General features: G+C 69.7%; 52 protein-coding genes (1 of these 52 cut by a window edge). 27 read left to right on the forward strand and 25 right to left on the reverse strand.

The features are described from left to right. Positions 1-125 precede the first annotated feature (125 nt). Positions 126-299, reverse strand: a complete 174-nt coding sequence (locus KIK09_RS19860) for a helix-turn-helix domain-containing protein (RefSeq protein ID WP_214320772.1) — start codon at positions 297-299, stop codon at positions 126-128. Positions 300-726: 427 nt separating this feature from the next. Then, positions 727-1,146, reverse strand: coding sequence for a hypothetical protein (locus KIK09_RS19865; protein WP_308164203.1), 420 nt, complete (start codon positions 1,144-1,146; stop codon positions 727-729). A 74-nt stretch (positions 1,147-1,220) separates the two neighbouring features. On the opposite strand from KIK09_RS19865, the gene purN reads away from it, so the two are divergent. The 3 genes from purN to KIK09_RS19880 are packed head-to-tail and all read left to right on the forward strand — an operon-like array spanning position 1,221 to position 3,596. Beyond that, positions 1,221-1,850, forward strand: a complete 630-nt coding sequence (purN, locus tag KIK09_RS19870; RefSeq protein WP_214321608.1) for a phosphoribosylglycinamide formyltransferase — start codon at positions 1,221-1,223, stop codon at positions 1,848-1,850. Next, the gene (gene purH, locus KIK09_RS19875) at positions 1,847-3,379 is read left to right on the forward strand and encodes a bifunctional phosphoribosylaminoimidazolecarboxamide formyltransferase/IMP cyclohydrolase (protein WP_214320773.1); all 1,533 of its coding nucleotides are present in this window, start codon (positions 1,847-1,849) and stop codon (positions 3,377-3,379) included. The genes purN and purH overlap by 4 nt, the downstream gene beginning before the upstream one ends. Positions 3,380-3,431: 52 nt before the next feature. Then, the gene (locus tag KIK09_RS19880) at positions 3,432-3,596 is read left to right on the forward strand and encodes a hypothetical protein (protein ID WP_214320774.1); all 165 of its coding nucleotides are present in this window, start codon (positions 3,432-3,434) and stop codon (positions 3,594-3,596) included. On the opposite strand, the gene KIK09_RS19885 is transcribed toward KIK09_RS19880, so the two are convergent. The 3 genes from KIK09_RS19885 to KIK09_RS19895 are packed head-to-tail and all read right to left on the reverse strand — an operon-like array spanning position 3,587 to position 9,299. Then, positions 3,587-4,483 (reverse strand): ROK family protein, encoded by an 897-nt coding sequence (locus KIK09_RS19885; protein WP_214320775.1) that lies wholly within the window; start codon positions 4,481-4,483, stop codon positions 3,587-3,589. The genes KIK09_RS19880 and KIK09_RS19885 overlap by 10 nt on opposite strands. Before the next feature lie 8 nt (positions 4,484-4,491). Next, a complete protein-coding gene (locus tag KIK09_RS19890) occupies positions 4,492-5,220 on the reverse strand; it encodes a peptidylprolyl isomerase (protein WP_214320776.1) in 729 nt (242 codons plus the stop codon). Further along, entirely contained in the window at positions 5,217-9,299 is a 4,083-nt protein-coding gene (locus tag KIK09_RS19895) for a glycoside hydrolase family 38 N-terminal domain-containing protein (protein ID WP_214320777.1), read from the reverse strand. Before KIK09_RS19895 ends, KIK09_RS19890 begins: the two co-directional genes overlap by 4 nt. A gap of 142 nt (positions 9,300-9,441) precedes the next feature. On the opposite strand from KIK09_RS19895, the gene KIK09_RS19900 reads away from it, so the two are divergent. Then, positions 9,442-10,290, forward strand: a complete 849-nt coding sequence (locus KIK09_RS19900) for a bifunctional methylenetetrahydrofolate dehydrogenase/methenyltetrahydrofolate cyclohydrolase (protein WP_214320778.1) — start codon at positions 9,442-9,444, stop codon at positions 10,288-10,290. On the opposite strand, the gene KIK09_RS19905 is transcribed toward KIK09_RS19900, so the two are convergent. The 5 genes from KIK09_RS19905 to KIK09_RS19925 all read right to left on the reverse strand — a co-directional run bounded on the left by KIK09_RS19905 (position 10,287) and on the right by KIK09_RS19925 (position 14,891). Continuing rightward, positions 10,287-11,120, reverse strand: a complete 834-nt coding sequence (locus tag KIK09_RS19905; RefSeq protein ID WP_214320779.1) for an SDR family NAD(P)-dependent oxidoreductase — start codon at positions 11,118-11,120, stop codon at positions 10,287-10,289. The genes KIK09_RS19900 and KIK09_RS19905 overlap by 4 nt on opposite strands. 16 nt (positions 11,121-11,136) lie before the next feature. Continuing rightward, a complete protein-coding gene (locus tag KIK09_RS19910; protein WP_214320780.1) occupies positions 11,137-11,952 on the reverse strand; it encodes an MBL fold metallo-hydrolase in 816 nt (271 codons plus the stop codon). A gap of 51 nt (positions 11,953-12,003) precedes the next feature. Further along, positions 12,004-12,540 (reverse strand): TetR/AcrR family transcriptional regulator, encoded by a 537-nt coding sequence (locus KIK09_RS19915; RefSeq protein WP_214320781.1) that lies wholly within the window; start codon positions 12,538-12,540, stop codon positions 12,004-12,006. 69 nt (positions 12,541-12,609) lie between these two features. Next, on the reverse strand, positions 12,610-13,470 hold the full coding sequence (locus tag KIK09_RS19920; protein ID WP_308164204.1) for a MurR/RpiR family transcriptional regulator: 861 nt from the start codon (positions 13,468-13,470) through the stop codon (positions 12,610-12,612). Beyond that, complete coding sequence (locus tag KIK09_RS19925; RefSeq protein WP_214320783.1) at positions 13,467-14,891, reverse strand: glycoside hydrolase family 3 protein; 1,425 nt, start codon at positions 14,889-14,891, stop codon at positions 13,467-13,469. Before KIK09_RS19925 ends, KIK09_RS19920 begins: the two co-directional genes overlap by 4 nt. A gap of 90 nt (positions 14,892-14,981) precedes the next feature. Between KIK09_RS19925 and KIK09_RS19930 the strand changes: the two genes are divergently transcribed. Beyond that, on the forward strand, positions 14,982-16,508 hold the full coding sequence (locus KIK09_RS19930; protein ID WP_250573513.1) for a glycoside hydrolase family 10-like protein: 1,527 nt from the start codon (positions 14,982-14,984) through the stop codon (positions 16,506-16,508). A 4-nt stretch (positions 16,509-16,512) separates the two neighbouring features. Continuing rightward, positions 16,513-17,619, forward strand: coding sequence for an anhydro-N-acetylmuramic acid kinase (locus KIK09_RS19935; protein ID WP_214320784.1), 1,107 nt, complete (start codon positions 16,513-16,515; stop codon positions 17,617-17,619). On the opposite strand, the gene KIK09_RS57855 is transcribed toward KIK09_RS19935, so the two are convergent. Both KIK09_RS57855 and KIK09_RS19945 read right to left on the reverse strand, forming a co-directional pair. Beyond that, positions 17,572-18,414 carry a polysaccharide deacetylase family protein gene (locus KIK09_RS57855; RefSeq protein WP_214320785.1) on the reverse strand — a complete coding sequence of 281 codons (843 nt, stop codon included), beginning with the start codon at positions 18,412-18,414 and terminating at the stop codon, positions 17,572-17,574. The genes KIK09_RS19935 and KIK09_RS57855 overlap by 48 nt on opposite strands. A 62-nt stretch (positions 18,415-18,476) precedes the next feature. Next, positions 18,477-19,127 (reverse strand): FHA domain-containing protein, encoded by a 651-nt coding sequence (locus KIK09_RS19945; RefSeq protein WP_214320786.1) that lies wholly within the window; start codon positions 19,125-19,127, stop codon positions 18,477-18,479. Positions 19,128-19,686: 559 nt separating this feature from the next. Here KIK09_RS19945 and KIK09_RS19950 point away from each other — a divergent pair. Together KIK09_RS19950 and KIK09_RS19955 are read left to right on the forward strand one after the other, a co-directional pair. Beyond that, the gene (locus KIK09_RS19950; protein ID WP_214320787.1) at positions 19,687-20,811 is read left to right on the forward strand and encodes a citrate/2-methylcitrate synthase; all 1,125 of its coding nucleotides are present in this window, start codon (positions 19,687-19,689) and stop codon (positions 20,809-20,811) included. Between the two features lie 70 nt (positions 20,812-20,881). Further along, positions 20,882-21,178 carry a DUF3017 domain-containing protein gene (locus KIK09_RS19955; RefSeq protein ID WP_308164205.1) on the forward strand — a complete coding sequence of 99 codons (297 nt, stop codon included), beginning with the start codon at positions 20,882-20,884 and terminating at the stop codon, positions 21,176-21,178. Between the two features lie 24 nt (positions 21,179-21,202). Here KIK09_RS19955 and KIK09_RS19960 read toward each other — a convergent pair whose 3' ends face one another. After that, a complete protein-coding gene (locus KIK09_RS19960; RefSeq protein WP_214320789.1) occupies positions 21,203-23,392 on the reverse strand; it encodes an NADP-dependent isocitrate dehydrogenase in 2,190 nt (729 codons plus the stop codon). Between the two features lie 74 nt (positions 23,393-23,466). Continuing rightward, on the reverse strand, positions 23,467-24,561 hold the full coding sequence (locus KIK09_RS19965) for a hypothetical protein (RefSeq protein ID WP_214320790.1): 1,095 nt from the start codon (positions 24,559-24,561) through the stop codon (positions 23,467-23,469). Between the two features lie 24 nt (positions 24,562-24,585). On the opposite strand from KIK09_RS19965, the gene KIK09_RS19970 reads away from it, so the two are divergent. Then, complete coding sequence (locus KIK09_RS19970) at positions 24,586-25,161, forward strand: hypothetical protein (RefSeq protein ID WP_214320791.1); 576 nt, start codon at positions 24,586-24,588, stop codon at positions 25,159-25,161. A gap of 84 nt (positions 25,162-25,245) precedes the next feature. Further along, positions 25,246-26,277, forward strand: a complete 1,032-nt coding sequence (locus KIK09_RS19975) for a polysaccharide deacetylase family protein (RefSeq protein WP_214320792.1) — start codon at positions 25,246-25,248, stop codon at positions 26,275-26,277. Positions 26,278-26,386: 109 nt separating this feature from the next. Here KIK09_RS19975 and KIK09_RS19980 read toward each other — a convergent pair whose 3' ends face one another. Together KIK09_RS19980 and KIK09_RS19985 are read right to left on the reverse strand one after the other, a co-directional pair. Further along, positions 26,387-27,253, reverse strand: coding sequence for a TolB-like translocation protein (locus KIK09_RS19980; protein ID WP_214320793.1), 867 nt, complete (start codon positions 27,251-27,253; stop codon positions 26,387-26,389). Next, the gene (locus KIK09_RS19985; RefSeq protein ID WP_214320794.1) at positions 27,250-28,884 is read right to left on the reverse strand and encodes a hypothetical protein; all 1,635 of its coding nucleotides are present in this window, start codon (positions 28,882-28,884) and stop codon (positions 27,250-27,252) included. Before KIK09_RS19985 ends, KIK09_RS19980 begins: the two co-directional genes overlap by 4 nt. 114 nt (positions 28,885-28,998) lie before the next feature. Here KIK09_RS19985 and KIK09_RS19990 point away from each other — a divergent pair, with 114 nt between their 5' ends. Continuing rightward, positions 28,999-29,463: a hypothetical protein gene (locus tag KIK09_RS19990; protein ID WP_214320795.1), complete on the forward strand. Its 465-nt coding sequence runs from the start codon at positions 28,999-29,001 to the stop codon at positions 29,461-29,463. On the opposite strand, the gene KIK09_RS19995 is transcribed toward KIK09_RS19990, so the two are convergent. Continuing rightward, positions 29,460-30,590, reverse strand: a complete 1,131-nt coding sequence (locus tag KIK09_RS19995) for a saccharopine dehydrogenase family protein (protein ID WP_214320796.1) — start codon at positions 30,588-30,590, stop codon at positions 29,460-29,462. The genes KIK09_RS19990 and KIK09_RS19995 overlap by 4 nt on opposite strands. A 112-nt stretch (positions 30,591-30,702) precedes the next feature. Here KIK09_RS19995 and KIK09_RS20000 point away from each other — a divergent pair, with 112 nt between their 5' ends. Continuing rightward, positions 30,703-32,601 carry a serine/threonine-protein kinase gene (locus KIK09_RS20000; protein WP_214320797.1) on the forward strand — a complete coding sequence of 633 codons (1,899 nt, stop codon included), beginning with the start codon at positions 30,703-30,705 and terminating at the stop codon, positions 32,599-32,601. Between the two features lie 59 nt (positions 32,602-32,660). Then, on the forward strand, positions 32,661-33,635 hold the full coding sequence (locus tag KIK09_RS20005) for a malate dehydrogenase (RefSeq protein WP_214320798.1): 975 nt from the start codon (positions 32,661-32,663) through the stop codon (positions 33,633-33,635). Positions 33,636-33,897: 262 nt separating this feature from the next. On the opposite strand, the gene galE is transcribed toward KIK09_RS20005, so the two are convergent. Continuing rightward, positions 33,898-34,845 (reverse strand): UDP-glucose 4-epimerase GalE, encoded by a 948-nt coding sequence (gene galE, locus KIK09_RS20010; protein ID WP_214320799.1) that lies wholly within the window; start codon positions 34,843-34,845, stop codon positions 33,898-33,900. 85 nt (positions 34,846-34,930) lie between these two features. Here galE and KIK09_RS20015 point away from each other — a divergent pair, with 85 nt between their 5' ends. From KIK09_RS20015 to KIK09_RS20025, 3 genes are all read left to right on the forward strand, one after another. Continuing rightward, positions 34,931-36,244 carry a hemolysin family protein gene (locus KIK09_RS20015; protein WP_214320800.1) on the forward strand — a complete coding sequence of 438 codons (1,314 nt, stop codon included), beginning with the start codon at positions 34,931-34,933 and terminating at the stop codon, positions 36,242-36,244. A 14-nt stretch (positions 36,245-36,258) separates the two neighbouring features. Then, positions 36,259-37,263 (forward strand): tryptophan--tRNA ligase, encoded by a 1,005-nt coding sequence (trpS, locus tag KIK09_RS20020; RefSeq protein ID WP_214320801.1) that lies wholly within the window; start codon positions 36,259-36,261, stop codon positions 37,261-37,263. A 200-nt stretch (positions 37,264-37,463) separates the two neighbouring features. Next, positions 37,464-38,423: a tetratricopeptide repeat protein gene (locus KIK09_RS20025; RefSeq protein ID WP_214320802.1), complete on the forward strand. Its 960-nt coding sequence runs from the start codon at positions 37,464-37,466 to the stop codon at positions 38,421-38,423. Here KIK09_RS20025 and KIK09_RS20030 read toward each other — a convergent pair. Further along, complete coding sequence (locus KIK09_RS20030; protein ID WP_214320803.1) at positions 38,420-38,929, reverse strand: MarR family winged helix-turn-helix transcriptional regulator; 510 nt, start codon at positions 38,927-38,929, stop codon at positions 38,420-38,422. The two genes, KIK09_RS20025 and KIK09_RS20030, sit on opposite strands and share 4 nt — an antisense overlap. A gap of 60 nt (positions 38,930-38,989) precedes the next feature. Here KIK09_RS20030 and KIK09_RS20035 point away from each other — a divergent pair, with 60 nt between their 5' ends. Continuing rightward, positions 38,990-40,225, forward strand: coding sequence for an amidohydrolase family protein (locus KIK09_RS20035; protein WP_214320804.1), 1,236 nt, complete (start codon positions 38,990-38,992; stop codon positions 40,223-40,225). Positions 40,226-40,272: 47 nt separating this feature from the next. Beyond that, complete coding sequence (locus KIK09_RS20040; RefSeq protein ID WP_308164206.1) at positions 40,273-41,205, forward strand: YihY/virulence factor BrkB family protein; 933 nt, start codon at positions 40,273-40,275, stop codon at positions 41,203-41,205. On the opposite strand, the gene KIK09_RS20045 is transcribed toward KIK09_RS20040, so the two are convergent. Further along, positions 41,194-42,288, reverse strand: coding sequence for a D-alanyl-D-alanine carboxypeptidase family protein (locus tag KIK09_RS20045; RefSeq protein ID WP_214320805.1), 1,095 nt, complete (start codon positions 42,286-42,288; stop codon positions 41,194-41,196). The genes KIK09_RS20040 and KIK09_RS20045 overlap by 12 nt on opposite strands. Positions 42,289-42,417: 129 nt before the next feature. Here KIK09_RS20045 and KIK09_RS20050 point away from each other — a divergent pair, with 129 nt between their 5' ends. Then, the gene (locus tag KIK09_RS20050; protein ID WP_504740301.1) at positions 42,418-42,579 is read left to right on the forward strand and encodes an SCO4848 family membrane protein; all 162 of its coding nucleotides are present in this window, start codon (positions 42,418-42,420) and stop codon (positions 42,577-42,579) included. Here the strand turns inward: KIK09_RS20050 and KIK09_RS20055 are convergent. Continuing rightward, positions 42,536-43,945, reverse strand: coding sequence for a peptide ligase PGM1-related protein (locus KIK09_RS20055; RefSeq protein ID WP_214320807.1), 1,410 nt, complete (start codon positions 43,943-43,945; stop codon positions 42,536-42,538). The genes KIK09_RS20050 and KIK09_RS20055 overlap by 44 nt on opposite strands. 455 nt (positions 43,946-44,400) lie before the next feature. Between KIK09_RS20055 and KIK09_RS20060 the strand changes: the two genes are divergently transcribed. Then, positions 44,401-45,630, forward strand: coding sequence for a M20 family metallopeptidase (locus KIK09_RS20060; RefSeq protein WP_214320808.1), 1,230 nt, complete (start codon positions 44,401-44,403; stop codon positions 45,628-45,630). Between the two features lie 373 nt (positions 45,631-46,003). Further along, on the forward strand, positions 46,004-46,255 hold the full coding sequence (locus KIK09_RS20065) for a hypothetical protein (RefSeq protein WP_250573515.1): 252 nt from the start codon (positions 46,004-46,006) through the stop codon (positions 46,253-46,255). Positions 46,256-46,391: 136 nt separating this feature from the next. Here the strand turns inward: KIK09_RS20065 and KIK09_RS20070 are convergent, their stop codons facing one another. Both KIK09_RS20070 and KIK09_RS20075 read right to left on the reverse strand, forming a co-directional pair. After that, entirely contained in the window at positions 46,392-46,976 is a 585-nt protein-coding gene (locus KIK09_RS20070) for an HD domain-containing protein (RefSeq protein ID WP_214320809.1), read from the reverse strand. Between the two features lie 469 nt (positions 46,977-47,445). Then, on the reverse strand, positions 47,446-47,745 hold the full coding sequence (locus KIK09_RS20075; protein WP_214320810.1) for a helix-turn-helix domain-containing protein: 300 nt from the start codon (positions 47,743-47,745) through the stop codon (positions 47,446-47,448). Positions 47,746-48,367: 622 nt separating this feature from the next. Here KIK09_RS20075 and KIK09_RS20080 point away from each other — a divergent pair. Continuing rightward, complete coding sequence (locus tag KIK09_RS20080) at positions 48,368-48,625, forward strand: hypothetical protein (protein ID WP_214320811.1); 258 nt, start codon at positions 48,368-48,370, stop codon at positions 48,623-48,625. After that, complete coding sequence (locus KIK09_RS20085) at positions 48,622-48,996, forward strand: protein-tyrosine phosphatase family protein (protein ID WP_214320812.1); 375 nt, start codon at positions 48,622-48,624, stop codon at positions 48,994-48,996. The genes KIK09_RS20080 and KIK09_RS20085 overlap by 4 nt, the downstream gene beginning before the upstream one ends. 197 nt (positions 48,997-49,193) lie before the next feature. Here KIK09_RS20085 and KIK09_RS20090 read toward each other — a convergent pair whose 3' ends face one another. Together KIK09_RS20090 and KIK09_RS20095 are read right to left on the reverse strand one after the other, a co-directional pair. Continuing rightward, positions 49,194-49,655, reverse strand: coding sequence for a cupin domain-containing protein (locus KIK09_RS20090; RefSeq protein ID WP_214320813.1), 462 nt, complete (start codon positions 49,653-49,655; stop codon positions 49,194-49,196). Positions 49,656-49,933: 278 nt separating this feature from the next. Then, entirely contained in the window at positions 49,934-51,805 is a 1,872-nt protein-coding gene (locus KIK09_RS20095; protein ID WP_214320814.1) for a Xaa-Pro dipeptidyl-peptidase, read from the reverse strand. A gap of 240 nt (positions 51,806-52,045) precedes the next feature. Between KIK09_RS20095 and KIK09_RS20100 the strand changes: the two genes are divergently transcribed. The 4 genes from KIK09_RS20100 to KIK09_RS20115 all read left to right on the forward strand — a co-directional run. Next, complete coding sequence (locus tag KIK09_RS20100) at positions 52,046-53,116, forward strand: BMP family lipoprotein (protein ID WP_214320815.1); 1,071 nt, start codon at positions 52,046-52,048, stop codon at positions 53,114-53,116. Positions 53,117-53,219: 103 nt separating this feature from the next. Continuing rightward, positions 53,220-54,767, forward strand: coding sequence for an ABC transporter ATP-binding protein (locus KIK09_RS20105; RefSeq protein WP_214320816.1), 1,548 nt, complete (start codon positions 53,220-53,222; stop codon positions 54,765-54,767). Then, the gene (locus KIK09_RS20110; RefSeq protein ID WP_214320817.1) at positions 54,767-55,906 is read left to right on the forward strand and encodes an ABC transporter permease; all 1,140 of its coding nucleotides are present in this window, start codon (positions 54,767-54,769) and stop codon (positions 55,904-55,906) included. Before KIK09_RS20105 ends, KIK09_RS20110 begins: the two co-directional genes overlap by 1 nt. Next, a protein-coding gene (locus tag KIK09_RS20115; protein ID WP_250573516.1) for an ABC transporter permease crosses the window boundary here: on the forward strand, positions 55,906-56,824 show its 5' portion. Its footprint extends 380 nt past the window's final position; the window shows 919 of its 1,299 coding nt (coding positions 1-919); its start codon is at positions 55,906-55,908; the stop codon falls past the right edge of the window. Before KIK09_RS20110 ends, KIK09_RS20115 begins: the two co-directional genes overlap by 1 nt.

The following is a 56,824-nucleotide window of genomic DNA, read 5'->3' on the forward strand; positions in this document are numbered from 1 at the left end:
CCGCGCTTACGCCACGTCGGCTTGCGGTGGGTCTTGCCGAAGAAGTTCGCCATGGCCTGCGCGAAGTCCTTCAGGGCTTGCTGTTGGACGGTGATCGACCCGGCTCGCAGCCATTCGTTGTCTGCTCACGCTTCGGTCAACTGGCGGCACTGCTCCGCGAACCCGGGCGCGGACTTCAGGCCTGGACGCCAGTGGGCGTGCTGCTCAACCGCGAGGTTCCACACAAAACGCGCATGCCCGCAATGCTCCAGCAGCACCCGCTCCTGGACAGGCGAGGGCTGGAGCCGGTAGCGGGACATGCCGATCAACCTACCGATCAACACCGACAAAACCGGGAGACCGCAGTGTCCGACCGTTCCGGCTTTCCTCCCCGCCCTAAAGGATGGGGCATCCAGCCTGTGAGTATCCGGTGAACCCGGGGGCCCGTCCCGGCGCCTTGGGACACGACGAGCCCAGGTCGCGTCGTACCAGCCGCCTTCGCCCAGGGGTACCGCCTGGGCCAGGACGGCTTGGTCGCCGTACTGGGGCGCCGTGTTTCGCCGTACGGCGTCCCGCCGACACGGCGCTCTGGAGGGGTGGTCCCGGGGGCGCGTGGGAGCCTGGCGCTCTGAGGGCTGGGTTCCGGGGGCGTCTGGGGGTCCGGTGGTCTGAGGGCTGGCTTGGGGTGGCGTTCTGGGAGTTGGCGCGAGGGCCATACACACGCGACGCGTATACCTGCGACGCAGGTCAGGGTTGGACGGCGCCCAGGAGTTGGAGGATCTCGTGGGGGAGTTTGTGTTCGGCGGCGGTGCGGAACTGGGTGTAGCACTCGCCCTGGGACGACACCGTGCCGGCGCCCTTCATGCACTCCTGGTAGGCCGAGTACTCGTCCATGAGGTAGAGCTGGAGGCCGGTGGCCATGCCCGACAGGGTGAGCGCGACGACCGCGATGACGATGCCGCCGACCGCCATGCCGGTGGTGCGGCCCGCCGAACGCAGCAGGGGGACGGCGCGGACCCCGGCGACCAGGGCGAACAGTGACATCACCAGGCCCGCGAGGGGCAGCATGAACGTCATGGCCAGTGCAGCGACGGACAGCCAGATGGCGCGGCGGCCCGCGGAGTCCGCCGGTTGCTGGCCGGTCGGCGCGGGCACCGGTGTCGACACCTGACCTCCTCTGCGTGGCCGTCCGGGGAACAGATAACCTGGCTACCCACCCCGGCTTCCGAATTGGAGTGTGCGTGTCTAAGGCTGGGCGGCTCGTCGTCCTTGTCTCCGGCTCTGGAACCAACCTACAGGCCCTGCTCGATGCTGCCGCCGATCCGAAGTTCGGGGCGAACGTCGTGGCGGTGGGCGCCGACAGGGACGGCATCGAGGGGTTGGCCAGGGCCACGAGGGCTGGTGTCCCGACATTTGTTGAAAAGCTTCGCGACCATCCCTCCCGCCAAGCCTGGGATGCCGCGATAGCGGCAAAAATCGCGAAGTATGAACCCGATCTGGTGGTCTCCGCCGGGTTCATGAAGATCCTCGGCACGCCCACGCTGGAGCGGTTCACCGTACTGAACACCCACCCGGCGCTCCTGCCGTCGTTCCCCGGCGCTCACGGGGTGCGCGACGCCCTGGCTCACGGTGTCAAGGTCACCGGCTGCACGGTGATGCTGGCGGACGCGGGCGTCGACACCGGGCCCATCGTCGCTCAGGAGGCGGTAGCCGTACTGCCCGACGATGACGAGGCGACCCTGCACGAGCGCATCAAGACCGTCGAGCGCAGCCTGCTCGTCGAGATCGTCGGCCGGATGGCCCGAGAGGGCTGGTCGGTCATCGGACGCACGGTCCGTATCGGCAACCAATCAGAAGGGGAATCCAAGTGACTCGCATCGCCATCCGGCGCGCGCTGATCGCGGTGTACGACAAGTCGGGCCTGGAGCAGCTGGCCCGAGGGCTCGACGCGGCGGGCGTCGAGCTCGTGTCGACCGGCGGTACGGCTGCCGCCATCTCGTCCTTCGGGATCCCCGTGACCAAGGTCGAGCAGCTCACCGGCTTCCCCGAGTGCCTGGACGGCCGGGTCAAGACGCTGCACCCGCGCGTGCACGCGGGCCTGCTGGCCGACCTGACCAAGCCGTCGCACGTGGCCCAGCTGGAGGAGCTGGAGATCGACCCGTTCCAGCTGGTGGTGGTCAACCTCTACCCGTTCGAGGAGACGGTGGCCTCGGGCGCGTCCGACGCCGAGTGCGTGGAGCAGATCGACATCGGCGGCCCGGCGATGATCCGCGGCGCGGCCAAGAACCACAGCACCTGCGCGGTCGTGGTGGACCCGAGCCGCTACGCCGACGTGCTCGCCGCGGTCGGCGAGGGCGGGTTCACGCTGGAGGACCGCAAGGGCCTGGCGGGCATCGCCTACGCGCACACCGCGGCCTACGACGTGGCGGTGGCCAACTGGTTCTCGCAGAAGTACACCGGGGACGAGTCCTTCCTGGGCGCGGCCCGCACCCGCAAGGCCGTCCTGCGCTACGGCGAGAACCCGCACCAGGCCGCCGCGCTGTACACCGACGGCAGGGGCGGCCTGGCCGAGGCCGAGCAGCTGCACGGCAAGGAGATGTCCTACAACAATTACCTCGACTCCGACGCGGCCTGGCGCGCGGCGTGGGACTTCGAGCAGCCCTGCGTGGCGATCATCAAGCACCAGAACCCGTGCGGCATCGCGGTGGGCGCCGACGTGGCCGAGGCCCACCGCAAGGCGCACGCCTGCGACCCGGTCTCCGCCTACGGCGGCGTGATCGCGGTCAACGGCGAGGTGACGCAGGAGCTGGCCGCCCAGATCGCCGACGTGTTCACCGAGGTCGTCATCGCGCCCTCCTACAGCGCGCAAGCGCTCGAGACGCTGACGGCCAAGAAGAACCTGCGGCTGCTGGTGTGCCCGACGCCGCCGCGCGAGGCGTCCGAGTTCCGCCGCGTCGACGGCGGCCTGCTGGTGCAGCAGGTCGACCGCGTGGACGCGCCCGGCGACTCGCCAGAGGCATGGGAGCACAAGGCTGGTCCGCAAGCCACGCCCGAACAACTGAAAGACCTCGAGTTCGCCTGGCGGGCGTCCAGGTCGGTGAAGTCCAACGCGATCCTGCTGGCCAGCGACGGCGCGACGGTGGGCGTCGGGATGGGCCAGGTCAACCGGGTCGACTCGTGCAGGCTCGCGGTGACGCGGGCAGGTGAGCGGGCCGAGGGGTCGGTGGCGGCGTCCGACGCGTTCTTCCCGTTCGCCGACGGGCCGCAGGTGCTCATCGAGGCGGGCGTGAAGGCCATCGTGGAGCCCGGCGGCTCGATCCGTGACCAGGAGACGATCGACGCGGCCGAGAAGGCGGGCGTGACGCTCTACTTCACCGGAACGCGCCACTTCTTCCACTAGAACCGGGTTAACCTGTGTGCCTTGGTGCCCGATTCTTCCCCCGGAGTCCGCATTGCTTGACCTGATCCTGCACGCGTTCGTGACCATGAACGGCTTTGCCACGCATCCGGTGATGCTGGTGGTGCTCGCCCTGCTCGGCGCCTTCGCGGGCGCCAAGGCGGTGGAGAAGATCCCGTTCACGCGCAGGATCATCGAGCGCCGCGAGGCTCAGGAGTGATCCCAGGCCAGCTTGGCCGCACCGGCCAGGCTGGCCTGCACGCCCAGCGTGCTCGGGTGCACCCGCACCGCCCGCACGAAGGCCAGCCCGCCGATCTCGTCGAGCGCCTTGGCCAGCGGGCCGAACAGCACGGGCCCCGCCGCTGACACGCCGCCGCCGATGACCACGTCGGTCACCTCGGTGGCCGCCGCGGTGGAGGCGATCATCGCGGCCAGCGCCCTGGTGCCGCGCTCGAACGCGGCCACCGCGACCGCGTCCCCCGCCTTGGCGTCCCTGGCCAGGGCTCTGGCGTCGGGGGTGCCCGAGGGCTGCCAGCCGTTCTCCCCGGCCCAGCGGGCGAGGTTCGGTCCGCTGGCGTAGCGCTCGACGCAGCCTCTGCCGCCGCACTCGCACGTCTCGCCGTACGGGTCCACGCACATGTGGCCGACGTGGCCCGCGTTGCCGTTCGGGCCGAGCAGCGGCACGCCGTCGAACACCAGGCCGCCGCCGATGCCGGTGGAGACCACGATCCCGAGCAGCGCCGCGCTGCCGCGCCCCGCGCCGAGCCAGTGCTCGCCGAGTGCGAAGACCTGGGCGTCGCCGGCCAGCACGGCCGGCAGCCCGGTCAGCTCGCGCACCCGGTCGCGCAGCGGGAAGCCGCGCCAGCTCGGCATGTTCACCGGGCTGACGGTGCCGAGCGCCAGGTCGAGCGGCCCGGCGCAGCCGATGCCGACGGCCACGGGCGCGGGCCCGTCGGCGGTCACCTCGGCGATGAGTCCGGCCAGGGCGTCGATGACGTCCTGCTGGGGAGTGGGCCGCGTGCCTGAGCGCAGTACGGAACCCGAGCCGTCCACCAGCGCGGCGGCCAGCTTGGTCCCTCCGATGTCGATGGCGAGGACGCAGTTCATCGGTGGCATCAGTGTTTGTGGTGGTTGTCGGGTTGGCGGGGGTCGCCGGGATGTTCCAGCCCCGGCACGAGCTCGACCTTCTCGGCGCGCAGCCGGTCCAGCCACTGCGCGAAGGCCCGCCTGCGCGCGGGCCCGACCAGGTCGGGCGCCTCGCGCCGCGGGTCTGGCGCGGGCTCGGCGGTCGCGACGTGCCAGCCGAGCGCGTCCCGCACAGGTCCCGCGAGCTGTCCGTACGGCTGCCGCCGCAGCGCGGCGGCGATCGCGGAGGGCAGCGAGCCGAGCTCGATCGCGCCCAGGGGTTCGAGGTCCTGTACGGTCGCCCGCCCGGCAGCCACCGAGTCCGGAAATATCCGGTGCCGGACGAAGAACCGGGCAACGGCCTGCGCCGCGGGAGCGGCCCGCCACCCGGACGGGATCTCGGCGGAGGCCGTGACGTGCTCGTACATGGCTCGCACCCAGGGGCTCCCGTTGTAGGCCGCGGCGTTGATGGAGCCCAGCTCGACCGCGGCCACCCGGTCGAGCGGCCCCCCCTCCACCGGAGCCAGCCCCAGCGCGACCGCCTCGGCGGCGCACAGCTCCTCGGTCAGGATGACCTGCGTCATCCACCGATGCATCTGCCGGTCCTCCGAGCTGCCCGGCGCGGGGAGCGCGGCCCGCAGCGGCCCGTCCCGCAGCTCGCGCACGCGCCGGTCGAGCAGTTCCCTGGACACCGGGTGCCCGCTTACGAGCCCGATCACCGTGCCACCTCCAGGCGTACCGCGGGGGCGTACTGACAGCGGCCGAACCACATCACCTTGGCCAGCGCCCACGCGTGACCGGGGGAGGCGTCCGGCGGCACCTCGACGGGGAACTCCACGTCGGCGCTCTCCCCGGGAGCCAGGGTGAAGCCCCTGATGACGTCGGGAAGCAGGTCCCACGTCCCCCAGGGGGAGGCCAGCTGGGCCTCGCCGCGGATCTCGCCGGCGGTCGTGTTGGCCAGCCGTACCACGACCGCGGAACGGTCACCGGGACGCAGGGACAGCGAGTCCGAGCCGACGCCCACCGTGAGACCCGTGGGCCGGCCCTCGGTCGCGGTGGTGCCGTTGTAGCCCTCGTCCTCGGGCCGGCCGGGCACGGGCAGCTCGGGCGCCTCGCCCAGGGCGACGGTCGCCACGTCCTCGACGATCTGGTCGCCCACCCGGACCGAGGCCGACACGAAGTGCAGGCCCTGACCGGGAGCGGGCGTCACGGTGACGGGGAAGCGCAGGTGGCCGCCCGCCTCGACGCGGAAGGCGCGTGCACCCGGTGTGGCCGTCCACCCGTCGGGGACGCGCAGGTCGACCACGCCCTCGAACTCCTGGACCGAGGAGACCACGACCTCGAACTCGGCCGGACCGTCCACGACCAGCCCCGGCGTGATGGCCACCGAGACCGGCAGGTAGCCGAGCGGCGCCGGGCCCTTGTTGTGCAGCCAGTAGCGGCTGTAGACGGGCTGCGCGATCTCAGCCGTGGCCCCGAGCTCGGCCCCCGTGGGCTCCGCGGAGGGGGCGACGAACGTGGCCACCTCCGACCCGGCCAGGTCCAACGAGGCGACCGGCTCGCCGGGCACCTCGAGCAGGTCCGCGTGACGCAGGCCGTCCACCGGCAGCACGGGGGACTCCAGCACGGCACTGGACCCGAGCCCGGTCGACTCCACGAGCCGGAGCGTGACGCCGTCGCCCGGGCCGGAATCACCATGGGCCAGCGGGTTCCCGGCGGCCTTGAGCGTGCCGAGCAGCACGTCGCGGGCCGGCTCCACGCGCAGCAGCGAGTGCGTCCCCGGCAGCGACCCGCCGGGACCGTCCACCGCCCTGGGCAGCAGCGGCGTGGTGAACTCCTGCCCGGCCGCGGGCAGCCGCAGCGCCCGCCAGTCGCCCTGCCCGCCGGCCAGCGCGTAGGAGAACTCGTGCGTCCAGTGCTGCAGCTGGAATCCGGACCCGTCGGGCGTGGTGCGCTTCGGCGGGTCCAGCCAGACCCCCGACGGCCAGCCGGTGCACGACCGCATCAGCGACAGGTGCAGCGCTCCTGATGGATCGACCGCGAATCCGGGCAGCCCGTAGGCCAGCAGCGCCACGGTCCGGTCCGCCAGGGCCTCGCCGCCCACCGGGCACACCGCCGCGATCACCGCGTCCGCCAGGTCCTCGACCAGCTCGGAGACGGGCCCCGCGACGATCAGGGCCGGCAGCGCCCGCACGTCGCGCAGGTCCGCGCCGGGCTGCCACACCTCGGCCAGCGGCCGGTCGGCGGGCACCCAGACCCGGGGCACGCCCGACTTCAGCGCGTCCAGGTAGGCGGGATCGCTGCGGGAGAGCACCTCGGCGGCCAGCGGGTTGTCGTCGGGCCCGCCCAGGATGATCCGCACGTCCGGCAGGTTGGAGTCGACGTCCAGCCAGCCGTACCGCGAGCCGGCGGCCGTCGAGGTGGTCGCCGTGACGCCCGCCCTGGCCAGCGCCACCACCAGGTCGCGGGCGCCGGGCGCGTCCTGCGGGGAGGGGACGACGACCTCGGCCACGCCCAGCGCCCGCGCGCCCGCCTCGCCCAGGTCGACCCGCGCCGTGGCCGACAGCCCGAACCAGGTGTTGGCCGGGTTGTCCAGCGTCCACGGATGCTCGGCGGAGTCGGCGTCCGGCAGCGCGAACCCGCGCCCGACCACGGCCCCCGCCACGTCCGACACGGGCAGCGCCCCCGCCACCTGGGCGGGGAACCGCACCCGCAGCAGCCGGTCCTGCCCCGTGTAGTCGATCACCCGGGTCGTGAACTCCACCCGGTCGGAACCCGCGAGCAGCGTGACGATCTGCTCGTAGTCGATCTCACCCACGGTGCCGCTGATCACCAGCCGCTGCCCGACAGGGCTCTCATAGGCCCTTACGGCTACCGCCGCCGCCTCACCCGAGCCGACGGCCTCGCCGGTCGGCATGAGGTGCCACGGTCCCTCGCCCATGTCCGGGTGCGCCGGGTACTCCGCGTACAGGCGCAGCTCGTTGCCGAGCCCGGTGAGCACCTCCGTGCCGGAGGCCAGGTCGTAGACGGACTCCAGCGCCCCGCCCCGGGCCGGGTCGGCGGTCACGCGCCAGCGCTCGTTCTCGATCCGGGTCCCGTCCAGGGGGGACCACGCGGGCACCGGTCCCTCGACCACCCGGTAGGTACGCCAGCCCAGCGAGGGCACGTCGCGGGCGACGAACACCAGCGTCCCGTCCTCGTCCACGGCGGGGACGTCCGCCAGCCGCTGCCCGGGCGCCAGCCGTACCCGGACCAGGCCGTCGCGGTCGAAGGGGAGCGTGTTGGTGACCACCACGCTGTGGCCGTCCACCGCCACCTGGCCGGTCAGCGCGTCGAGCGCGCGGTCGCGGGCGTCGGCGGCCAGGTCGTAGGCCTCCCGCCAGCCGGTCAGCAGGTCCAGGTAGACCTGGTCGGACTCCGAGCCGGTGATCGCGTCGTGGTGCGCGCCGTAGGCCAGCTGCCGCCAGACCTTGTCCAGCGCGGTGTGCGGGAACCTGCCCAGGCCCAGGAGTTGGGCGAAGGTCGACAGCCGTTCGGCGTCGAGCGCGGCCACCTCGGCGGCGCGCTGTGCCTGCTTGGTGTCGATGTAGGAGACGTCCTTGCCGGTGTAGATGGGGTTCATGTCCCGCGACTGCGGGCTGAACGCCGACAGCTCGGACCTGACCGCGTCGAGGAAGTCCTTGGTCGTGGCGCACACGAACCGGGGCCACACGTAGCGGGCCGCCCAGGACCTGTGCAGCTCGGTGACCCACTTGTTGGGCGGGGTGTAGTCGGTGCCGACGGGCAGCAGGAGGTTCTTCGAGGCCGCCACCGGCTTCAACGACCTGTACAGGTCGTAGACCGCCTGCGAGGCCTCCTCCAGCGTGGGCGAGGAGTCCATCCACCACCCGGCCGAGTAGTGCGCGGGCATGTAGTGCGTGAGCACGCCGAGCCCCGACGGCGAGATCCACTCGAACTCGCTGGGGAACTGCATGACGGAGGCGTCGTTCTTGGCCTCCTTGAAGTTCTTGTGGATCGGGCCCCACTGGTGGAACGGCCCGCGCGCCCAGGCGCTGCCCGTCAGCCCGGCCGCCGCCAGGTAGCCGGGGAACTGCGGGTCGTGCCCGAAGACGTCCAGCTGCCAGGCGGTGCGCGGGTCGCCGCCGAGGATGTCGCGCTGGTAGCCGATGCCGTAGACGATGTTGCGGATCGTGGTCTCGGCGCCGGTCAGGTTCGTGTTCGGCTCGTTGTAGGTGCCGCCGATCAGCTCGACCCGGCCCTCCGCCAGCAGGCGGCGCAGGTCGGCGCGGCGCTCGGGGTGGGTGTCGAAGAACGGCTTGAGGTAGTCGATCTCGGCCAGCACGAAGCGGTAGTCCGGGTCGCGCAGCGCCAGCTCCAGATGGGCCTCGACCAGGGCGAACGCGTTGCGCTCCCACAGCGGCCTGGTCGTGGAGTCGCTGGAGAGGAACTCCCACGGGCTGGTGTAGGCCGCCTGGGTGTTCCACCAGACCGGGTCGTAGTGGAAGTGGGAGACCATGTGCATGGTCCAGCCGGGCTCCTCGGCCGTGACCTCGACGGCCAGTTCCTCCTCGCCGAGCACGACCACGCAGGGGATCACGGTGCCCGGCGGCGCGTCGATGTCCAGCGGGATCTCGACGACCCCCTCGGCGGCGGTGACGGGCGCGGCCTGCCGTACCCCTCTGACCTGGAGGGGAAGCTCCTCACCCGCGGCGACCGTCACTTTGAGGACCTGGTACGGCCGAGCCTCCGAGCCCACGAACAGGTCGGTCGACTCCGCTGACAACAGGCGAGCTGGCAAGGGGACTCCTCGAAATGTCGCATTGCTGGCGAGCGTCACCCTATGCCGGTGAACCGTCCGATGACAACGATGTCAATTGATGGCCGTCATCGACGGGAACCCGGTGAAGGGCGTCGTGGATCTCGTGGAAGGATGTGGTCCCATGACCGCTGCGAAGCTGGACGGCAAGGCCACCGCCGCCAAGATCAAGGCCGACCTCACTGCCCGCGTCGCCGCGCTCAAGGCGCGCGGCATCACCCCGGGTCTGGGCACCGTGCTGGTCGGTGAGGACCCGGGCAGCCAGATCTACGTCGCGGGCAAGCACCGCGACTGCGCGGAGGTGGGCATCGCCTCGATCCGCGTCGACCTGCCGGAGACCGCCACCCAGGCCGAGGTCGAGGCCGCCCTCGACGAGCTCAACGCCTCACCCGACTGCACCGGCTACATCGTCCAGCTCCCGCTGCCCAAGCACCTGGACACGATGGCGCTGCTCGAGCGGATCGACCCGGCCAAGGACGCCGACGGCCTCCACCCGACCAACCTGGGCCGCCTGGTCCACATGGTCGACGCGCCGCTGCCCTGCACCCCGCACGGCATCGTGCTGCTCCTGCAGGAGTACGGCGTGCCGATCAAGGGCGCCGACGTGGCCGTGGTCGGCCGCGGCATCACGGTCGGCCGCTCGCTCGGCCTGCTGCTGACCCGCCGGTCGGAGAACGCCACGGTCACCCTGTGCCACACCGGCACCCAGGACCTGGCCGACCACGTGCGCCGCGCCGACATCGTGGTCGCGGCGGCGGGCGTGCCGGGGCTGATCACCAAGGACATGGTCAAGCCCGGCGCCGCGGTGCTCGACGTGGGCGTCTCCCGCGTCGACGGCAAGATCGCCGGTGACGTGGCCCTCGACGTGGCGGAGGTGGCCGGCTTCCTCACGCCGAACCCCGGCGGCGTCGGCCCGATGACCCGCGCCCTGCTGCTGGCCAACGTCGTCGAGGCGGCCGAGAAGCAGCTCTAGCCGCCGAACGGCAGCACCTTCCTGTACTGCACCAGCTCCCCGTACGGCTCCCGCATCCCCGCGGGCAGCGTGGCCAGCCACAGCACGTCCACGGCCGCCTCGTCCGGCGAGGCGGCGCCGGACATGTCGTCGAACCACGGCCGGGAGGCGTCGGTGTCGACCAGGCCGGGGCAGGCGGCGTTGACGAGGATGTCGCGCCGCTCCGCCTCCTCGGCGAGGTCGCGGGCGAACACCTTCGTGGCGGCCACCTGGCCGACCTTGGACGGCGGGTTGATCCAGGCGGGCCAGCCCTCCTCGGCGTCGCGCCCGGCCTCGACGGCCGCCGCGTAGGCGTCCATCACCGCGGTGATGTCGGCCGCGCTCGCCCGCGCCACGTCGAAGCGGTCGCGCAGGCGCGGATCGAGACTGGCCGCCGTGCCGAACGCGCTGGCCACCACCACGAAGCGGGCCCCGTCGTTGAGCACGGGGCCGAAGGCGTCGATCATCCGCTGCGTGCCGTGGTTGTTGGTGTCGACGAACGGGCGCACCTGGTCCGCGTTCGGCACGTCGCGCCCGATGCGGGCTGCCGCGTTGGAGATCACCACGTCCACGCCACCGTGCCGCTCCGCGAGCGTCCGCGCGCAGGCCTGGACGGCCTCCGTGTCGCGCACGTCCAGGATCTCGAGCCGGGGCGCGAGCCCCTCGTTCTCCAGCGAGCGGACCGCGGCCAGGCCGCGCTGCCGGTCACGCGCCGCCAGGTAGACGACGTGGTCGGGAAGCCGGCACAGGCCGCGGACCAGTGCCAGCCCGAGGCCCTGGTTCCCGCCGGTCACGATGGCGATCTTGGTCATGCGGTGCCCTCCCCGCTCAGAGGTAACGCTGGAACGCCCAGGGGTCGTGCGCCGAGAACACCTCCACCTCGTCCCCGTGCTCGCGCAGCAGTTCGCGCAGGCGGGCCTGCTGGCCCATGTTCAGCGGCCGGTGGATCGTGGCGATCTCCTCGAGAGCGTCCCACAGCGGGATCTCCCATCGCTGCGCGGGGTCGATCTGGCCGTGGTAGTAGAAGGCGTCACCCGCGTGCAGCAGCCACTTCTCGCCGTCCTTGACGGCCACCGCGCAGTGGCCCTCGGTGTGCCCGGGCAGCGGGACGAGCAGGATGTCCGAGGGCAGCCCCTCCAGCTCGAGGGCGTCGAAGCCGAACCACGACAGGCCCCTGCGGGTCTCGTAGGTGACCCAGTGCGGCCGGTGCGCCCAGTGGGCCGGCCGGTAGCGCAGCGTGTGCTCGGGGTGCGCGCTGGTGGCGGCCATCGCGGCCCGGTACTCGGCGTCGTGCAGGTGGACCTTGGCCTCGGGGAAGTCGGGCAGGCCGCCGGAGTGGTCGAGGTCCAGGTGGGTCAGCACGATGTGGCGCACGTCCTCCGTGGCGAAGCCGAGCCTGGCCAACTGCCGCACGGCGGTCTCGTCGGGGTCGAGCACGGCCGCGGTCCTGTCGAGGAAGGTCTGCCCGAGCGCCTCCGCGGGCCGCTCCACGTCCACGGTGCCGAATCCGGTCTCGACCAGCACGAGCCCGTCGGAGTCCGTCTCGACGAGCAGGCAGTGGTTGAGCGCTTGCGCCGGGAGGAGGCCGTCGTGCTCGGGGTCGATCTCGCGCATGGTGCCGAAGTTGAGGTGATGGACCTTCATGACAGCTCCTTAATAATGGACCGGTCTACATATTTTGAGGGCACGAAAAAGCTAGAGGAGGGTGGCGATCACCCGCCCCGCGCGCTCGAGCGGCTCCCTGCTGCGGTGGGTCCTGGCCAGCAGGATGGCCCCCTCGATGAGCGCGAGCACGGTGGTGGCCAGGTCGTCGGAGCCGATGCGGTCGCGCAGGGCCCGCTCCCACGCGGTGTAGGCGGCCGAGCAGGCCTGCCGTACCGCGTCGTTGCTGCCTGAAACGTCCAGGGCGACCGTGGCGATCGGGCAGCCCTTCTGCCAGTCGGACTGCTCGAGCCGGTCGCCGAGCAGTCGCAGGGTCTGCTGCACCAGCTCGCGCGGGCTCCCGGTGTCCAGTTCCTTGATGGCGGTGGTGACGGCGTCGGCGGCGCGGGTGAGCGACTCCACGATCATCTCGTCCTTGCCGCCGCGGAAGTGGAAGTAGACCGAGCCGCGCGGCGCGCCACTGGCCGCGATGATCTGGTTGAGCCCCGCGGCGAAGTAGCCGCCCGACTCGATCAGATCCTGCGTCGCGTCGAGCAGCCGTGCCCGGGTCTCCTGCCCCTTCTGTCCCATGGGATGAATAATAGACCGGTCTTCATATTCGCTGTCAACTGCGGAAGGCGTGGCGGCGGCCACCCCGCGCTAGCGGCCCCGGTAGCGGTCGGTGGCCGCGCGGGTGGCGCGGATGGCGGCCTCGGCCGTGTCGTAGGTGCGCTGGGCCAGGCCGACGAAGATGCAGTCCACGATCAGCAACTGGCTGATGCGGCTGGCCAGCGCGCCAGGGCGGAAGGCGGTCTCGCGGCCCGCGGAGACCAGCGTGTGGTGGGCTGATTCCGCCAGCGACGAGCGCGGGTTGTTGGTGATCGCCACCAGCAGCGCGCCCGCCTCCTTCGCGGTGCGGGCCGGTACCAGCACGTCGGGCGTCTCGCCGCTGGTGCTGATCGCCACCACCACGTCGCCGTCGCGCAGCAGGGCCGCGCTGGTCAGCGCCAGGTGCGCGTCGCTAAAGGGGTGGCTGGACAGCCCGATGCGCAGCAGCTTCTGCGACATGTCGGCGGCCACCAGGCCCGAGGCGGCCACGCCGTACACGTCGACCCTGCGGGCCTCGGCGATGGCGGAGACCACCTCGCCCAGCTGCTCGGGGTCGAGCTGGGCCGAGGTGTCGGCGAGCGCGTCCGACTCCGCGCGCGCCACCTTGGCGATCACGTCGGTGAGCGGATCGTCAGGTCCGAGGTCGCCGGGCACGAGCCGCTCCGGCTCCTTGGCCACCGCCGCCGCCAGCGCGAAGCGCATCTGCGAGTAGCCGCCGAAGCCGAGCGCCCTGGCCGTGCGCACGATCGTCGCCTCGCTCGTCCCCGACACCGCGCTGAACTCGGTGATCGTGCTCCGCACGACCAGCCCGGGATCCTCCAGGATGATTCGAGCGATGGCCTGCGCTGCGGGCGTGAGCGACGGCAGTACGGCACGCACCGCGGCGACCGGGTTCGCGGGTTCCTGCGTCACCGGGTCAGCCATTCCGCCGCCGCCCGCGCGGCCACCTGCGAGATGCCGTGCGTGGCGATGTGGACCCCGCCCGCCGGCTCGTCCGGGATGCCGGTGTCGACCACGATCACGTCAGGGCGCGCGGTGACGGCCTGGGCCACCCGTTCGCGCACCCAGTCGTGCCGCGCCGCGTCGTGCACGACGAGCACTACGGGCCGCTCGTCGAAGGCCGGCAGCTCGTCGCCGGCCGCGAGCTGGACGCGCGCCGTGCCGGGCAGCGCCGCGGTGAGCGCGGCGGTGATGCCGGTCGGCGTCGACGGGTCGACCGCCCGGTTGAGGCGCGTGTTGACCTCGACCACCAGCGGCGCCCGCTCCAGCCGCCCCTCGCCGGTCACGGTCAGCGCCCGCCTGGCCGCCTCGAGCCCGACGCCGGGGTCGGCGAGCGCCTGCTCGCGCAGGTCGGCCTGCTTGCTGTACCACTCCGACAGGGACAGCACGCGCTCAGCGGCCTCGGCCAGGCGTTCCTCGGGCAGGGTGCCGGCGCGGACGGCGGCGACGACGGCCGCGCACACCTCGCGGACCAGCTGTTCGGTGGCATGGCCCATGCAGATCGCGTCGGCCCCGGCGGCCAGCGCGCGGACGGCGATCTCGCCGGGGGAGAACAGCGCGGCCACCGCCCGCATCTCGATCGCGTCCGTGACGAGCATCCCGTCGAAGCCGAGCTCTCCTCTGAGCAGTTCGGTCAGGACGGTACGGCTGAGGGTCGCGGGCACCTCGGGATCCAGCGCGGGCACCAGCAGGTGACCCGTCATGACAGCCCGCACCCCCGCCCTGATGGCGGCACGGAACGGCGGCAGGTCGCGCTGGAAGAGCACCTCGCGGGCGGCGTGCACGGTGGGCAGGTTCAGGTGCGAGTCGGTGACCGTGTCGCCGTGGCCGGGGAAGTGCTTGGCGCAGGCCGCGACGCCGGCGCCCTGCACGCCGTTGACGTAGGCGACCGTGTGCCGTGAGACCAGGTCGGCGGTCGGGCCGAAGGACCGCACCCCGATGACCGGGTTGGCGGGGTTGGAGTTGACGTCGGCCGAGGGCGCGTAGTTGAGCGTGATGTCCGCCTTGGCGAGCATCCGGCCGATCTGGCGGCCGACGCGCTCGGTCAGCACCACGTCGTCGACCACGCCCAGCGCCCGGTTGCCGGGGAAGGAACTGCCCGCGGTGACCTCGAGCCTGGTGACCGCGCCGCCCTCCTCGTCGATCGCGACGACCACACCGGGGTTCTCGGCGCGCAGCCGGTCGACGACCTGGCGGCTCGGATCGTTGCGCGCGAACAGGATCGTGCCGCCCAGCCCCTCGCCCAGCAGCCTGCGCAGCCAGTCGGGAACGGACGTCTCCTCGTAGCCGGGCTGGAGCACTGTGAGAGCGAGTCGGTACAGGTCATCAGGCATGCGGCATTTTCCTTCACATTTATTGATCTGAAGGTAATTTTCTGTCATCGTCGCCCTCGACACAACCGCTTCCCGGGAGGCACCCCCCACATGCCCAGCAGAAGGACAGTCCTGAAGGGTCTCGCCCTCGCCGTCGCCGCCTCCGCAGTGCCGTTACCCGCGTTCGCCGACACCGGCTACATCCCGCCGCTGCGCCAGATGCGCGGCATGTGGATCGCGTCCGTGGTCAACATCAACTGGCCGTCCAAGACCGGTCTGAGCGTCGAGGAGCAGAAGGCCGAGTACCTCGGCTGGCTCGACTTAGCCGTCCAGCGCAAGCTCAACTCGGTGTTCGTCCAGATCAGGCCGACCGCCGACGCGTTCTGGCCCTCGCCGTTCGAGCCGTGGTCGCAGTGGCTGACCGGCACCCAGGGCCAGGACCCCGGCTACGACCCGCTGGCCTTCCTCGTCGAGGAGACGCACAAGCGCGGCCTGGCCTTCCACGCCTGGTTCAACCCCTACCGAGTCTCCATGCAGCCGGACCCGGCCAAGCTGCACCCCTCGCACCCTGGGCGCCAGCACCCCGACTGGATCCTGCCGTTCGGCGGGAAGCTGTACTACAACCCCGGCATGCCGGAGGTGCGCAAGTTCTGCCAGGACGCGATGCTCGACGCGATCACCCGCTACGACATCGACGGCCTCCACTTCGACGACTACTTCTACCCGACCAACACCGCCGCCTTCGACGACAGCGCCGCCTACGCCAAGTACGGCGCCGGCTTCCCCGACCTGGCCTCCTGGCGCCGCAACAACGTCGACCTGATGGTCTCGGAGATGCAGCAGCGCGTACGGCAGGCCAAGCCCGAGATCTCGTGGGGCATCAGCCCGTCCGGGATCTGGCGCAACAAGGCCAGCGACCCGCTGGGCTCCGACACCGCCGGCGGCCAGTCCTACGACAACCTGCACGCCGACACCCGCGGCTGGGTCAAGAAGGGCTGGCTGGACTACATCGCGCCGCAGATCTACTGGTACATCGGCCAGCCGCCGGCCGACTACAGCAAACTCATCCCCTGGTGGTCGGACGTGGCCGACGGCACCGGCACGCTGCTGTGGATCGGCCAGGCCGCCTACAAGGCGGGCGACCCCGCCCAGACCGCCCCGCAGTGGCAGGATCCCGCCGAGCTGTCCAAGCACCTCACGCTCAACCGCGACCACCCGCAGGTCAGCGGCGACATCTGGTTCAGCGCGGGCGACGTGCGCGCCGACAGGATCGGCTCGATCACCACCGCGATCAAGGACCACTACCAGCACCCGGCGCTGGCGCCCGTGCTGCCCAGGCTCGCCGGCGGGGAGCCGCCGCGCCGGCCGGTGGTGGCCTACGCGCTGTGCCGCGCCGACGGGGTGGAGGTCAGGATGGTGGCCACGGGACGCGACGAGCCGTTCCAGTTCGCGATCTTCCGCTCCTCGGATGAGAACGTGTCATTCGACGACGCCCGCAACCTGGTCGCGGTCGTTCCCGGTGGCCGCCAGGCCCGCTGGACCGACGCGGACGGCAAGCGGGGCGACCGCTACTACGCGGTCGCGGTGGACAGGGTGGGCCGCACCAGCAGGCCCTCCCACGGATTCAGGGTGGTGTGAGCAGGTGCGGGTCCTCGGGCTGATCTCGGGCACGTCCCACGACGGCATCGACAGCGCGGTCGTGGACTGGTCGCTCGACCGGGACGGCCTGCTCACCGGCGTCATCACGCACGTCGGTGAGCGGCCCTACCCGCCGGAACTGAGGACCCGCATCAAGGACGCCCTGCCCCCGGCGAAGGTCGACATGGCCGAGGTGTGCGCGCTTGACACGCTCATCGGCCAGGCCTTCGCCGACGTGGCGGCATCCGTGCGGGCCGACCTGGTGTGCTCGCACGGACAGACGCTCTACCACTGGGTCGAGGGCGGGGTCGTGCGCGGCACCCTCCAGCTCGGCCAGCCCGCCTGGATCGCCGAGCGCACCGGGCTGCCCGTCGTCTCCGATCTGCGGGCCAGGGACGTGGCCGCCGGCGGGCAGGGTGCCCCGCTCGTGTCCTACCTGGACCTGCTGCTGCTCGCCGGGGTCGAGGGCCGCTCGGGGGCTCTCAACCTCGGCGGCATCGCCAACCTCACCGTGCGGGAGCCGGCCATCGCCTACGACACCGGTCCCGCGTGCGCGCTCATCGACGCGGCGGCTCCGCCGTACGACAGGGACGGGAAGCTGGGGGCGGCGGGGAAGGTCGACGAGGAGCTGCTGCGCGAGCTGCTCCAGGAGCCGTACTACGCGCTCGAGCCGCCCAAGACCACCGGCAAGGAGCTGTTCACCCCCAGCTACGTCACATCGGGCCTGCCGCAGGCCGACCTCGTGGCCACGCTGACCGCGCTCACGGCGGAGACCGTGGCCGCCGAGGTGCGCAGGCACCGGCTCGACACGCTGGTCGTCTCCGGCGGCGGGGTGCGCAACCCGACGCTGATGCGGATGCTGCGCGAGCGCGTCACCGCGAAGGTGGTGCCGAGCGACGAGCTGGGCGTGCCGTCGGACGCCAAGGAGGCGATCGCGTTCTCGCTGTTCGGCTGGCTGACCGCGCACGGGCTGCCCGCCACGGTGCCCAGCTGTACGGGCGCGTCGGGGGCGCGCGTGCTCGGCACGATCACCCCCGGCGCGAGGCCGCTGGAACTGTCACCGTCACTGACGGAAGTACTTGCGGCCCGCTTTGAGCTCAGGACCCAGTAGCTCCGACACGGTGACCAGGTGGTAGCCGCGCTTCTGCAGCGTCTTGATCACCTTCGGCATGGCGGCGACCGTCGTCGGGTGGATGTCGTGGACCAGGACGATCGAGCCGCGCCCGACGTGCGACAGGATCCGGTCGGCGACGATGCGGGAGTTGTGTACGGCCCAGTCCCACGGATCCACGCTCCACAGGATCTGCGCCAGCCCGAGCTCCTTGGCGATCTTGGTCACCTTGGCGTTCGTGGCCCCGTACGGCGGGCGGAACAGCGTGACCGCGGGCTGGCCCGCGGCGAGGATGTCGTCGATGGGGCCCCTGAGCTGGGCCCGGATCCTGGAGGGCGACAGGCGCCGCAGGTCGGGGTGCGACTGGGTGTGCGTGCCGATCTCGAACCCGTCGCGCACCATCCGGCTCAGCGCCTTGGGGAAGCGGGAGGTGTTGTAGCCGACCACGAAGAACGTGGCCCTGGCGTGGTGCTGCTCCAGCATCGTCAGCAGCTTCGGCGTATATGTGCTCGGCCCGTCGTCGAAGGTGAGCGCCACGCACTTGACCGCCGAGCAGTCCACCGGCTTCGGGTCGACCGGAACCGGCTCACTGGCGACCGGCCCAGGGGTGGCCGGCGCTGAAGTGGTCGGCACCGGTGTGGTGGGCGCCGGAGTGGTCGGTAAAGGGGTGGTCGGTACAGGGGTGGTGGGCGCCGCATCGGCCGGGTACGGCTCCGCGGCGGAGGGCTGAGGCGTGATCAAGGCAGCGGACATGGCTCCCGCGCCCAGCAACGTCCAGATCCTGTTGAATCTCACGGGTGTGAGACTCCCCGCCGAGGCCCGAAGTTGCGTCCCGTTATGTGAGTCTTGCGACTTGGTCAGGACGCGCGGCGACCCGCCGTGGAAGGCTGCGCCTCGGGTGCGGTGCCCGCCGACCGCTGCGGCGGCACCACCGGGGTCGGGCGCACCAGACCCAGCGCGACGACCTCGTTCGCCAGACGCGTGCGCCGGTTGGTCCCCTCCGGGATCCTGAACTTCTGGTACAGCCGCAGCAGGTGTTGCTTGACCGCCGCCTCGGTGACGACCAGGTCGTCGGCGATCTCGCGGGCCGTCGCGGGGGCGACGAAGGCCTCATCCGACAGCGCGGGCCTGCACAGTGACGTCAGCACGTCCACCTCGCGCCTGGTCAGTTCGGGAGCGGCCGCCCTGCGCAGCTCGACCTCCGGGGTGAAGTCCTCGCGCGGCACCCCACCGATGCGGCCGCGCGCCGCGCCGAAGGAGACGACGTCGCCGTCGTCCAGCACCCTCCGCGCGATCGGCCTGCCATTCACCCGCGTGCCGTTGCGGGACAGGCCCAGGTCAACGACGTACAGGTAGGGTCCTCGCCTGACGAACTCGGCATGGAGTCGAGACACGCTGGGATCGGTGAGCCGGATGTCGACCCCGCGTCCCCTGCCGACCGTCGTGATCTCGGGGCGCAACGGGACAACCTCGCCAGTGTCCTCGATGCGAATGAACGGCCCCTCCACGGCAGTTCCTTCCCTCAGTTCGAGTCTACGAATGAACGGCGCGTGCCCTCCCAGGCACGGCAGTTCCTTCCCTCAGTTCGACTCTGCGAATGAACGGCGCGTGCCCTCCCAGGCACGGCAGTTCCTTCCCTCAGTTCGACTCTGCGAATGAACGGCGCGTGCCCTCCCAGGCACGGCAGTTCCTTCCCTCAGTTCGACTCTGCGAATGAACGGCGCGTGCCCTCCCAGGCACGGCAGTTCCTTCCCTCAGTGAGTCTGCGAATGAACGGCACGTGCTCGCCTGTGCACGGCAGTTCCTTCCCTCAGTTTTGAGACTGCGAATGAACGGCCCCGTGCCTTCACCTGGCACGGCAGTTCCTCCCACGGCTGACCGGGGCGTGCCACACCCATGGGGGTAGCCCGCCGTAACTATTGCTACAGCTCCGGCTTACCCAAACGAGGGGATGCGGAATCGCCTTTGCCATAAGGAGAATCCGGCGTGAAATTGGTCTGGACCTTTGCGGACGGTTTTGCCTGCTCACGGGTAGACTTCCAGCGAAGATAAGCGGAGGAAACACTCATGGCGGACAAGCCCACGAAAGGCCTGGCCGATGTCGTAGCCGCGTCCACAGCGCTCAGCGACATTGACGGGAAGGCCGGCCGGCTCTTCTATCGGGGATACGACATCCACGATCTCGCCGGCCGTACGACGTTCGAAGAGACCGCCCACCTGTTGCAGCGCGGAAAGCTGCCCACTCGCGCCGAGCTGGCCGCCTACGTCGACGAGCTGCACGACGGCCGGGCGCTGGGTGTCCTCGTCTCCCACAACCTCCCGGAGATCGCGAGCAAGCAGAAACCCATGGAGGCGCTGCGCTCGCTGGTCTCGCTGGCGGGCGCCGACGACCCTGACAAGGACTCCATCGCGCCCGACGCCAACCTGCGCAAGGCCGCTCGCCTGACCGCGCAGCAGCCGCTGCTGGTCGCCCAGTACCACGCCTTCCGCACGGGCAAGGACGTGCCTCCGGAGCCCGACCCTTCGCTGAGCATCGCCGGCAACTTCCTCCTGCAGGTCACCGGGCGCGTCCCGAGCCAGCGCGAGGCGGAGCTCTTCGACACCTGCCTGGTGCTGCACGCCGACCACACGATGAACGCCTCGACCTTCGCCGCCCGGGTGTGCGCCGCCACGCTGTCCGACATGCACTCGGCCATCGTCGCCGCCATCGGCACGCTCAAGGGCCCGCTGCACGGCGGGGCCAACGAGCAGGTCATGAAGACGCTCGAGTCGATCTCACCGGGCAACGTGGCGCAGGCCGTACGCGAGAAGCTGGACGCGCACGAGAAGATCATGGGCTTCGGCCACCGCGTCTACAAGACCGAGGACCCGCGGGCCACGCACCTGCGCAGGATGTCCGCCGAGCTGGCCGAGTCGACCGGCGACGACACCTACTACCGGATGTCGAAGGAGATGGAGGAGGTCGTCTTCGAGAGCAAGGGCCTCTACCCGAACGTCGACTTCTACGCCGCCTCCGTCTATCACTACCTCGGTATCCCGACCGACCTGTTCACGCCGGTATTCTCTATCAGCCGCATGTCCGGCTGGACGGCCCACGTGATCGAACAACACGCCGACAACCGCCTGATCCGCCCTGACAGCGAGTACATCGGGGAACGAGACCAGAAGTGGAAGCCCATCGACGAGCGGTGAGCCTGGGCCGGAGAGAGCGAGGAACGATGCCAACGGAGGCCCGTAGCGAACGCGACCATAAGCCCGCACGGTGAATGAGCCCGGGAGTGAGAGCTGGGGACCGTACCTGCTGATTCTGGCGGGTGCGGTCGTCGGTGTTGCGGTGATTTTCCTGGTCGATCCGCGCTGGGGCGGCTTCACGCTGGGCGCCGTCCTCATGATCGCCGCCGCTCTCCGCTTCGCCGGGTACGGCGGGCAGCTCGCCATCCGCAGCAAGCGGGTCGACGTGACCATCATGGGTCTCGGCGGCTTCGGCGTCGTCCTGACCTCGCTCATCCTGGGCAACGACGCGCTCAAGGCGATGATTCTCAACCTGCTCGGGGGATGACCCGAAGGCCATCCCCCGCGCGGGTCACTTCAGGATGGCCAGCGCCTGGTTGAACGTCTGCGACGGGCGCATCACGGCCGAGGCCTTGTCCGGGTCGGGCCGGTAGTAGCCGCCGATGTCGGCAGGCGAGCCCTGCACCGCGATCAGCTCGTCGGCGATGGTCTTCTCCTGCTCGCCCAGCGTCTCGGCCAGCCCGCTGAACGCCTCGGCCAGCTCGGCGTCGTCGGTCTGCCTGGCCAGCTCCTGCGCCCAGTACATGGCCAGGTAGAAGTGGCTGCCGCGGTTGTCGATGCCGCCGACGCGGCGGGCCGGCGACTTGTTCTCGTTGAGGAACGTGGCGGTCGCCCGGTCGAGCGTGTCGGCCAGGATCTTCGCCCGGGCGTTGCCCGTCGTGGTCGCCAGGTGCTCGAAGCTGGCCGCCAGCGCGAGGAACTCGCCCAGGCTGTCCCAGCGCAGGTAGTTCTCCTTGAGCAGCTGCTGCACGTGCTTGGGCGCCGAGCCGCCCGCGCCGGTCTCGAACAGGCCGCCGCCGTTCAGCAGCGGGACGATCGACAGCATCTTGGCGCTGGTGCCCAGCTCCATGATCGGGAACAGGTCCGTCAGGTAGTCGCGCAGCACGTTGCCGGTGACCGAGATCGTGTTCTCGCCCCTGCGGATGCGCTCCAGCGACAACTTCATCGCCTCGGCCGGCGCCAGGATCCTGATGTCGAGCCCGTCGGTGTCGTGCTCGGGCAGGTAGGCGTTGACCTTCTCGATCAGCTCGGCGTCGTGGGCGCGCTCGGCGTCGAGCCAGAACACCGCCGGGTCGCCGCTGGCGCGGGCCCGGGTGACGGCCAGCTTGACCCAGTCGCGCACCGGGATGTCCTTGGTCTGGCACATGCGCCAGATGTCACCCTGGCTGACCGCGTGCTCCAGCACCACGTCGCCGCTGCCGCCCACGACGCGGACCGTGCCGGTGACGGGGATCTCGAAGGTCTTGTCGTGGCTGCCGTACTCCTCGGCCTTCTGCGCCATCAGGCCGACGTTCGGCACCGAGCCCATGGTGGCGGGGTCGAAGGCGCCGTGGGCGCGGCAGTCGTCGAGGACGGCCTGGTAGATGCCGGCGTAGCTGCTGTCGGGGATGACCGCGAGGGTGTCGGCCTCCTCGCCGTCGGGGCCCCACATGTGACCCGACTGGCGGATCATGGCGGGCATCGAGGCGTCGACGATGACGTCGCTGGGCACGTGCAGGTTGGTGATGCCACGGTCGGAGTCGACCATCGCCAGGTGCGGGCCCTCGGCCAGCTCGGCCTCGAACGACGCCTTGACCTCGTCACCGGCGTCCTTGAGGATCGCGCCGAGGCCGTCGTTCGGGTTGAGCTGCTCGCCGTACCGGGCGAAGGTCTTGGGGAAGAACGCGCGTACCACGTGGCCGAAGATGATCGGGTCGGAGACCTTCATCATGGTGGCCTTCAGGTGCACGGAGAACAGCACGTTCTCGGCCTTGGCGCGGGCGATCTGCGCCGTCAGGAACTCGCGCAGCGCGGCCACCCGCATGACGGTCGCGTCGACGATCTCGTCCTTGAGCACGGGCACCGACTCCTTGAGCACCGTGGTGGTGCCGTCGTCGGCGACCAGTTCGATGCGCAGGCTCTGGGGCTCGGCGATGACCGCTGACTTCTCGGAGGAGCGGAAGTCGTCGGCGGTCATGTGCGCGACGTTCGTCCTGGAGTCGGAGGACCACGGGCCCATGCGGTGCGGGTGGGTCCTGGCGTAGTTCTTCACCGAGGCGGGGGCGCGGCGGTCGGAGTTGCCCTCGCGCAGGACCGGGTTGACGGCGCTGCCCTTGACCTTGTCGTAGCGGGCCCGGATCTCGCGCTCCTCGTCGGTCCGCGGGTCCTCCGGGTAATCCGGGAGCGCGTACCCCTTGCCCTGCAGCTCGGCGATCGCGGCCTTCAGCTGCGGGATGCTGGCCGAGATGTTGGGCAGCTTGATGATGTTGGCCTCGGGGGTGTTGGCCAGCTCACCGAGCTCGGCGAGGGCGTCCCCGATGCGCTGGCTCTCGGTGAGGCGCTCGGGGAAACTGGCGATGATCCGCCCCGCCAGTGAGATGTCACGACTCTCCACCCGGACCCCGGCCGTGGAGGCGTAGGCCTCGATCACGGGCAGGAACGAATACGTCGCCAGGGCCGGCGCCTCGTCGGTATACGTGTAAATGATGGTCGAATCAGTCACCGGGGTGTCCGCTCCACGTTTACGGGATTGCTTGATATCAAGATATCCCCTGCCGAGGCTGCCCGCGACAGCTCTCACAAGTGCCAGGTCCGCCCCGTGACCACATCCAGCCTGAACGCGGTCCGCTCACCCTCGCCGGCCTTCCTGGTCACGATCGGCTTGCCGTCCTCGCCCCACCCCTTGACGGCCTCGATCGGATCGCCGTCAGGCAACCTGACCGCCACGCCGCTCAGCCGCCGCCCGCTCGGCACGTCGTAGGTCTCCACCCGCAGGCCCTCGTCGGTGACGGCGAGGATCCTGGTGCCGTCGGGATTGATGCTCAGTTCGGCGTCCTGCCTGATCCCGGGGACGGCGGACGTCTTGCCGGACTCCGTGTCGAGGACTGTCACGGTGGTGGTGGCCAGGACGACGAAACGCCCGCGGCTGGAGATCTCCACCTTCGGCACTTCCGTGTCCGCGAGGCTGCCCGTCAGGAAGCGGACGTCCTGCGTGCGGAGGTCGCGGTGGACGATCCTGCGCGAGCTGCGATCCAGGTAGGCGATCCAGTGGCCGTCCTGGCTCACCCTGAGCGGCCCGGGGCCCGGCACTCCGTACGCGCTGGTCACCACGGGTGCCGCCTGCGGGAAGGGCTGCTTGTCGAGCTTCCAGACCCGGCACTCGCGCTCGTAGGAGCGGTAGCAGCCGGGCGCGGTGACCTTGGCGACCGCCTCGTGCCAGAGCGACGGGTTGTCCCGCGGATACGGGTCCACGTCGGCGTACAGGGGCGCGGGCTCTCCCGGCAGTAAGGGCAGGAACGCCGCGCAACTCGCGGTGATCACGCCGCCGGCCAGCAGCAGGCGGGTGCCACGCCGCCAGAAGGCCCGCTCGACCGGGTCGGCGGGTTGCCGCCTGGCCTGCCGTAACTCGGCGACCAGAACCCCGGCGAACCAGCAGAGCGGCACCATGAACAACAGGTGGGTGGCGGCGGCCAGGATGACGCCCGCGCACAGCCCCCACCGCTGCCGCCTCCGCGCCGTGGCCAGCTGGGCCATGACCTGGGTGCCGTTGTCCGGGGTGATGACGAGGTCGTAGGAGGCGGCGAAGGCGGCCAGGCGTTCGCGGGAGACGGGCCACTCGGTGACGGCGACGGCTATGGCGGCGAACACGGCCAGAACCTGGAGCTCCGTCACGGGGAGAACCTAGCATGACGACTCGTGGCGATCTCGGATGATTTATGGCGACAGATCGACCCCAAGGCGGGGTTGCTGACGGGACGTCAGCTCGCGGTCAGGTTGGGCGCCGTGGCGCTGGTCGTCGTGCTCGGGGCGGCGGTCTGGTGGTCCGGTCTCGTCAAGCCCCGGGTTACCGCGGAGGTGGACGGCTTCTTCACCTCCGGGGCCATGCGGCGAGACGACCAGTTCCGGCCGGTGGGCCTGGAGGGGCTGGTGGACATGCGGATCACCAATCACGGGCTCGTGCCCTTCACGATCACGGGAGTCTCGGCGGGGATCCCCGGGCTGCGGCTGGTCCGGGTGGAGCAGAAGTTTCCCGTGTCCTTGGGTAGCGGGGACAGCGTCACCCTGCGGATGGAGTTCGATGTCACGGATTGCCCGGCCGTGCCGCTCGATCCGCGGCCGGTGCGCGTCACTTACACCTCGTGGTCGCGGGACGGGGCGTTCGAGGCCGTCGAGACGGAGCGGATGATCAGGTCGGGGGACCCGAAGAGGCGGCTGGTGGCGTGGCAGCGGAGTATGGCCGATGAGGCCTGTAATGACCCCTATCTTTGGTGATCTCTTTGGGGCGGGCTCGGAGTGGCATGGCAGGGGGGTGGGGATGGACCCTGCGTGTTGACGTTCCGTGTCGAAGGGGTTGCGATGCGTCTGGGTGCACTCGGGGTCGCCGTCGCGGCCGTGGTCGTGGCGGGTGGGTGCGGCGGGCAGCCCAGCGCCAACCCGCAGACCGCCCAGGTGGCGGCCGCGGCCAAGGTTCAGCAGGCCAAGGCGGCGAAGCTCGCCGCCGCCGTGAAGGTCAAGGCCAACGAGCTCGGCCAGATCCCGGTGCTGATGTACCACCGCATCGTCGATAACCCAGGCTCAGAAGACGACAGGACGCCGGCGAAGTTCCGTGCCGACCTCGAGCGGCTGGCCCACGACGGCTACGTGCCGGTCACCGCCGCCGACTACGTCACCGGGAAGATCGACATCCCGGCCGGCAAGCACGCGGTCGTGCTGACCTTCGACGACTCCTCTCCCTCCCAGCTCGACCTGGACGAGCTGGGCCAGCCCAAGCCCAACACCGCCGTGTCGATCCTGCGCGACGTCGCGGCCAAGAACCCCGGCTTCAAGCCGGTCGCCACCTTCTACGTCACGCGCGACATGTTCGGCAAGACGACGAAGGAGGAGCAGGCTCAGGTGCTGCTCTGGCTGAAGGACAACGGCTTCGACATCGGCAACCACACTCGCGACCACGTCAACCTGCGCACCAGGTCGCAGAAGGAAGTCGCGGACCAGATCGTCTGGGTCCAGAAGATGGTCAGCTCGCTGGCCCACGAGAAGCCGGTCACGCTGGCCCTGCCGTACGGAAACCAGCCCCGCAAGAAGGAATGGGCGATCAAGGGCAAGCTCGGGGGCGTCAGCTACAACCACGAGGGTGTGTTCCTGGCCGGGTACACGCCGGCGCCGGCGCCGTTCGCCAAGACCTTCGACCCGCTGGGCATCCCGCGGATCAGGGCGATGGACAAGAAGGGCGACTGCGCGCAGTTCTGCTCGACGGCGTGGCTGGACTGGCTCGACCGCAACCCGGACATGCGCTACACCAGCGACGGCGACCCGCAGACCGTTGCGTACCCGAAGTTCAAGAACCCGTACCTGCGTGCGGTGTACAAGACCAGAGCCGTGGCCTACTAGGCGACATCCTGGATCTGTACGGAAGGCGGCGAGCGGCCTCGGCGGCTCGCCGCCTTTTCGATGAATGGGAGAAGCGTCCACCCGCGGCCCGCCAGGTCGCCGGATCCCGCTAGCCGACGGCGCCCACCACGACGCCGTCCCCGTCGATCCCGAGCGGGCGCAGGCCGCCGGTGTTCACGTCGAGGACCTGGTACCCGTCCTTCCGCACGATCAGGGCGCTCTCGCTCTCCCACCGCACGACCTCCTGGACGGGGCCCGGGATCGTACGCAGGGACCTGCCGGTCGCGGCGTCGACGAGGAGCACGCCAGGCGTGACCACCTCCTCCGGGGTCACCTCGCGCGGCACCGTGGCGAGCAGCCGCCCCGAGGGCGACAGCTTGCCGACCAGATTGCCCGGCAGCGTCACGCGGCGGATCGCCCCACCCTCGGCATAGGCGAGGTACGTCGTGGTCGTGACATGCCCGGGCGGAGGCACCGGCTCCGGGCCGCCGGGCGTCCTGCGTACCGTGCCGCGGTCGACGTCGACGACCACCGGATGGTCGCCGGGGACCAGGAGACGGCGGCCGTCGGGCGAGAACTCCGGCGCGGGGAAGGAGGGCCGCACGGGATAGGTCCTGGCGGTGCCCGCCGCCAGGTCGGCGACGACCAGGCGCCCCGTTTTCCTGTGCGGGTAGGCGGCGCGGGTCCCGTCCCGGCTGAGCGCCAGGACGTCCTCGGACAGGGCGTCCGGCAGCAACCAACGCTCACCGCGTGCCGAGACCAGCACCCAGCGCTCGCACGCGGGAACCTCCTCGTCACACTCGGGACGGTAGGCGTAGCGCACCGGGCCGGTCACCCGCCCGCGCAGCTCGGGCGGTGCCGGCGCGGCGGAGGGAGTGGGTGAGGCACGGACGAACGCGGGCCGATCCGCCGTCCAGGACGGCAGCACCACCCAGACCGCGGCCAGGAGCGCCGCCACGGCCAGGACGACTCTCATCGCGCCACCACCTTGCCGACCACGGCGTCCTCAGGGAACTCGGCGGCGCGTGCGGACCTGCCGGTGGCGGGATCCACGAGATACCCGTCCTCGCCGAGCGTCACGAGCAGCTTCCCGTCCTCCGACCAGCCTCGCGGCTCGGGAACCTCGCCGTCCCGGCGCACGCCCAGCGGCCTGCGCCGGGTGACGTGACCGGTGCGCGCGTCCATCGACACCACCTCGGTGCCGGTCACCGTCACCAGCGTGCGCGCGTCGGGCGCGAGCCACGCCCGCAGCGTCGGGTCGTACGGCACGCGGGTGCGGACCGTGCCGTCATGGCCGACCGTGCGCAACTCGGTGTCGGGCGTCCCCGGTAGCGCCGGCCGCCCGGTGGTGACGACCAGGCTGTCCGGCCCGATCCCGAGCACGTACCGGACGCCCGGCATCCGCACCCGGGCAGGGGAGTTCATGTCGATCAGGTCGGTCCCGGCGGCGTCCGTGAGCGTGACATAGCTGCCGTCGGCCGACAGCACGGGCTCGGGAACGGCGTCGTCGGCCAGCTTCCCGGTTAGAAAGCGGCTCTCGCCGGTCTCCAGGTTCCTGCGGACCATGCGGCGCGAGACGTCGTCGAGGTAGACGGCGTAACTGCCGTTCCCGCTGAGCGCGAACGGTGCCGGGCGCTCGAGCCCGGTGCGTCTGGCCACGTAGGTGGCCGCCTCGGTGAACCGGTACTGGTACCCCTCCACGGAACCCACTTCCCAGGCATGTTGGGCGAGCCGCGCGTACTGGAGGGTTCCCAGCTGCTGTCCCGGCTGTGACTGCACCTGCGCCGGCACGGGATTCGGTACGAGGAAGGCCGCCACGGCCAGCGGCACCGCGGCGATGGGAACCCACGGCAGGGTCCGGCTCTCCCGCGCCGGCCTCGCCTGCCAGGACGAGGCCGCGGCCACCCAGGCCACCACCGGCAGGCCGTACGAGACGATCACCACCAGGTCGATCGCGTTATGGGGTGGCTGCGGGTAGGCGGCCTGCAGCCCCGTCCACAGCGTGACGGCCGCGCCGAGCGCGAGCAGCTTGCGCGCCGACGAGGAGCGCACGGCCACCTCGGCCCCGACCAGGTCGGCAGGTCCCGCGTGCAGCGGCCGCCGCTGGAGGCTCCTGACCAGCAGGTGTACGGCGAGCGTCGCGCCGAGCGCGGTCACCGCCGCCAATCGTTCGGCGACCCCCACCTCGGCGCGGAAAGAGCGCGCCACCGTGGCAACGGCCAGGGCGCAGCCGACGGCGGCGGCGATTCTCCAGCAGACGACGAGCAGCGTCGGCGCGAGCTGTATGCCGATCGGCCGCCCTTTCTGCCCCCGGCCGAATCCAATCTCCGCGGCCACAATTCCGAAAAGCCAGCCGACCACAAATGGAAACGGACTTAGCGTGACAGTGACTATCGTCCACGCCAGCCCGGCCGCCAGCCCGATCCACTTCCAGCGCTGCGTCACCCGGAGGTAGCCGAGGACGAGGCCGCCGTTGAACTCGCCGACGTCCAGTTGCTGCCAGCGGGCGAAGCGATTCACCGTTGTCGGCGTGAGAGAGCCGTCGGCGTACTTTGTCGCGAGCGGCGCGAGAACCGCGGTCAACGGCAGGAACCAGATTACGAGCAACGAGTGCCTTTCATCACGCCCGAAAACGTAGCAGAATGCCATTTCGCGTGACAGGGGAGAGGTGAAGTGATTTCTGCCGACGTTTGGGCCCGGCTGGATCCCGGCGTCGGGAGGTTGAGTCGCCGCCTCCGCCTCGTCCTGGCCGTCGGCGTGGTGGTCTCCCTCGGTTGCCTGCTGGCCTGGCGGTCGGGTGCGGTGGTTCCCCGGCTCGAGCATCGGGGCTTCGGCCCGGAGCAGACGTTCGTCTACAGGGACGACGCGGGCAGGCCGAGCACGGCCAGGGCCACCGTCGTCCAGATGTTCGTCAACGACGGGTGGCTGCCCGTCACGATCACCGGCGTGGCGGTGAAGACGGCGGACGTGTCACTGGTGAAGGCGACGGGTGGGCCGATTCCCCGCACGCTCGGCCCCGGTGCCGCACTCACCCTCGAACTCGTGCTCGACGTGCGACGATGTGACGTCCGGAAGGGAGTACCCGTGCTCTTCGAGGTCGACCGATGGTGGGGCGCCACGACGGTGACCGCGGTTCGGGAGGACGACGACGAACCCTGGCTCTCGGCTCTCTCGATCTGTCGCTAGGCCTGTGTTGCCTCCTTCGTGGAGAAGGCGATGCCGGCTTCGGTGAGGCGGGTGATCAAGGGGTGGCCCATGGCTGCGGCCGTCGTCAGCTGGCCGGCCAGGTCGGGGACCTCGTCGAAGGCGAGGCAGAGGGCCGACTCCGCGAGCATCTTGGCGGTTTCGTCGTAGCCGGGGTCGCCGCCCGTCACCTGGGTGCGGACGCGGCGGCCGCCGCCTTCCCCGACGATGGTGAGGTTGAACCAGTTGCGGGCGCGCTGCTCCGGGGTGGGGCCGTCGCCCGGCTGGAGGCGGGTCGACAGGAAGCGGCGGGCCGGAGGGATCTGGGCGGCCCCGGCCAGGGCGGTGGCCCCGGCGGCCAGGGCGAGGGCCTGCGGGAGCCGTTTGACCGCGAAGTACTGCCGGTAGGTGAAGTCGGGGCCGTAGCGGTCGAGCAGGCGGGCCGAGTAGCCGACGATCTGCGGGTCGATCGTGGGCATCGGCATCGCCCAGCCGCCCACGTACCGCAGGCCGCCCGGCAGCGAGCTGACCCGGCGGCCCGCGGGCACGGGCTCGGCCGAGCGGCGCTGGGTGCCCGCCTCGAGCATCTGGCGCGGGCGCGACATGATCGACAGCGCCGACTGGAAGGTGCCGCCCGACGGCTGCAGGCGAGTCCGCAAATATCCGGACACGCGGAGCGGGACGCCCTCCGGCAACTGGCTGACCGTGTACAGCACCCCCAGATCAGAGGGAATCGAGTCGAACCCGCACGCGTGCACGAGCTTGGCCCCCGACGCCACGGCCCGATCGTGGTAGCGCACGTACATCCGGTCCACGAACTCCGGCTCGCCCGTCAGGTCCAGATAGTGGGTGCCCGCCTCGGCGCACGCCGCGACGAGCGGCTCGCCGTACCTGATGTAAGGACCGACGGTGGTGGCGACCACGCGGGCCTGACGGGCGATCGCGGCCAGCGACGCGGGATCGGTGGCGTCGGCGATCAGGATCGGCGCGTCGAGGCCGAGGCGTTCCAGCTTGGCCCTGTCGCGCCCGGCCAGCGCCCAGCGCACATCGGGGCCCGCGACCCGGTTAAGGTAGGCGGCGGTGAGTGCGCCGGTGAATCCGCTGGCGCCGAACAGCACGATGTCGTACATGGTGCGAAGCCTCCATCTCGCTGGATCACGAACGGTTAACGGTTCCCTGAGAGCTTCCTGGGCGTCGTAAAGTTTGCCTCGTCGGGCTTTGTGTACACGTGGGGAAAGACGGATGCCGCAGATCTCGCCGCTGGTTGCCGGCGATCCCAGCCAACTGGGGTCGTTCCGGCTGACCGGCAGGATCGGAGAGGGCGGTCAGGGCATCGTCTACCTGGGCGCCAACGAGCAGGGCGAGCGGGCGGCGATCAAGCTGCTGCACGTCAAGTTCTCCGGCGACACGATCGCGAGATCGCGCTTCGCCAGAGAGCTGAAGGCGGCCCAGCGGGTCGCCTCCTTCTGTACGGCCCGCGTCATGGAGGCCGACCTCGAAGGCAACACGCCCTACATCGCCAGCGAGTACATCGACGGGCGGGTGCTGCGCGACGTGGTCGAGGCCGACGGGCCGCTGCAGGGCACCGCGCTCGACCGGCTGGCGATCGGCACGGCCACCGCGCTGACCGCGATCCACCACGCCTCGATCGTGCACCGCGACTTCAAGCCCGACAACGTGCTGATCGCGGCGGACGGCCCACGCGTGGTGGACTTCGGCATCGCCCGGATCATCGACTCCACCGGCACGATCACCAGCCGCGCCATCGGCACGCCCGCCTACATGGCCCCCGAGCAGATCGCGGGCGACGACATCGGGCCCTACACCGACGTGTTCGCCTGGGGCGCGACGCTCGCGTTCGCTGCCACGGGGAAGACCGCCTTCGAGGGCAACTCGATCGCGGTCGTGCTCAACCGGATCCTCAACCACGAGGTCGACGTCGAGATCATGCCGGAGCCGCTGCGCGGGGTGGTGCGCTCGGCGCTGGCCAAGGCCCCGGCCGAGCGGCCCTCGGCCGACCAGATCCTGCTGCGGCTGCTCGGCCAGCCGGAGACCGTCGGAGCCTCCACCGCCGTCATGAACAGGGCGGCGCAACTGGCCGGCGACGACACGATGCCGATCCCGCGGGTGTCGACCGCGGTCACGGAACACAAGCCGGTCGTCGAGACGAGCCTCACCCAGTCGCCCTCCGTGTCCATGCCGCTTCCCGTGACGGCGCCGCCACCGCCCCCGCCGGTCCGCAGGCGGCGAACGGGCATGTGGATCGGCTTGATCATGGCCCTGGTCCTGCTCGCGGCGGCCGCCGTCGCCCTGCTGATGAACGGCTTCCCGTCGTCGCTGGCCCTCGGCCAGGAGCCGCCCGCCACCACGCCGCCGCCCACCTTGGGCGAGAATCCCGCCCAGCCCGCCGTCTTCTCCGCGGTCGCCGACAAGATCGCCCAGACCGGCAAGGTCACCATCGGCGTCAAGGTCGACCTGCCCGGCATCGGCCTGCAGCGCAACGGCGGCTTCGAGGGCTTCGACGTCGAGCTGGCCAGGCGGATCGCCACCGCGCTCGGCGCCAAGCAGACCGTCTTCACCAAGGTCACCAAGGCCAACCGGGCAGACATGCTGGCCGAGGGCACGGTCGACCTGGTGCTGGCCACCTACTCCATCGACAAGAGCGAGGTCCAGTTCGCCGGGCCGTACTACCTGGCCCACCACGACGTGCTGATCCGCGACGGCGACTCGATCAAGACGTTGGCCGACCTCAAGGGCAGGAAACTGTGCGCGCCCGACAGCCCGTCCGTCGGCGAGGTCCAGTCGAAGGTCAAGGTCGAGCCGGTGCCCGCGAGCAACTACGCCCAGTGCATGGACCTGCTCAGGAACGGCGGCGTCGACGCCATCCCCGGCGACGACCTCATCCTGGCCGGCTTCGCCAGCAGGGAGAACCTGCGCTTCCGCGTCCTGGGTGCCCAGCTGAACGACGAGCGCTACGCCGTCGGCATCAAGCAGGGCGATGCCAAGACGTGTAAAGCGGTCACCGGTGTGATCAAGGATCTCTACCACGACGGCACCATGAAGTCACTGCTCAGCAAGTACTTCGGCCAGGTCGGCTTCAACCCGGAGCTGAAAGTGCCCGCGATGGAACCCTGCGGATGACGAGCGGGTAACATCCCGAGACGTCACCATCCATAAACCCGTTGAGTTGGGGGAAGGCCATGGCCACGCCCGTCAAGGTAACCGTCACCGGAGCCGCCGGTCAGATCGGCTACGCCCTGCTGTTCCGCATCGCGTCGGGCCAGCTGCTCGGCGCCGACGTCCCGGTGAAGCTGAGCCTGCTGGAGATCCCGCAGGCGGTGAAGGCGGCCGAGGGCACCGCGATGGAGCTCGACGACTGCGCGTTCCCGCTGCTGTCCGGCATCGAGATCACCGACGACCCCAACGTGGCCTTCGACGGCGCCAACGTCGCGCTGCTCGTCGGCGCCATGCCGCGCAAGGCCGGCATGGAGCGCGGCGACCTGCTCGGCGCCAACGGCGGCATCTTCGGCCCGCAGGGCAAGGCGATCAACGACCACGCAGCCGACGACATCAAGGTCCTGGTCGTGGGCAACCCGGCCAACACCAACGCGCTCATCGCCCAGCAGAACGCGCCCGACGTTCCGGCCGAGCGCTTCACCGCGATGACCCGCCTCGACCACAACCGCGCGATCTCCCAGATCGCCCAGAAGCTCGGCGTCCCGGTCACCGAGGTGAAGAACATCACCATCTGGGGCAACCACTCCGCCACGCAGTACCCCGACCTGTTCCACGCCGAGGTCGGCGGCAAGGTCGCCGCCGAGCAGGTCGACCAGGAGTGGCTGCGCGAGACGTTCATCCCCACGGTCGCCAAGCGCGGCGCCGCCATCATCGAGGCCCGCGGCGCCTCCTCGGCCGCCTCGGCCGCCAACGCCGCGATCGACCACGTCTACGACTGGGTCAACGGCACCGACTGGACCTCCGCGGCGATCGTCTCCGACGGCTCGTACGGGGTGCCGGAGGGGCTCATCTCCTCCTTCCCGGTCCGCGCGGTCGACGGGCGGTTCGAGATCATCCAGGGGCTCGAGATCGACGCGTTCTCCCGCGAGCGCATCGACGCCTCCGTCGGCGAGCTCATCGAGGAGCGCGACGCGGTGAAGTCCCTCGGCCTGATCTGATCCGAGGCTTTCGGCGCGCATCCGTTTTCGGGTGCGCGCCGTTTTTCATGTCCGGCGCCCTGCCGACAACCAGGCCACTAGTGGCGGGGGCAGGGGGTGGCGGCGTGGGTGGCGGGGGCGGGCTGTGAGGTGGCGAAGACCACGCCGGATGCGGCGGCGAGGCTGCCTAACAGGATGAGGACGCCGAAGAGCACCTTCGTGACCCTTGGTGAAAAGCTCCTCACATTTCGGTATCACAGCACAGATTCGGCGTCGGCATACCTCATTTTCCGGAAAGCGCTCCCCAGGCATCCCCGACGATCTCGGCCATCGAGCCCCGCTCGGCCTTCCACCCCAGCTCACGCTGGATTTTCGCGGACGAGGCGACCAGTACGGCGGGGTCTCCGGGCCTGCGCGGGCCGACCACGGACGGGATCTCGTGGCCGGTGATCTCGCGGCAGACCTCGATCATCTCGTGGACCGAGAAGCCGGTGCCGTTGCCCAGGTTGTAGATCTTGTGCTCGCCCGGGGTGATCGCGTCGAGCGCGAGCAGGTGCGCGCGGGCCAGGTCCGCGACGTGGATGTAGTCGCGTACGCAGGTGCCGTCGGGCGTGGGGTAGTCGGTGCCGAACACCGATACCGACTCGCGCTCGCCGGTGGCCACCTTCAGGACGTTCGGGATGAGGTGGGTCTCGATCGCGTGCCGCTCGCGGAAGGCGCCGTAGGCTCCGGCCACGTTGAAGTAGCGCAGGCTGACCGCGCCGAGCCCGTGCAGCCCCGCGTAGGTGGTCAGCACGGTGTCGACGGCCAGCTTGGAGGCCCCGTAGGGGTTGGTGGGCCGGGTGGGGTCGGATTCCTCGATCGGGGTCCGTTCCGGCTCGCCGTACACGGCTGCTGTCGACGAGAAGACGATTTTTCCGACATTTTGCTGTCGCATCGCGTCCAGGAGCGCGAGGGCTCCGCCGAGGTTGTGCTTCCAGTAGAGACCGGGCTTCTCGACCGATTCGCCGACCAGCGACTTGGCGGCGAAGTGCAGCACCGCCTCCACCCCGTCGAGCGCGTCGCCCGGGTCGGTGATGCACCCCCGGACGAAGCGAGCCCCGGCGGGCACGGCGTTCTCGTGCCCCGTGGACAGGTCGTCGAGCACGGTCACCTCGTGCCCGGCCTCGACCAGCTGCGCCGCGACGACGCTGCCGACATATCCCGCGCCTCCGGTGACCAGCAGTCTCATGTTCACTCCTGTTTAAACATGTGCGATTTTGTAGGGCTTGCTGTTCAGCATACGGGTGAATCCCTCCGAGTACGCTGCCAACACCATGTTTGACACCGTCGTGGCCAATCTCGCCCTGGTCCTGCTCTTCATTGTGGTGGGCGGGTTCTTCGCGGCCGCGGAGATGGCGATGATCTCCCTGCGGGAGAGCCAGATACGCAGGCTCTCCGGCAAGGGCAAGCGGGGTCAGCGGGTGGCCAAGCTGGCCCGCGACCCCAACCGTTTCCTGTCCGCGGTGCAGATCGGGGTCACCGTCGCCACCGTGCTGTCGGCCGCCTTCGGCGCCGACCGCATCGGCGCGCTGCTGGTGCCCGCACTGGAGGGCTGGGGGGTCTCCCCGGCCATCGCCCCCTCGCTCGCGCTGATCCTGGTGACCATCGCGATCTCCTACTTCTCGCTGGTGCTCGGGGAGCTGGCGCCCAAGCGGTTCGCCCGGCAGCGCGCCGAACGGCTTTCGCTGGTCGTGGCGCCCATCCTGGACCGGGTCGCGTCGCTGTCGCGCCCGATCATCTGGGTGCTGTCGAAGTCGACCGACGGCGTGGTCCGGCTGCTCGGCGGCAACCCGCAGGCCGACAGGGAGAAGGTGACCACCGAGGAACTGCGCGACATGGTCGTCGGCCACGCCGACCTGGACGCCGACGAGCGGAACCTGATCGCCGAGGTGTTCGCCGCCGGCAAGCGGCAACTGCGCGAGGTGATGCTGCCGCGGACGGAGGTGGAGTTCATGGAGGCCGACACTCCGCTGGCCGAGGCCGCGGTGCTGGCCGCCGCGATGCCGCACTCCCGCTTCCCCGTCTACCGCGAGTCCTACGACGAGATCCTGGGCTTCGTCCACGTACGCGACCTGCTCGACCCGGTGCTGACCGGGCGGATCGAGCCGATCAGCCAGCTGGTGCCGATCCGGCCGATCAAGCTCGTGCCCACGTCCAAGCGGGTGCTCACCACGCTGTCGGAGATGCGCGACGAGAACCACCACCTGGCCATCGTGGTCGACGAGTACGGCGGCACCGCGGGCATCGTCACGCTCGAGGACCTGGTCGAGGAGCTGATCGGCGACATCAGGGACGAGTACGACGTCGAGGACGACACCGTGGTGCTGCCCGCGGGCGAGATGGAGATCGACGGCCTGACCAACCTCAACGACTTCGCCCAGGACACCGGGATCCGGCTGCCCGACGGCCCCTACGAGACGCTCGGCGGCTTCGTCATGGCCGTGCTCGGGCACGTCGCCTCCGTCGGGGAGAAGGTAGAGGTCCCCGGGTTCGAGCTGACGGTCACCGAGCTGGACGGCCGCAGGATCGCCCGCGTCCGGGTGAAACGCCGTCCGGTGCTTGAGTCGCCGCCTGAGCAGGATTCCTGACACAATTGCCTGCTATGGCCAGACCTCGTGTACTCTCCGGCATCCAGCCCACGGCAGACTCCTTCCACCTGGGCAACTACCTGGGTGCGGTCCGCCAGTGGGTCACGCTGCAGGAGACGCACGACGCCTTCTACTGCGTCGTCGATCTTCACGCGATCACCGTGCCGACCGAGCCCGACGCCCTGCGCCGCCGCAGCCGGGTGGCCGCCGCGCAGCTGTTCGCCGCCGGGCTCGACCCCGAGCGCTCCACCGTCTTCGTCCAGTCGCACGTGCGCGAGCACACCGAGCTGGCCTGGGTGCTGATCTGCCTGACCGGCATGGGCGAGGCCGCCCGCATGACGCAGTTCAAGGACAAGTCCGCCAAGTTCGGCGAGAGCGCGGCCAGCGTGGGCCTGTTCACCTACCCGATCCTGCAGGCCGCCGACATCCTGCTCTACCAGGCCAACGCGGTCCCCGTCGGCGCCGACCAGAAGCAGCACCTCGAGCTCACCCGCGACCTGGCCCAGCGCTTCAACCACCGCTTCGGCGACACGTTCACGCTGCCCGACCCGTACATCCTCAAGGAGGTCGAGAAGATCACCGACCTCCAGGACCCGACGTCGAAGATGTCCAAGTCCTCCTCCAGCCCCGCCGGCATCCTGGACGTGCTCGAGCAGCCAGGCCCGCTGCGCAAGAAGGTCATGCGCGCGGTCACCGACACCGGCTCCGAGGTGCTCTTCGACGAGGAGATCAAGCCGGGCATCTCCAACCTGCTGCGCATCCAGTCGGCGCTCACCAGGACCCCGATCCCCGACCTGGTCGCCCGCTACGAGGGCCAGGGCTACGGCACGTTCAAGAAGGACGTGGCCGAGGCCGTCGTGGAGACCTTCACCCCGATCCGCGAGCGCACCGAGAAGCTGCTGGCCAACGAGTCGGAGCTGGACCGCCTGCTGGCCATCGGCGCCGGGCGTGCCCGCGAGGTCGCCGCCCGCACGATGGCCGAGGTCCGCGACCGCGTCGGCTTCCTGCCGAGCCTCTGAGTACGGCGGGCACCCGCAAGACCGGGTGCCCGGCCAGGAGCGGAGTCGTAGCGGTGCCCAGCCCCGCATCACCGGAGTAGCGTCTCCCTGGACAGAGCCCGCCGAAGTACGGTGACCGGCGGTGGGGCGGCTTCGCCGTACAGCGTGAGAGGGAGGCTGTGGGGCTCTTCAGGCGGAGGGCGGAAGATCACGCGCGGTTCGTGCTCGACCGGACCTGGTCCGATCCCGCGCTCGACGCGGGCGTCGAGGCGGTCGCCGAGGGACACCTGGCCGCGGGCAAGGCGCTGCTGGCCGAGACGCGCGGCGACTCCGACCGCAGGACGTTGCGGCTCGACGCGCTGGCCAGGGCGGCGAACGGGCAGAGCGAGCGCCTGGCCGACCTGCTGAGAGACGCCGACGAGGACCCCGACCTGTGGGTGTGGCACGGCTGCGTCATCGCCGACGAGGCGTGGAGCGCTTTCGACGGGCATCTCAGCGACGAGGAGTTCCAGCGTTTCTTCGCGCTGCTGCAGGAGGCGCACGACTCGCTGCTGCGCGCCGCCCGGCTCGCCCCCGGCGACGCGGCGCCGTGGGCGGTGCTGCAGCGTGTAGCAGCGCTGACCCAGGCGCGCAGGGAGGACGTCGACCGGCTCTGGCAGGAGGCGGTGGCGCGCTCTCCTCGCCTGTTCGCCGCGCACTGGGACAGGCTGGGCATCGTCGGCGACCGCTGGTCGGGATCCGAGGAGGAGATGTTCGCCTTCGCCCGTGACACGGTCGAGCGTGCCCCGGCGGGCAGCCCGATCGTGGCGATGCTGCCGCTGGCGCACTTCATCCGCTACCGCCGCGAGCGCGACCGGCTCTACGAGGACAACAAGTTCGTGGCCGGGGCGAAGCTGGAGCTTCGCTACTTCTCCCACGAGGTGCTCGGCGAGATCCGCGAGGCCGACGCCAAGTGGGAGAGCAGGCAGACCCCGCACCCGTACGCGCTCAGGGCGCACAACCTCTTCGCCGGGGCCTACCTGCAGGGCAACAAGATGCGCGACTACGACAGGCGCAAGCGCCACCTGGCCCGCATCGGCCGCCGCGTCGACAGCATGCCGTGGGCCATCCTGTCCGACGACCCGGTCCGCACGATGGCGGGCGGCCTGAGGAACCTGGGCCTGCCGCTGCCGGAGGCCTAGCGGAGCCGGCGCCTGCCGACCACGAGCAGCACCTCGCGCAGGGCGTCGGCGGCCTGCCGTACGGCCTCTTCAGGGACGCCGGCGAGCACGTCCTCGTGCACCTTGCCCGAGACGGCCATCGCGGTGTCGGAGACGCGCAGGCCCTCGGTGGTGAGCTGCACCCAGCGGCTGCGGCCGTCGCCGTCGTTGTCCGCGCGTTCGACGTAGCCGGCCGCGGTCAGCCGCTGCAGCACGTTGCTGATCCCGCCCGAGGTGAGGAACAGCGCCCGTGACAGCTCGCTCGGCTTCATCCGGTACGGCGGGCCGAGCCGGTTCAGCGCGGCCAGCACGTCGAACTCGGCATAGGTGAGCCCCAGCTCGGCCAGCTCGGGCTTGAGCGCCTGCTCGAACAGGCCGTTGATGCGCGACATCCGCTTGCTCAGCTCGAGAGCCGCGATCAGCGAAGGCGACAGGCCCGACCTCTCCCAGCGCGGGACCAGCGCGTCGACCTCGTCCTTGCGTTCCACGCATCGAGGATACCTGTCACCAGATTGCTTTCTAAAAAGCTTTTCTCTAAGCTTTCAGCTATGACAACAGTGATCAGAAACGGCATCGTGATCGACACCGAGCCGAACCCGGTCGTGCTGCGCGACACCGACGTGCTCATCGAGGACGGGAAGATCGCGGCCGTGGGCAAAGGCCTCAGCGGCGACGAGGTGATCGACGCGACCGGGCGCATCGTGCTGCCCGGGTTCGTCGACAGCCACCGGCACACCTGGCAGGCCGCCATCCGGGCGGTCGCCCCGAACACGGATTTCGCGGGATATCTGCGGACTGTCCTCGGGGAGCTGGCGCCCCGCTTCGCGCCCGAGGACGTGCGGGCCGGGAACCTGGCCGGCGCGCTGGAGGCGCTCGACGCGGGGATCACCACGTTGCTGGATTGGTCGCACATCCAGTTCACGCCCCAGCACACCGACGCCACCGTGGACGCGCTGCGGGCCTCGGGCATCAGGGCCGTCTTCGGCTACTGCTACGGCGGGCCCGCCGAGGGCTTCGAGGCCGAGACCCGGCGCGTACGCGACCTCGGCGTACCCATGGCCATGGCGGCGCTCGGCCCGGAGATCGTCAGCCGGGAGCAGGCACTGCGCGAGTGGCGGCTGGCCGCCGAGCTCGACCTGGACATCACCGCGCACCTGGGCTCGCACAGCGGGCAGAGCGCCGGGGACACGCTGGCCTGGCTCCGCGACAGCGGCCTGCTCGAGCAGCGCATCACCTACATCCACGCCAACCACTACACCGACGAGGCGCTCAAGGTGATCGCCGAGTCGGGCGGGAGCGTCTCGGTGTCGCCGATCGACGAGATGACGCTGGGCATGGGAGACCCGATCACCGGCCGGGCACGGGCGGCGGGCATGCCCGTCTCGCTGAGCGCCGACACGGTGGTGTGCGCGCCCGGCGACATGTTCAGCCTGATGCGGGCGGCGTTCATGATGGAGCGGGGGCGGATCACCGTGGCGGACACGCTGCGGATGGCCACGCTGGAAGGGGCGCAGGTCGTCGGGCTCGGCGACGTCGTCGGCTCGCTGCGGCCGGGCAAGCAGGCCGACCTGGTGCTGCTGCGCACCGACACGCTCGGCATGGCCGCCGCGCACGACCCGATCGGCGCCGTCGTGCTCAACGCCGACACAAGCACTGTTGACACCGTGCTGGTCGGTGGGAAGGTGGTCAAGCGCGACGGGCGGCTCGTAGGCCATGATCTCGCCAAGGTTCTGTCCGACCTCGACGAGGCGGCACGGCGCGTTCTCGGGACTCCCGAGGGCTGAACATGCACACTTGATCGTCGGTTTCTTCCGAAAAGGGGCGGACGACGGTGATCGCACGGCTGATGCAACGCGTCGCGGCGGCCAAGGAACGCGGGCGCCGGTACGTCGACCACTGGCGCGTCCGCCGTCCCTCGGTCGACCACCTGATCCGCACGTTCCGCCGCTACCAGGGGCGTTTCGGTGACCGGCTCGCGGGGGCGATCACCTACTTCGCGTTCCTGTCGTTCTTCCCCCTGGTGGCCCTGGCGTACGGGCTGTTCGTGAAGGTCGCCTCGGCCAGCCCGGCGCTGACCGAGGCCTTCGACCGGGCGATGAGCGAGCAACTGCCGGGCATCGCCGGCCAGTTGCAGCTCCAACAGATCAGCCAGTACGCCACCACGATCTCCGTCGTCGGCCTGCTCGGTCTGCTCTACGCCGGGCTCGGCGCGGTCGACGCGCTGCGCGGGGCGCTGCGGGAGATGTCGATGTCGCTCAAGCAGCCGCTCAACTTCTTCCTCGGCAAGGCACGCGACCTGGTCTCGCTCGTCCTCATGGGGCTGACGATGCTGGCCTCGGTGGCGGTCAGCGGGTTCGCCAACCAGGCCACGGCCTGGCTGACGGGCGTCCTCGGCCTCGACAGCGGCGACCTGCTCAGCAGGGGCGCGGTGTGGAGCACCGGGGTGGTGGCCGGCGTGGTGGCCGACTGGACGCTGTTCCTGATCGTGCTCGGCTGGGTGGCGCGGCCCACCCAGCCCTTCACGGTCATCGCCCGCGGCGCCCTGCTCGGGGCGGTCGGGTTCGGGCTGCTCAAGCTGCTGGCCGGGCTGGTGCTCGGGCACACGCTGACCAACCCGATCTACGGCACGTTCGCCGTGATGGTGGGCCTGCTGCTGTGGATCAACCTCTCCGCGCGGCTCGCGCTCTACGTGGCCGCGTGGACCGCCACCGCCGGGATGGCGCCGCCGCCGTCGCCCACGCCGCTTCCCGCGTCATGGCCGTGACGCGCGCCTGCGCCGGATGCCGAAACCCAGCCACGCCAGGCCGAACAGCAGCCCGCCGCCGATGACGACCCCGCCCACGGTCCTGCTGGCGTCGGTCTGCTTGGCGGCCGCCGCGCCCAGCATCGGCGTCTTCAGCGGCTCCTGGGCCAGGGCCGACGGCGGAGTCACCGCCTGCTGGTCAGGGATCGGATCCACCAGCTGTCCGACCGGCTGCACCTTGCCGCGGGCCGCGAAGCCCCAGTCCAGCAGGCTCGCCACCTCGTTCCAGAACGAGCCGTCGTAGCGCATGATCGTTACGATGATGGTGTGGCCGCCGCGGGTGGCGGCGCCGACGAAGCTGCCCAGCGCCTTGGACGTCCAGCCGTTCTTGACGCCGATCATGCCCTTGTAGCGCCACAGGAGCTTGTTGTGGTTGCCGATCTCGTACGACTTGCCCTTCGGGGCGGGGAACTTGGCGCTCTTCAGGCTCACGTACCGCCGGAAGTCTGGATTTTTCAGACCAGCGCGGGCGATGAGCGCCAAGTCGTAAGCGGAGCTGAGCTGTCCGGGCTTGTCCAGGCCATTGGGCGTCTTGGCCACGGTGTCCTTCGCCTGCAGCCGCCTGGCCTCGGCGTTCATGTCCGACAGCGTCCTGCCCATCCCGCCGTTCGTCTCGGCCAGCGCCACCGCCGCGTCGTTGCCCGAGCACAGCAGCAGGCCCTTGAACAGGTCGTCGACCGTGTAGATCGCCTTGGTCGTCAGGCCGACGGCCGAACCCTCCTGGTTGACCGCGTTGGCGCTCGGCTTCACCTTGAGCGTGCGGTCGAGCTTGGGGATGAGGGTCTCGGCGGTCAGGGTCTTGAGCGTGCTGGCCGGGGCGTAGCGCCCGTGCGCGTCCTTGGCCGCGAGCACCTGCCCGGTGTCGGCATCGGCGATCACGTACGAGGTGGCCTTGGTCTTGGGCGGCACCTTGACGCCGGCCGGGTGGACCAGCCCACGCTTGCCCAGCATGTCGCCGCCGATAGGGCCTTGGGCGGCGTGCGCCGGAGTGGTCATGGTGACCGTCGCGAAGAGTGCCGTGACAGGCACCAGTTTCATCCACATGGCGGATCTCAGCGTAGCTTCGTGTCATTGCCCATGTGGCGACACCTGCCCCGTAGATCCACCCACGACGCCTGAGAGGCGACTATGTCGAGAAAATTGGCCGTTTTCCTCGTTATTCTCGGAGTGTTCATGATCTTCGAGTGGGTGAATCTTGGGTTTAACCTGGCCGCGGGCCATCCGACCAGCTTCTACGTGGTCCACGGCATCCTGATCGCCGTCAACGTGATCCTGGGGATCGTCCTCGGCGTCATCGGGGTGCGGGGTCTGCTCCGCAGAGGGCGCGCCGGGTGAGCCTGTGGAGCTCGTCGGCCTCCTCGCGGGAGTTGCCGATCGAGGTGAAGCCGAGCTTGCCGTACTCGGGAATGGCCCCGAGCAGGTGCAGCACGTTCCCGGTACGGCTGGCCGCGTCGAACCCGAGTCCCAGCGACTCCACCATCCGCACCACCTCACCGGGAGAGCGGCCCTTCAGGCAGTAGGCGGCGCAGTTGTCCGTGGCGGTGTAGTACTTCGGCTGCCCGTCGGCCACCAGCAGCCCGAGCCCGGGATCGTAGGTGGCGCCGGTCGTCAGCAGGGCCGCGCCGAAGGGGTGCGTGGTCCCGCCGATGCGCAGGTTGATCTCGCACAGCAGCGCCGCGTACCCGGCGTCGGCCTTGAGCGCGAAGAAGTCCATCCCGAACAGGCCCACCACGCCCCTGTCGGCCAGCAGGTTCGCGATCCGCGTCGCGGAGCCCTGGACCTCGGCCCGGTACTCGGGCGCGGCGGGGAACGTGCAGCCCTGGTAGACGTCGTTGTTGGCGCCGCCGAGCACCTGGTCGTGGGTGGCGACCACGTCGGCGTGCCCGCCCGGCGTGATCCTGGCCAGCGCGCTGGGGTAGTACAGCGGGCGGTGCTCGATGAACTCCTCGACCACCGCACCCCTGTCCATGATCTTGGCCGAGAAGCTCTCCCACGTCTCGCCCTCGGCGGAGAAGCTGGTCCACGCCCTGTCGTTCTTGCGCACCAGCGCATTGCCGAGCCCGGAATAGCCGTCGTTCAGCTTGACGATCACCTGCTCGCCCGGCAGCTCCTCGATCGCGTCCTCGAGCTCGGTCAGCAGGCGGATGTCGCGGAAGCCGCGGGCCATCGGCACGCCCGCCTCCTGCCCGATCTCCCTGGCGCCGCTCTTGGAGCCGTAGTACGCCAGCGAGGTGGCCGGGCCGTAGAGCGGCACGTTGAGTAACGAGGCCAGCTCTTCCTCGAGCTCGCTCAGGACGAACGGGACCATCCACGCGTCGTCGCCGCCGATGGCCTCCCTGATTTCGCCGATGGCGTCGGGTCGATCCAGCAGGGTTCTGGTCAGCGGCTGGGAGCAGGGGTCGTCGAGGCTGATCAGTTGCAGCCGCTTGGCGGCGCCATCCGGGTCGGGCAGGAAGCCGAAGTAGTAGTCGACGATGTCGGGATCGACGGGCATGGAGGACAGGTAGACCACCCTGACTCCGGGCTCGCGCAACGTGAGGAGGAGGAACAGCAGGCGCTCCTCGTAGCACCTCACCCCCGTGATGCGGCGCAGCTCATCCTGCGGCAGGGAGAGCGAGGGCACGACCACCAGGGTCCCCTCGCTCGGCTCGAAGATGCTCAACCGTGCATGCTTCTCCCCGAACGGGATATTAGTGATCATATTGCGAGTGAAGCACCGATTCTTCTCAAATGCAGCCAGCGTCGTAGTGTGATACCCATGCCGGAAGGTGACACGATTCGAAATCGACGACCACGTTTGGACAGGGCCACATCGGGTGATGATCTAATGATCCCTTGTGACTATTTCCTGACCACGTCGCCGTGTACGTAACGTGACGACCAGCGGTTTCGGGCATGCAGCGGGCTAACTTTTGGTGTAGTTGTCCGCGAGAACGCCTGCGAGAGCGATAAAGTCGATGTCATCGCCATCGGGCTCACGGCCAACCTTGCCGCGCTACACCCGTGCTGACGATCTCCGGCACCGAACCTTGGGGTGCGGCCTTCGAATCGCAGGGCAGCTGCCCAGACCGGACAGCTAACCACTGTCGGGACAAGTGACGATATATACGGTCGTGCGATCCTGGTGATTCGTACGGCATGACGGGACGGTGAACGATGCGGGGACGTGAGCTGCGGGGGGAACTGGACGCGTTCCTGGCGGAGAACGAGCAGGACCTCGTGGCCTTCCGCCGTGACCTCCACAGGCACCCTGAGCTTGCCTTCGCTGAATACAGGACCACCCAGCGGATCGCCGAGCGGCTCACCGCCGCCGGTCTGGTGCCCTCGGTGCTGCCGCGCGGCACCGGGCTGATCTGCGACGTGGGCAGCGGCGACGGCCCCACCATCGCCCTGCGCGCCGACATCGACGCCCTCCCGCTCCAGGACGAGAAGGACGTCTCCTACCGTTCCACCGACCACGGCGCCTGCCACGCCTGCGGCCACGACGTGCACACCACGATCCTGCTCGGCACCTCGGTCTTCCTCGCCCAGCAGGCCGCCGCCGGACTGCTGCCCGGCCGTGTCCGCCTGATCTTCCAGCCCGCCGAGGAACTGCCCGGCGGCGCCCTCGAGGTCATGGCCCACGGCGGCATCAGCGGTGTCGACCGCATCTTCGGCCTGCACTGCGACCCGCGCGTCGACGTCGGGCAGATCGGCCTCAAGTCCGGCCCGATCACCTCCGCCTGCGACAAGCTCTCGATCCGCGTCAAGGGCCCCGGCGGCCACACGGCCCGCCCGCACCTGACCGCCGACCTGGTCTTCGCCCTGGCCAAGATCCTCACCGAGCTCCCCGCCGCCCTCTCGCGCCGCGTCGACCCGCGCTCCTCGCTCAGCCTCGTCTGGGGCAAGGTCGAGGCCGGTACGGCCGCCAACGCCATCCCCGACGACGGCCTGGCCGAGGGCACGGTCCGCTGCCTCGACGAGAACGCCTGGCACGCCGCCCCCGACCTCATCAAGGCGCTCCTGGAGTCGGTCGCCGGCGCCTACGGCGTCGAGGCCACCATGGACTACACCCGCGGCGTCCCGCCGGTCGTCAACGACGAGTCCAGCGTCGACATGTTCGCCGAGGCCGCCGAGCGCGCCCTCGGCCCGGGCAGCGTCGTGCCGACCCAGCAGTCGCTCGGCGGCGAGGACTTCGCCTGGTACCTGGAGTCGATCCCCGGCGCCTTCGCCCGCCTGGGCACCCGCACGCCCGGCGGCACCACCTACGACATCCACCAGGGCACGTTCGACGTCGACGAGCAGGCCATCGGCATGGGCGTCCGCCTCATGGCCGCCACCGCCCTCACCTCCCTCTGGGACAGCCCCATCCCCACCCTCGACCAGATCACCAACGCCCTCACCTAGTACGGCAAGCGCCCAGCACAAAGGCGTTCGCTACGCTCACACGCTCTTTTTTGAGGGCCCACCCGTGACCCGCCTGGCTGGTCGCCCGCCTGATGCCCACCCCACCCCGCCCCGCCGCGGCGGGCGGGCATCTGGGATCTCATCCCTGGCCGATCGGTAAGGGCATGGTGTTCGCTGCGCTCACACGTCTCTCCAGCGGGCCTGTCGGCCCGCCCCTGGAGGTCCTCGCTCACGCTCGGTCGCTTTTCTGGAGAAGCCCACCCCTTACCCACCTGGGTGGCCGCCCGCCTGACACCCATCCGCCCCGCCGGGCGGGAGACCAACTACGTCACGAAAACCATCGGGCGGCGCGGTTGTCCCGCTTCAATGGGGCATGTCCCTGGCCTCTGAAATCGCCCACGACGACAAGATGGTCAAGAAGTCTGTGACCATTCGCCGGTCCGTAGCCGAGGAGGTCGAGGCACGCACCGGCAAGCGCGACTTTTCGCGGTTCGTCAACGAGGCTCTGGAGCGCCAGTTGGCGCTCCTGAAGGCCGGCGAGATCGTCCGCGACTTCGAGCAGCAACATGGCCCGCTCACCGACGAAGACAGGGACGAGGCTCAACGGGCATGGCGCGGTCAGTGAGGCGCGGCCAGTCCATGTCCGAGCCCCCGCCCGAGGTGGGAGGCGCTGTCCGTCACGTAAGGCTTGCTCACCGGGCGAGATCATGAACGCTTCCTGCCGCCTTCGGGGAGATCGTCACCCAGCGAAGGCTTTGGCTTCAAGCATTCGGTTCTGCGTTGAGGATGCGGGTCATCCAGTCCAGGGTGCCCGTCCGCAGAGCTTCGTCCGCCAGACGCTTGGCGGTCGGGGTCTTGAGAGCAGCTAGGGAGCTGTTGATCCAGGGCTGGACGTTTTGGTGACCTTGTTCCCGATACTCGGTGGCCTGAAGGAGGCATTCCAGCTTGTCCGCGTCGCGAGCGCAGATGGCTTCGAGGCTGGTCTTCTCCTCATACTCTCCGACCGCGTCGCCGACCATCTCGGCGACTGACCCGGGCACATCGCGCACCTGGTCAGAGGTGACCTGCTCGTTGGTGGTCGCCTTGAGGTAGCGCTTAGCGATGTAGGGGATGTCGGTGATGCGCGTTTCCTGGGTGTCGTGGAACAGGCTGAGAAACGCGGCGCGCTCGGGGTTCGCCCCCTCCAGAGCCGCGACCACACTGGCGATGACCGCCGCTCGGAAGGAGTGCTCGGCGATGCTCTCCGGATCGCGTACCCCTGCGATCAACCAGCCCGTGCGCTTGTAGCGCTTGAGCAGGCCGATCTCGTGGAGCAAACCGGTCAGCCCGGCCAAGTCGTCCGACACGAAGTTCCCCTCTCAGCTTGGACGGATCATGCGCAGAGCGTAGACGACCGCCTCAAGCTCTCGCCGGGACCGCTGGGACAGGCCGGTCTCATCGAGCATACGCACGACTGACCCTCAAGATCATGTGCGGTTTGCGCGTCCAGGACCGATGGGCGCAGCATCACCAACGCCCAGAGGGTGTGGATCACCACGTCCACATACGGGTTGAGGCGTCCAGTTTGCTCGTCAGGTGGCGGAGCACAAGGGTGCCCCGCCAAACATCGGACTTGAGCCTTGCCCTCCGCCTGCGGGTAGCGCAACAGCGCGAATGTTCGCCTCTTTAGCTCGAAGCTCTGCCTGTATGCCGAGGCGAAGGAAAGGCGTTCGCTACGCTCACACGCTCTATTTGAGGGGCCCCACCCGTCGCCCATCTCGGTGGTTGCCTGACTGATGCCCTCCCGCTCTGCCGTGGCGGGCGGTCACCGACCTCTCAGGCCGCCGAAGTCCGAAGGCTCAGACGGACTTCCAAGTCGGCATCCAGCGCGTTCGCCAGGCGTTCGATGATCGGCAGCGTGGGGATGGTGCCGCCTGCTTCGAATCGGGCCACTGTGGGCTGGGTCATTCCAGCGGCGCGCGCCAGGTCGTTCTGACTCAGGCCACGAGCCTCCCGCATAGTCCGAACGGTCTTTCCGAGCTCGTGCGCCAGGCGTGCTGCCTCGTACGCCTCGGTGGCTCCCGGCTCGGCCATGCGGCGATTCCTGATTTCTCGCCAGCTCATCCGTTCGGTCATACCGCCTCCTCGTCGTCGAGCGTGGGCCGCGCTGTGTTTGCCTGGAAATTGGATTGTCGTGCGGTTCGAGGAGCGTCATGCTCACGTCGAGGCCTTCGACTGTGCGCGAGAGGATGGAAGACCGTGGACGGAGATCGAGTGCGGTGGGAGTTGCGCGTAGAGATGTACGCCACCCCAGAGCAGGCACGGGACGTTGAGGAAAAGGTGCAACGCCTGCTGTGCCCTGATCCTGATCACCTTCCACCATGTCCGATCCCCTGGTCTGTCGGGCTTTTCGAGGCCGAAGGTGATGATGCAGCGGGTCTAGAAGAGCAGTACCTGATCGAGCATGGTGGGAACGGTGCGGCTAGTCGATGAAACCGTCTCACGGGCAAGCGGGGACGTGGCCTGCCTCGAGCGCGGGATCTCGTCATTCTTCGTGTTGCGCGTCAAACGAATGGGCTCCGGCTCAATTCCGATGTTCTCGGTGACACAGCGTGGAGGCGTCAGGACTAAGTGGGCCAGAGCCCATCAATACCACGCATCCACTGACATCTTTGCCGCGCTCAACAGCATTCCAGGCCCATGATTGCCGCAACTGGATGGGGTGGCTCCTAGGCGACTTGGAAGCTGTCTTCCTAGTATGGTGGTCGCGCTCGAGAACCTGCCTCCACACATGCGCAAGCTCGCCGAAGTCGCAGAGATCGTGGCGGCAGCCGGTGCCACTGCGGATTGGCTGCACCACCTTCAACGGGGGACGTGCTTGTTGCGTGTGATCAAAGACGGCAGGATCTCGCCGATGATCTATATCCCTGCGAACCCGGATCGGGCTCCCACTCTGTATGCCGAGGCGCTGGAAGAGCTGCGGGCTGCGATCAAGGAGATGGAGACAGGGCGATGAGCGAGCCGATCGTTTACACGATCACCTTCGAGGAAGGGCATTGGGTGGCCCGGGATCCTTCGAAGCGGGTTCGCGGTGTGGCCGTGGCTTTGTCGTTGACCCAGATGGAAAGAGAGCTCAACCAGGCCCATGTCTGGGCGTGGCCGGATGACACGCCCGCCGTCGAGCTCTCCTTCGACTTGCCGGAGGAATTGTCGGACCTGGTGTCTGAGTATCAGCGGGAGAAGAGGCTTGCCGAGGCGCACACCAGGAAGGCTGCCGAACTGGCCCGACGTGCGGCGACCGCGCTGACGGGGCTCTGGTCGGAACCGGACACGGCCCGCATTCTCGGTATCTCCAAGCAGCGAGTCCATCAGCTCAAGGTCGGCTAGCCAGGTCAGTCTTGGCCAGGCTTGAAGTAGGCCCCGCTTCTCGGGAAGCGAGCGGCCAGGTCACTTGGGACGGACGAGGCTCACGGAATGCGGACAGAGGCGCCGCTGGGCCGCGCGCCGACATGGTGAACGGCGTGGGCGCGGCCAGCCGAGCGGGGCGTGGTCGTTCCCGGTGGGATGAATGGGCCCCCGACGGGTCAGGTTAGGTCTCTCATTCTCATGCCATATCTGTCTGCCGCGGCGATGAGCATGCTCAGGTCGGTTGGCGCGGCTGATGGTGGCTGGTGAGCGGGGGCTCGTTCGCCGATTTCGGCGAAGAACTCGTCCATGCCGCCAGGGTTGTAGATGACGAGTACGCGGGCGGTGCTGGTGGGCTCGAAGTTCTCCCAGGTGCCTTCCGGGATGTAGAAGAAGGAGCCGGGGCCTCCTTCCACGGTTTCCTGGCCGATGTGGAAGCGGATCGTGCCGTCCAGGACGTAGACCGACTCACCCCCGGGGTGCGTGTGCGATGGTGGGCCGCCGCCGACTGGGATGGTCATCTCCATGATCGTGAGGGCGCCGTTGGTTTCGCTGCCTGCCGCCTTGACCTCGTAGAGGCCGCCGAGCATCCAGAAGGCGTCCCCTTCGCCCGGCTTTCGGGCGATCACCGTGTCGGCCATCTCCCGCTCCCTTCGTGGGCAGAAATCCCCCTTAACCTCACCTGAACAGGCACGACGCTCACGCGTCAAGAACCAGGACACCGCGTGGGCGTTCGTTGAGTGGCTGCTGGCGAACAAGGACCAGAGCGGGCGGATCCACGGGGATCCGCCCGCCGTACTCCCGAGGCCAGTCCGGCGGGCGGACTGAGAATCGGGGTGCTTCCACGCCGACCAGATCAACCTGGCCAGGTGCGAACCGGTGATCCAGCCGGTGCACCGGCGTAGTGAGAGGTCGTCGGCTAGGAGAGGGTGATCGGGAGGGAGAGGGAGGAGTGGGCGGGGGAGAGTTCGATCTGGGTTCCTGGTGGGTAGCGGAGCGTGTAGTCCACGTCTGTTGAGATGATCACCAGGCCGATCTTGTGGCCCTTCTTGAACAGGTAGTCCTTGGGCTGGAAGTCCCAGGTGAAGCTGTACGGCTTGCCGGGGCGCAGTGGCTCGGTGACGTCGGGGCGGTGCCGGTTGCGCGCGTCGAGCCAGGCCCTGGAGACGATCTTCCAGGGCGTCTCGGCGGTGCCGAGCTTCCTGATCGCCGTGCAGCCCGTGTCGCCGGGGATGCCCTGGCCGTAGCAGAGCGTCTCACCCGTGGGCACGAGGGTGCCGTTGGCGCGGACGTCCGTGCCGTAGTCCACCAGCAGCGCCGTCAGGTACGGCGAGGCGCCGCCCCGGAACGAGGCGCGCACCGACACGTACGGCGTGCCCGACATCCGGACGTCGGATTCGAGCGGATCGGTCAGGTAGGCCAGACGGTTCGGATCCCCGCCGGGCGCGGTCTCGACGAGCTGCTCCGCCGTACGGACCTTCTGGTCGACGAACGACTCGGGAGGTGACAGCGGCCGGGGCGTGAGGCCGAGCTTGCCGTCCGAGCCGAGCCAGAGCCGCACCGGGGAGGTGCGGGGGAGCGGCCATGAGGCGGCCTGCTGCCACTGACCTGGGCCGATCTCGATGTCGGCCTGCGGCTCGCGCATGATGCCGCTGTCGATGCCGTAGAGCCAGTAGTCGAACCAGCCGTGCAGCTGGCGCAGCCACTCGACGGTGCGCAGGTTGAAGGGGTTCATGTGGGTGCCCTGGTGGAGCCAGATCTTGCGCGGCACGTGCCGTTTGGCCAGGGCGTACCACCACTGGGCGAACTGCTTGCTCTTGACGTTCCAGTCGTTGAGCCCGTGGACGAGGAAGACGCTGGCCTTCACGCGCGAGACGTCGTTGAGGTAGTTGCGGGCGTCCCAGAAGGCGCTGTAGTCGCCGGTGATCCTGTCCTGCGTGTTCGTCAGGTAGTCCATCGTCGCCTTGCACACGTTCTGGCCGTCGGCCCTGGTCAGGACGTATTTGGCGAGCACGTCGGTGTCCTCGCCCTGGAAGCCGCCGGGGGCGAGGACGCCGCCGTTGGCGCGGTAGTAGTCGTACCAGGAGGAGATGGCGGCGATCGGCACGATCGTCTTCAGCCCCTCGACGCCCGTGGTGGCTACGGCGTTGGGCAGCGTGCCGTTGTAGGAGACGCCGATCATGCCGACGTTGCCGGTCGACCAGGTCGCCTCGACGGGCCGGCCGTCGGCGGTGAAGCCCCTGGCCCGCCCGTTGAGCCAGTCGATGGCGGCCTTCGGGCCGAGGGTCTCGTTGCGGTCGCCGGTGGTGGGGCAGCCGGTGGCGCGGCCGCTGCCCAGGTTCTCCACCAGGGCGATGGCGTAGCCGCGGGGCAGGAAGTAGTTGTCGTAGTAGCCGTCGAAGGGCTCGGCGGCGAGTTTGCTGCTCGACGACAGCAGCGAGGGCAGCGGGTTGCCGTTCTCGTCGACGTCGACGACGTGGTTGGCGACGTCGTTGCCGCCGGCGTAGTAGGGGCTGGCCTCCATGATCACCGGGACCTTGAGTCCCTGGTCGGTCTCCTTGGGCCGCAGGATGTCGACGGCCACCCTGTCGGGCTTGCCGTCGCTGTCGCTGTCGACGCCCGCGACCTCCACGTAGACGGTCTGCTTGACCGCGTCGGCGCGGGAGAAGACGGGCTGGGTCGCGTTGTTCTCGATCTTGATCGCTGGAGTGTCCGCATGGGCGGTCGCGGTGCTCATCGCCAGGACGAGGGCGGTCGCCAGCGGAATGGCTAACGATCTTCGAGCAAGCATGCCTGACTCCCTAATGGCAAAAAGTTCCACCTACAAGTGCAAACTTCTGACAAGGAAGAGCGCCAGGCAAGATTACGGATCCAGGTCACAGACGCGACTGATGTCGATAACGGAGCGGTTGCGACCCTGTGTCCCGGTTTGGTTGTCCCTGGTCAAGCAACTATCTTCCGTGCAGGGTTGCCGTACATTTCTTCGCGCCTGCGATGAAGTTTGACGGCGGGGAAATGGAAGGGAGTCGCCTTGCTCAGCAAGCGATTCGGCAGGATGGCGGTCGGCGCGTTCGCCGGCGCCATGCTCATGGCCGCCGCGGCGTGCGGTGGCAGCGGCGGAGGCGGCACCACCTCGAGCGCGCAGCCTTCGGGCGCGGCGAGCAGTGAGGCGCCGAAGTCGGGGGCGCTGAAGGTCGGCCTGGCGTTCGACGTCGGCGGCCGCGGTGACAAGTCGTTCAACGACTCGGCTTACGCCGGCCTGGAGAAGGCGCAGAAGGACCTCGGCGCCGAGGTCAAGGACCTGAGCCCGAAGGCCGACGGCTCTGACCGCGGCGCGCTGCTCCAGCAGCTGGCGGACGCGGGCTACAACCCGATCGTCGCGGTGGGCTTCGCCTACGGCGACGACGTCAAGAAGGTGGCGGCCGAGTACCCCGAGGTCCAGTTCGCCATCGTCGACTCCGCCTCCAACGCGCCCAACGTGACCGGCCTGCAGTTCGCCGAGGAGCAGGGCTCCTACCTGGCGGGCGTCGTGGCGGCGCTGAAGACCAAGACCAACCACGTGGGCTTCGTGGGCGGCGTCGAGACCGACCTGATCAAGAAGTTCGAGGCGGGCTTCCTGGCGGGCGTCAAGGCCACCAACCCCAAGGTCAAGATCGACACGAAGTACCTGACGCCTGACGGCGACTTCAGCGGCTTCAAGGCCCCCGACAAGGGCAAGGTCGCGGCCGACAAGATGTACCAGGACGGCGCGGACATCGTCTACCACGCGGCCGGCGACTCCGGTCAGGGCGTCTTCCAGGCCGCCGCGGCCGCCAAGAAGAAGGCCATCGGCGTCGACTCCGACCAGCGGCAGACCGTGGACGCGGCGCTGCAGCCGGTCATCATGACCTCGATGCTCAAGCGCGTCGACGTCGGCGTCTTCGAGTACATCAAGGCCTTCCAGGGCGGCGCCAAGGGCGGCAGCAACACCATCTACGACCTGAAGGTCGACGGCGTGGGCCTGGCCACCACCGGCGGCGAGATCGACGACATCAAGGACAAGATCGACGCTGCCAAGCAGAAGATCATCAGCGGCGAGATTCAGGTTCCGACCAAGCCGTAACCTGGGTGACAACGACGATTGAGGGCCCGGGGTCCGAAAACGGAATCCCGGGCCTTCGGTCTATCCGCCCCCCACGAGGAGAATGCATGAGCGGGAGCGAACAATGACTTCCGACACCCTCGCACCGGCGAAACCGGCCGTCGACCTGGAGGGCATCACCAAACGCTTCCCCGGCGTCGTCGCCAATCACGACATTCGCATCACCGTCGCCGCAGGCACCGTGCACGCCATTGTCGGCGAGAACGGCGCGGGCAAGTCCACCCTGATGAAGATCCTGTACGGCATGCAGAAGCCGGACGAGGGCACCATCAAGGTCAACGGTGAAGAGGTGTCCTTCCGCACCCCCAGCGACGCCATCGACGTCGGCATCGGCATGGTCCACCAGCACTTCATGCTGGCCGACAACTTCACGGTGCTGGAGAACATCGTCCTGGGCGCCGAGCCGAAGAAGGGCGCCAACCTCGACACTGGAGCGGCCCGCGCGCGCATCACGGAACTCGGCGAGAGCCACGGCCTGCGCGTCGACCCCGACCGCCTCGTGGAGGAGCTGGGCGTCGGCGACAGGCAGCGCGTGGAGATCCTCAAGGTCCTCTACCGCGGCGCCCGCATCCTCATCCTGGACGAGCCCACCGCCGTGCTGGTGCCCCAGGAGGTCGACGAGCTCTTCGACAACCTGCGCGAGCTCAAGGCCGACGGCCTGACCGTCATCTTCATCTCCCACAAGCTGGACGAGGTGCTCAACATCGCCGACGAGATCACCGTGATCCGTCGCGGCACCACCGTCACCAGCGTGCCGCGCAGCGCTGTCACCGACGCGCGCCAGCTGGCCGAGATGATGGTCGGCAGCGAGCTGCCCACCCCGGAGACCCGCGAGTCGACCGTCACCGACAGGGTGATGCTCGACGTGAAGGGCCTCACGCTGAGCGGCGGCGACGGCGGCCGTCCCCTGCTGTCGGACGTGACGTTCCCCGTCCACGCGGGCGAGGTCGTCGGCATCGCCGGCGTCGAGGGCAACGGCCAGTCCGAGCTGATCGAGGCGATCATGGGCATGCGCGCCCTCAACGGCGGCGCGATCCACCTGGGCGAGGAGGACATCACCTCCTGGGCCACGCTCAAGCGCCGCGAGGCGGGCATCGGCTACATCCCGGAAGACCGGCACCGACAGGGACTGCTGCTGCAGGCCTCCCTCTGGGAGAACCGGGTGCTCGGCCACCAGACCAGGCCGCCGGCGAGCAAGGGCATCTGGATCAACAGGAAGGCCTCCAGGGCCGACACCGAGCGCATCGTCAAGGAGTACGACGTCCGCACGCCCAGCGTGGAGACCCTCGCGCTCGCGCTGTCCGGCGGCAACCAGCAGAAGCTGATCGTCGGGCGCGAGATGAGCGGCGAGCCGGTGTTCCTCATCGCCGCGCACCCCACGCGCGGCGTGGACGTGGGCGCCCAGGCCGCCATCTGGGACCACCTGCGCAACGCCAGGGCGGCCGGGCTCGCCGTACTGCTGATCTCGGCCGACCTGGACGAGCTGATCGGCCTGTCGGACACCCTGTACGTGATCCTGCGCGGACGGCTGGTGGCCAGACTCGATCCTTCCGACGTCACCCCCGACCGGCTGGGCGGGTACATGACCGGCGCCATCACCGAGGAGACGTGATGCCCGCAGGGCTCAATCGCGCGCTGCTGACCCTGGCCGGTGCGATCGTGGCGATCGTGCTGGCCGTGGGGATCTGCAGCGTGGCCATCATCGCGGCCGGCGCCAGCCCCGTCGACGCGCTGACCGCATTCTTCAACTTCGGCGCCACCCCGCGCGCCGTGTCCACCGGCATCGCCTCGATGCTGAACCAGGCCGTGCCGCTGTTCATCTCGGGCCTGGCGGTGGCCGTCGGCTTCCGCATGAACCTCTTCAACATCGGGGTCGAGGGCCAGTACCGGATCGCGGCCATCTGCGCGGCCTACGTGGGCTCCACTTTCGTGCTGCCCGCGCCGTTCCAGATCACCGTGATCATCCTGGTGGCGATGGTGGTCGGCGGCGCGTACGCGTTCATCCCCGCCGTGCTCAAGGTCACTCGCGGGGTGAACGAGGTCATCTCGACCATCATGCTGAACTACATCGCGATCAGCCTGGCCGCCTACCTGGTGCGCGGGCCGTTCAGGGGCGAGCGTCAGCCGGGCACCCTCACCACGAACACCCCGATGCTGCCCGAGTCGGCGCACTTCCCGAACCTGAACGACCTGTTCTCGCTGGTCGGGCTGCCGCCGGCGCGTGGTACGGGCCTGTGGGGCTTCCTGCTGGTGGCGGTGGTCCTCGGCGTGGTCGTCTGGCTGCTGCTCGAGCGCACCCGGTTCGGGTTCGACGTCAAGGCCAGCGGGCTGAACGCGCCCGCGGCGCTGGCCTCGGGCGTGGACCCGCGGCGGATGATCATCTCGGCGATGGTGCTGTCCGGGGCGATCGCCGGTCTGGTGGGGTTGCCGGAGATCCTGGGCGACAAGTTCGCCTTCGGCTCCAACTTCACCCCGCAGCTCGGCTTCAGCGGCATCGCGGTGGCGCTGCTCGGGCGGAACAAGCCGCTCGGCATCGCGGTCGCCGCGCTGCTGTTCGGGTTCCTGAACCGGGCGACGGGGCCGCTGCAGTTCGCCAACGTGCCGCCCTCGGTCACCATGATCATTCAGGGGGCGATCGTCCTGCTGATCGTCATCGCCAGCGAGCTGACCGACAGGATCGCGCTCCGCCAGGAGGAACGGCGGGCAGCCAGGCACCTGGCGAAGGCTACTCCGGTGAAGGTGGGCGCGTGATGGCCACGACGACGACCATGACCAAGACCCGCAAGTACCACCTCATGCTGGTCAGCGCCGCAGGACTGATCATCCTGCTGTCGCTGGTGCGGTGGATCTCCGGGCAGACCGACATCACCTCCTCCGGCACGTTCTCGGCCGCGCTGATGCTCGCCGTGCCGATCGGCCTGGCCGGTCTCGGCGGACTGTGGGCCGAGCGGGCCGGCATCGTCAACATCGGCCTCGAGGGCATGATGGTGCTCGGCACCTGGTTCGCCGGCTGGGCCGGATACCAGTGGGGCGCGACGGCCGCGCTGGTGGCCGGGCTCATCGCCGGCGCCCTCGGCGGCCTGCTGCACGCCATCGCCACGGTCGGCTTCGGCGTCGACCACATCATCAGCGGCGTGGCGATCAACCTGCTCGGGCCCGGCATCACCCGGTTCCTGTCGGAGGTGCTCTACCGCGAGGGGACCGCGGCCAACAAGGCGGGCGCCGGCATCACCAGCTCGCCCGCGATCACCTCGCAGGCGCCCACGGTCAGCCTGCCGGTGCTGTCCGACGGGCCCGACCTGCTCGGCAAGCTGGAGAACACGCACTGGTTCCTGCTCTCGGACGTGGCGGGCATCCTGCGCGGCGTCACCCACGACGTCAACGTGCTGGTCATCCTGGCCGTCCTGCTGCTGCCGCTGACGTTCTACGTGCTCTGGCGCACCGCGTTCGGCCTGCGGCTGCGCTCGGCGGGTGAGAACCCGTGGGCGGCCGAGTCGCTGGGTGTGCCCGTATACCGGATGAAGTACATCGCCACGATCATCTCCGGCGCGATGGCCGGGCTCGGCGGCGTGTTCCTGGTCTTCATCAGCACCAAGTACGTCGAGAACCAGACGGGCGGGCGCGGCTTCATCGGCCTGGCCGCGATGATCTTCGGTAACTGGCGGCCGG

The organism is Nonomuraea sediminis, from assembly GCF_018531495.1.
In the GTDB taxonomy this organism is placed as follows: domain Bacteria; phylum Actinomycetota; class Actinomycetes; order Streptosporangiales; family Streptosporangiaceae; genus Nonomuraea; species Nonomuraea sediminis.

Coding starts and splice junctions, on each gene's coding strand:
- KIK09_RS20085 (WP_214320812.1), top strand. CDS start 48,622: ATGAGCGAGCCGATCGTTTACACGATCACCTTCGAGGAAGGGCATTGG.
- KIK09_RS19925 (WP_214320783.1), bottom strand. CDS start 14,891: ATGCCTGATGACCTGTACCGACTCGCTCTCACAGTGCTCCAGCCCGGC.
- KIK09_RS19980 (WP_214320793.1), bottom strand. CDS start 27,253: ATGAGAGTCGTCCTGGCCGTGGCGGCGCTCCTGGCCGCGGTCTGGGTG.
- KIK09_RS20060 (WP_214320808.1), top strand. CDS start 44,401: ATGCGGGGACGTGAGCTGCGGGGGGAACTGGACGCGTTCCTGGCGGAG.
- KIK09_RS20035 (WP_214320804.1), top strand. CDS start 38,990: ATGACAACAGTGATCAGAAACGGCATCGTGATCGACACCGAGCCGAAC.
- KIK09_RS20005 (WP_214320798.1), top strand. CDS start 32,661: ATGGCCACGCCCGTCAAGGTAACCGTCACCGGAGCCGCCGGTCAGATC.
- KIK09_RS20045 (WP_214320805.1), bottom strand. CDS start 42,288: ATGTGGATGAAACTGGTGCCTGTCACGGCACTCTTCGCGACGGTCACC.
- KIK09_RS19975 (WP_214320792.1), top strand. CDS start 25,246: ATGCGTCTGGGTGCACTCGGGGTCGCCGTCGCGGCCGTGGTCGTGGCG.
- KIK09_RS19905 (WP_214320779.1), bottom strand. CDS start 11,120: ATGACCAAGATCGCCATCGTGACCGGCGGGAACCAGGGCCTCGGGCTG.
- KIK09_RS20090 (WP_214320813.1), bottom strand. CDS start 49,655: ATGGCCGACACGGTGATCGCCCGAAAGCCGGGCGAAGGGGACGCCTTC.
- KIK09_RS20110 (WP_214320817.1), top strand. CDS start 54,767: ATGCCCGCAGGGCTCAATCGCGCGCTGCTGACCCTGGCCGGTGCGATC.
- KIK09_RS20075 (WP_214320810.1), bottom strand. CDS start 47,745: ATGACCGAACGGATGAGCTGGCGAGAAATCAGGAATCGCCGCATGGCC.
- trpS (WP_214320801.1), top strand. CDS start 36,259: ATGGCCAGACCTCGTGTACTCTCCGGCATCCAGCCCACGGCAGACTCC.
- KIK09_RS19910 (WP_214320780.1), bottom strand. CDS start 11,952: ATGAAGGTCCATCACCTCAACTTCGGCACCATGCGCGAGATCGACCCC.
- KIK09_RS19950 (WP_214320787.1), top strand. CDS start 19,687: ATGGCGGACAAGCCCACGAAAGGCCTGGCCGATGTCGTAGCCGCGTCC.
- KIK09_RS20080 (WP_214320811.1), top strand. CDS start 48,368: ATGGTGGTCGCGCTCGAGAACCTGCCTCCACACATGCGCAAGCTCGCC.
- KIK09_RS19930 (WP_250573513.1), top strand. CDS start 14,982: ATGCCCAGCAGAAGGACAGTCCTGAAGGGTCTCGCCCTCGCCGTCGCC.
- KIK09_RS19885 (WP_214320775.1), bottom strand. CDS start 4,483: ATGAACTGCGTCCTCGCCATCGACATCGGAGGGACCAAGCTGGCCGCC.
- galE (WP_214320799.1), bottom strand. CDS start 34,845: ATGAGACTGCTGGTCACCGGAGGCGCGGGATATGTCGGCAGCGTCGTC.
- KIK09_RS20065 (WP_250573515.1), top strand. CDS start 46,004: ATGTCCCTGGCCTCTGAAATCGCCCACGACGACAAGATGGTCAAGAAG.
- KIK09_RS20050 (WP_504740301.1), top strand. CDS start 42,418: ATGATCTTCGAGTGGGTGAATCTTGGGTTTAACCTGGCCGCGGGCCAT.
- KIK09_RS20055 (WP_214320807.1), bottom strand. CDS start 43,945: ATGATCACTAATATCCCGTTCGGGGAGAAGCATGCACGGTTGAGCATC.
- KIK09_RS19900 (WP_214320778.1), top strand. CDS start 9,442: ATGACCGCTGCGAAGCTGGACGGCAAGGCCACCGCCGCCAAGATCAAG.
- KIK09_RS19860 (WP_214320772.1), bottom strand. CDS start 299: ATGTCCCGCTACCGGCTCCAGCCCTCGCCTGTCCAGGAGCGGGTGCTG.
- KIK09_RS20015 (WP_214320800.1), top strand. CDS start 34,931: ATGTTTGACACCGTCGTGGCCAATCTCGCCCTGGTCCTGCTCTTCATT.
- KIK09_RS20000 (WP_214320797.1), top strand. CDS start 30,703: ATGCCGCAGATCTCGCCGCTGGTTGCCGGCGATCCCAGCCAACTGGGG.
- KIK09_RS19995 (WP_214320796.1), bottom strand. CDS start 30,590: ATGTACGACATCGTGCTGTTCGGCGCCAGCGGATTCACCGGCGCACTC.
- KIK09_RS19915 (WP_214320781.1), bottom strand. CDS start 12,540: ATGGGACAGAAGGGGCAGGAGACCCGGGCACGGCTGCTCGACGCGACG.
- KIK09_RS20095 (WP_214320814.1), bottom strand. CDS start 51,805: ATGCTTGCTCGAAGATCGTTAGCCATTCCGCTGGCGACCGCCCTCGTC.
- KIK09_RS20105 (WP_214320816.1), top strand. CDS start 53,220: ATGACTTCCGACACCCTCGCACCGGCGAAACCGGCCGTCGACCTGGAG.